Origin of the sequence: Cupriavidus basilensis OR16 (genome assembly GCF_000243095.1) — a bacterium.
GTDB classification, from domain to species: domain Bacteria; phylum Pseudomonadota; class Gammaproteobacteria; order Burkholderiales; family Burkholderiaceae; genus Cupriavidus; species Cupriavidus basilensis_D.
Window position 1 is genome coordinate 1 of sequence record NZ_AHJE01000052.1, and the last position, 57,671, is coordinate 57,671.

General features: G+C 66.1%; 40 protein-coding genes and 10 pseudogenes (1 of these 50 running past the window's edge). 27 read left to right on the forward strand and 23 right to left on the reverse strand.

Annotated elements, in window-relative coordinates; genetic code table 11:
- Positions 1 to 544: 544 nt before the first annotated feature.
- On the forward strand, positions 545 to 1,090 hold the full coding sequence (locus OR16_RS19650) for a MarR family winged helix-turn-helix transcriptional regulator (protein WP_006159700.1): 546 nt from the start codon (positions 545 to 547) through the stop codon (positions 1,088 to 1,090).
- 134 nt (positions 1,091 to 1,224) lie between these two features.
- On the opposite strand, the gene OR16_RS19655 is transcribed toward OR16_RS19650, so the two are convergent.
- Entirely contained in the window at positions 1,225 to 1,845 is a 621-nt protein-coding gene (locus tag OR16_RS19655) for a nicotinate-nucleotide diphosphorylase (RefSeq protein WP_006159701.1), read from the reverse strand.
- A 248-nt stretch (positions 1,846 to 2,093) separates the two neighbouring features.
- Between OR16_RS19655 and OR16_RS19660 the strand changes: the two genes are divergently transcribed.
- Positions 2,094 to 2,393 (forward strand): antibiotic biosynthesis monooxygenase family protein, encoded by a 300-nt coding sequence (locus tag OR16_RS19660; RefSeq protein WP_006159702.1) that lies wholly within the window; start codon positions 2,094 to 2,096, stop codon positions 2,391 to 2,393.
- A 265-nt stretch (positions 2,394 to 2,658) separates the two neighbouring features.
- On the opposite strand, the pseudogene OR16_RS19665 reads toward OR16_RS19660, so the two are convergent.
- Positions 2,659 to 3,447 (reverse strand): annotated as a pseudogene (locus OR16_RS19665) (LysR substrate-binding domain-containing protein); the annotation flags it as partial.
- On the opposite strand from OR16_RS19665, the gene OR16_RS19670 reads away from it, so the two are divergent.
- The 4 genes from OR16_RS19670 (at position 3,441) to OR16_RS19685 (ending at position 8,120) form a co-directional block, all read left to right on the forward strand.
- Positions 3,441 to 5,180: an acyl-CoA dehydrogenase family protein gene (locus tag OR16_RS19670; protein ID WP_006159704.1), complete on the forward strand. Its 1,740-nt coding sequence runs from the start codon at positions 3,441 to 3,443 to the stop codon at positions 5,178 to 5,180. The pseudogene OR16_RS19665 and the gene OR16_RS19670 overlap by 7 nt on opposite strands.
- Before the next feature lie 118 nt (positions 5,181 to 5,298).
- Positions 5,299 to 6,279 carry a Bug family tripartite tricarboxylate transporter substrate binding protein gene (locus OR16_RS19675; protein WP_006159705.1) on the forward strand — a complete coding sequence of 327 codons (981 nt, stop codon included), beginning with the start codon at positions 5,299 to 5,301 and terminating at the stop codon, positions 6,277 to 6,279.
- A gap of 179 nt (positions 6,280 to 6,458) precedes the next feature.
- Positions 6,459 to 6,914, forward strand: coding sequence for a PaaI family thioesterase (locus OR16_RS19680; RefSeq protein ID WP_043420387.1), 456 nt, complete (start codon positions 6,459 to 6,461; stop codon positions 6,912 to 6,914).
- 54 nt (positions 6,915 to 6,968) lie between these two features.
- On the forward strand, positions 6,969 to 8,120 hold the full coding sequence (locus tag OR16_RS19685) for a CaiB/BaiF CoA transferase family protein (RefSeq protein ID WP_006159707.1): 1,152 nt from the start codon (positions 6,969 to 6,971) through the stop codon (positions 8,118 to 8,120).
- A 19-nt stretch (positions 8,121 to 8,139) separates the two neighbouring features.
- Here the strand turns inward: OR16_RS19685 and OR16_RS19690 are convergent, their stop codons facing one another.
- The 4 genes and pseudogenes from OR16_RS19690 to OR16_RS19705 all read right to left on the reverse strand — a co-directional run bounded on the left by OR16_RS19690 (position 8,140) and on the right by OR16_RS19705 (position 13,039).
- The gene (locus OR16_RS19690) at positions 8,140 to 9,870 is read right to left on the reverse strand and encodes a lactate permease LctP family transporter (protein ID WP_006159708.1); all 1,731 of its coding nucleotides are present in this window, start codon (positions 9,868 to 9,870) and stop codon (positions 8,140 to 8,142) included.
- A 277-nt stretch (positions 9,871 to 10,147) separates the two neighbouring features.
- Positions 10,148 to 11,617 (reverse strand): LutB/LldF family L-lactate oxidation iron-sulfur protein, encoded by a 1,470-nt coding sequence (locus OR16_RS19695; RefSeq protein ID WP_006159709.1) that lies wholly within the window; start codon positions 11,615 to 11,617, stop codon positions 10,148 to 10,150.
- Positions 11,614 to 12,326: pseudogene (locus OR16_RS19700) on the reverse strand (LutC/YkgG family protein). Before OR16_RS19700 ends, OR16_RS19695 begins: the two are co-directional and overlap by 4 nt.
- A complete protein-coding gene (locus tag OR16_RS19705; protein ID WP_006159711.1) occupies positions 12,323 to 13,039 on the reverse strand; it encodes a (Fe-S)-binding protein in 717 nt (238 codons plus the stop codon). The pseudogene OR16_RS19700 and the gene OR16_RS19705 overlap by 4 nt, the downstream one beginning before the upstream one ends.
- A 48-nt stretch (positions 13,040 to 13,087) precedes the next feature.
- Between OR16_RS19705 and OR16_RS19710 the strand changes: the two genes are divergently transcribed.
- Positions 13,088 to 13,684: a FadR/GntR family transcriptional regulator gene (locus OR16_RS19710; RefSeq protein ID WP_006159712.1), complete on the forward strand. Its 597-nt coding sequence runs from the start codon at positions 13,088 to 13,090 to the stop codon at positions 13,682 to 13,684.
- A 49-nt stretch (positions 13,685 to 13,733) separates the two neighbouring features.
- Here OR16_RS19710 and OR16_RS19715 read toward each other — a convergent pair whose 3' ends face one another.
- Complete coding sequence (locus OR16_RS19715; protein ID WP_006159713.1) at positions 13,734 to 14,771, reverse strand: AI-2E family transporter; 1,038 nt, start codon at positions 14,769 to 14,771, stop codon at positions 13,734 to 13,736.
- Between the two features lie 181 nt (positions 14,772 to 14,952).
- On the opposite strand from OR16_RS19715, the pseudogene OR16_RS19720 reads away from it, so the two are divergent.
- From OR16_RS19720 to OR16_RS19735, 4 genes and pseudogenes are all read left to right on the forward strand, one after another.
- Positions 14,953 to 16,335: pseudogene (locus OR16_RS19720) on the forward strand (ethanolamine ammonia-lyase subunit EutB).
- A 47-nt stretch (positions 16,336 to 16,382) separates the two neighbouring features.
- Positions 16,383 to 17,171 carry an ethanolamine ammonia-lyase subunit EutC gene (eutC, locus tag OR16_RS19725; protein ID WP_006159714.1) on the forward strand — a complete coding sequence of 263 codons (789 nt, stop codon included), beginning with the start codon at positions 16,383 to 16,385 and terminating at the stop codon, positions 17,169 to 17,171.
- Between the two features lie 54 nt (positions 17,172 to 17,225).
- Positions 17,226 to 17,504 carry a type II toxin-antitoxin system RelE/ParE family toxin gene (locus OR16_RS19730; RefSeq protein ID WP_006159715.1) on the forward strand — a complete coding sequence of 93 codons (279 nt, stop codon included), beginning with the start codon at positions 17,226 to 17,228 and terminating at the stop codon, positions 17,502 to 17,504.
- Positions 17,505 to 17,516: 12 nt separating this feature from the next.
- Positions 17,517 to 17,831: a HigA family addiction module antitoxin gene (locus OR16_RS19735; protein WP_006159716.1), complete on the forward strand. Its 315-nt coding sequence runs from the start codon at positions 17,517 to 17,519 to the stop codon at positions 17,829 to 17,831.
- Positions 17,832 to 17,870: 39 nt separating this feature from the next.
- Here OR16_RS19735 and OR16_RS19740 read toward each other — a convergent pair.
- The 3 genes and pseudogenes from OR16_RS19740 to OR16_RS19750 form a co-directional block, all read right to left on the reverse strand.
- A pseudogene (locus tag OR16_RS19740) lies at positions 17,871 to 19,314 on the reverse strand (FAD-binding oxidoreductase).
- A 153-nt stretch (positions 19,315 to 19,467) separates the two neighbouring features.
- Positions 19,468 to 20,325, reverse strand: a complete 858-nt coding sequence (locus OR16_RS19745) for an alpha/beta fold hydrolase (protein WP_202801091.1) — start codon at positions 20,323 to 20,325, stop codon at positions 19,468 to 19,470.
- A gap of 109 nt (positions 20,326 to 20,434) precedes the next feature.
- Positions 20,435 to 22,033 carry a PLP-dependent aminotransferase family protein gene (locus OR16_RS19750; protein WP_192816442.1) on the reverse strand — a complete coding sequence of 533 codons (1,599 nt, stop codon included), beginning with the start codon at positions 22,031 to 22,033 and terminating at the stop codon, positions 20,435 to 20,437.
- 252 nt (positions 22,034 to 22,285) lie between these two features.
- Between OR16_RS19750 and OR16_RS41555 the strand changes: the two are divergent.
- The 11 genes and pseudogenes from OR16_RS41555 to OR16_RS19800 form a co-directional block, all read left to right on the forward strand.
- Positions 22,286 to 23,224: pseudogene (locus OR16_RS41555) on the forward strand (M20/M25/M40 family metallo-hydrolase); the annotation flags it as partial.
- Positions 23,225 to 23,314: 90 nt separating this feature from the next.
- Positions 23,315 to 24,877, forward strand: a complete 1,563-nt coding sequence (locus OR16_RS19755; protein ID WP_050983033.1) for an ABC transporter substrate-binding protein — start codon at positions 23,315 to 23,317, stop codon at positions 24,875 to 24,877.
- 100 nt (positions 24,878 to 24,977) lie between these two features.
- Positions 24,978 to 25,982, forward strand: coding sequence for an ABC transporter permease (locus OR16_RS19760; protein ID WP_006159720.1), 1,005 nt, complete (start codon positions 24,978 to 24,980; stop codon positions 25,980 to 25,982).
- Complete coding sequence (locus tag OR16_RS19765; RefSeq protein ID WP_006159721.1) at positions 25,979 to 26,818, forward strand: ABC transporter permease; 840 nt, start codon at positions 25,979 to 25,981, stop codon at positions 26,816 to 26,818. The genes OR16_RS19760 and OR16_RS19765 overlap by 4 nt, the downstream gene beginning before the upstream one ends.
- A gap of 19 nt (positions 26,819 to 26,837) precedes the next feature.
- Positions 26,838 to 28,473, forward strand: a pseudogene (locus OR16_RS19770) (ABC transporter ATP-binding protein).
- Positions 28,474 to 28,581: 108 nt separating this feature from the next.
- A complete protein-coding gene (gene gabT, locus OR16_RS19775; protein WP_006159723.1) occupies positions 28,582 to 29,844 on the forward strand; it encodes a 4-aminobutyrate--2-oxoglutarate transaminase in 1,263 nt (420 codons plus the stop codon).
- Positions 29,845 to 29,887: 43 nt separating this feature from the next.
- On the forward strand, positions 29,888 to 31,354 hold the full coding sequence (locus OR16_RS19780; protein ID WP_006159724.1) for an NAD-dependent succinate-semialdehyde dehydrogenase: 1,467 nt from the start codon (positions 29,888 to 29,890) through the stop codon (positions 31,352 to 31,354).
- A 40-nt stretch (positions 31,355 to 31,394) separates the two neighbouring features.
- Entirely contained in the window at positions 31,395 to 31,724 is a 330-nt protein-coding gene (locus OR16_RS19785; RefSeq protein ID WP_006159725.1) for a cupin domain-containing protein, read from the forward strand.
- A 7-nt stretch (positions 31,725 to 31,731) separates the two neighbouring features.
- Complete coding sequence (locus OR16_RS19790) at positions 31,732 to 32,805, forward strand: histone deacetylase family protein (protein WP_006159726.1); 1,074 nt, start codon at positions 31,732 to 31,734, stop codon at positions 32,803 to 32,805.
- Between the two features lie 55 nt (positions 32,806 to 32,860).
- On the forward strand, positions 32,861 to 34,114 hold the full coding sequence (locus OR16_RS19795; RefSeq protein ID WP_006159727.1) for a Zn-dependent hydrolase: 1,254 nt from the start codon (positions 32,861 to 32,863) through the stop codon (positions 34,112 to 34,114).
- 256 nt (positions 34,115 to 34,370) lie between these two features.
- Positions 34,371 to 35,372, forward strand: a complete 1,002-nt coding sequence (locus OR16_RS19800) for a Bug family tripartite tricarboxylate transporter substrate binding protein (protein ID WP_006159728.1) — start codon at positions 34,371 to 34,373, stop codon at positions 35,370 to 35,372.
- 125 nt (positions 35,373 to 35,497) lie between these two features.
- On the opposite strand, the gene OR16_RS19805 is transcribed toward OR16_RS19800, so the two are convergent.
- The 3 genes and pseudogenes from OR16_RS19805 to OR16_RS19815 all read right to left on the reverse strand — a co-directional run bounded on the left by OR16_RS19805 (position 35,498) and on the right by OR16_RS19815 (position 38,869).
- A complete protein-coding gene (locus tag OR16_RS19805; protein ID WP_006159729.1) occupies positions 35,498 to 35,971 on the reverse strand; it encodes an aminoacyl-tRNA deacylase in 474 nt (157 codons plus the stop codon).
- A 102-nt stretch (positions 35,972 to 36,073) separates the two neighbouring features.
- A pseudogene (locus OR16_RS19810) lies at positions 36,074 to 37,025 on the reverse strand (LysR family transcriptional regulator).
- Positions 37,026 to 37,315: 290 nt separating this feature from the next.
- Complete coding sequence (locus OR16_RS19815) at positions 37,316 to 38,869, reverse strand: phospholipase D family protein (RefSeq protein WP_006159730.1); 1,554 nt, start codon at positions 38,867 to 38,869, stop codon at positions 37,316 to 37,318.
- Between the two features lie 599 nt (positions 38,870 to 39,468).
- On the opposite strand from OR16_RS19815, the gene OR16_RS43590 reads away from it, so the two are divergent.
- The 5 genes from OR16_RS43590 to OR16_RS19835 all read left to right on the forward strand — a co-directional run bounded on the left by OR16_RS43590 (position 39,469) and on the right by OR16_RS19835 (position 42,962).
- On the forward strand, positions 39,469 to 39,726 hold the full coding sequence (locus tag OR16_RS43590) for a hypothetical protein (protein WP_141639893.1): 258 nt from the start codon (positions 39,469 to 39,471) through the stop codon (positions 39,724 to 39,726).
- A 26-nt stretch (positions 39,727 to 39,752) separates the two neighbouring features.
- On the forward strand, positions 39,753 to 40,073 hold the full coding sequence (locus tag OR16_RS19820; RefSeq protein WP_006159731.1) for an H-NS histone family protein: 321 nt from the start codon (positions 39,753 to 39,755) through the stop codon (positions 40,071 to 40,073).
- A 169-nt stretch (positions 40,074 to 40,242) separates the two neighbouring features.
- A complete protein-coding gene (locus OR16_RS19825) occupies positions 40,243 to 40,641 on the forward strand; it encodes a lysozyme inhibitor LprI family protein (RefSeq protein ID WP_043420381.1) in 399 nt (132 codons plus the stop codon).
- Positions 40,642 to 40,803: 162 nt separating this feature from the next.
- A complete protein-coding gene (locus OR16_RS19830; RefSeq protein WP_006159733.1) occupies positions 40,804 to 41,961 on the forward strand; it encodes an acyl-CoA dehydrogenase family protein in 1,158 nt (385 codons plus the stop codon).
- A gap of 143 nt (positions 41,962 to 42,104) precedes the next feature.
- Positions 42,105 to 42,962: a hypothetical protein gene (locus OR16_RS19835; RefSeq protein ID WP_006159734.1), complete on the forward strand. Its 858-nt coding sequence runs from the start codon at positions 42,105 to 42,107 to the stop codon at positions 42,960 to 42,962.
- A 13-nt stretch (positions 42,963 to 42,975) separates the two neighbouring features.
- On the opposite strand, the gene OR16_RS19840 is transcribed toward OR16_RS19835, so the two are convergent.
- The 10 genes and pseudogenes from OR16_RS19840 to OR16_RS47750 all read right to left on the reverse strand — a co-directional run.
- Positions 42,976 to 44,286 carry an MFS family transporter gene (locus OR16_RS19840; RefSeq protein WP_006159735.1) on the reverse strand — a complete coding sequence of 437 codons (1,311 nt, stop codon included), beginning with the start codon at positions 44,284 to 44,286 and terminating at the stop codon, positions 42,976 to 42,978.
- Between the two features lie 367 nt (positions 44,287 to 44,653).
- The gene (locus OR16_RS19845; RefSeq protein ID WP_006159736.1) at positions 44,654 to 45,037 is read right to left on the reverse strand and encodes a hypothetical protein; all 384 of its coding nucleotides are present in this window, start codon (positions 45,035 to 45,037) and stop codon (positions 44,654 to 44,656) included.
- A 159-nt stretch (positions 45,038 to 45,196) separates the two neighbouring features.
- Positions 45,197 to 48,061 carry a M16 family metallopeptidase gene (locus OR16_RS19850; protein ID WP_006159737.1) on the reverse strand — a complete coding sequence of 955 codons (2,865 nt, stop codon included), beginning with the start codon at positions 48,059 to 48,061 and terminating at the stop codon, positions 45,197 to 45,199.
- A 318-nt stretch (positions 48,062 to 48,379) separates the two neighbouring features.
- Entirely contained in the window at positions 48,380 to 48,676 is a 297-nt protein-coding gene (locus tag OR16_RS19855) for a hypothetical protein (RefSeq protein ID WP_006159738.1), read from the reverse strand.
- 446 nt (positions 48,677 to 49,122) lie between these two features.
- Positions 49,123 to 50,361 carry an MFS transporter gene (locus OR16_RS19860; RefSeq protein ID WP_050983032.1) on the reverse strand — a complete coding sequence of 413 codons (1,239 nt, stop codon included), beginning with the start codon at positions 50,359 to 50,361 and terminating at the stop codon, positions 49,123 to 49,125.
- Between the two features lie 231 nt (positions 50,362 to 50,592).
- Positions 50,593 to 51,570, reverse strand: coding sequence for a tripartite tricarboxylate transporter substrate binding protein (locus OR16_RS19865; protein WP_006159741.1), 978 nt, complete (start codon positions 51,568 to 51,570; stop codon positions 50,593 to 50,595).
- 83 nt (positions 51,571 to 51,653) lie between these two features.
- Positions 51,654 to 55,108: pseudogene (locus tag OR16_RS19870) on the reverse strand (indolepyruvate ferredoxin oxidoreductase family protein).
- A 112-nt stretch (positions 55,109 to 55,220) separates the two neighbouring features.
- Positions 55,221 to 56,254, reverse strand: a pseudogene (locus OR16_RS19875) (Ldh family oxidoreductase).
- Positions 56,251 to 56,955, reverse strand: a complete 705-nt coding sequence (locus tag OR16_RS19880) for a GntR family transcriptional regulator (RefSeq protein WP_006159742.1) — start codon at positions 56,953 to 56,955, stop codon at positions 56,251 to 56,253. The pseudogene OR16_RS19875 and the gene OR16_RS19880 overlap by 4 nt, the downstream one beginning before the upstream one ends.
- Before the next feature lie 6 nt (positions 56,956 to 56,961).
- Positions 56,962 to 57,671, reverse strand: a pseudogene (locus tag OR16_RS47750) (UxaA family hydrolase) (it continues 444 nt past the right edge of the window).

Consider the following 57,671-nt stretch of genomic DNA (forward strand, 5'->3'; position numbering starts at 1 on the left):
CCTTGCCCGCGCCGCTAGGACCAACCACGAGGAAGAAGGTGCCGGCATCCTGCATGGGCCTACCCGGCGTGATGGAGACCGCCGCCAACGCCGATGGCCCGGCGCGATTCAGATAACTGGACGCTTCCAGGCTGCTTGTGCATGTGTCGTTCCAGGTCTCGGGGTTTTTCATGGACATCCTCTTCTTTCTCTTGGTCCCATTTCGTCGACTGTGCCTCGCACGTCCTCAGGCAATATTATTAGATATCGAAGTACAGAGACAATGCTAGCACCGGATGAAACCTTGTCAAGATAAGTTCGACATCTAAGAATATGCAAGAGTCAGGCCATCGCCGGGAAGGGCCGTATCCGCGGCCTGTGGCGGCGATTCCAGCAATGTCTAGCAGGGAAATCCCTCTGCAGGTGCGCTGCTGCATCGTCCTGGCGCAAGTTCGCACTGATGTAGTGAGCACTACATTTGGACGCGCTTTGCTAACGCGTTATCATGTTTTCCATCATCGGGCGCGGGCATGGCCGGCGCCGACAAGGACTCCCACACCGTCTTATGGCCACTTCAAAACTGACTGAAACGCAGCCGCCCGCCCAGCCAGGCGACATCGCCAACGAGCGCCTGGCGCATATGGTGAAGGACGCTGCCCGGGCGTATATCCGCGCCCTGCAGATGCGCCTGGCCGAACACACGGTCTCCTATGGGCACTGGACCATCCTGCGGATCCTCTGGGATCACGACGGTTTGTCGCAGCGCGAGCTGAGCGACCTGGCGGGCGTCACGGAGCCGACCACGTTCGCGGCGGTCAAGGCGCTGGAGGCGCTGGGCTATATCGAGCGCACCCATCTGCCAGGCAACAAGAAGAATGTCCATGTGTTCCTGACCAAGACCGGCCGCGCCCTCAAGCGCAAGCTGGTGCCGCTGGCCGAGGAGGTCAACGAGATCAGCGTGGAGGGGGTCTCGGCCGAGGAAGTCGCGATTGCGCGCAAGGTGCTGATTGCCATCAACCGCAACCTGGCGAAGGACGAGGCAGAGGCGCAGGGCACGGCACGGCGCGTGCCGTCGACGCGCGAGCTGGGGCGGCTGCTGGCGGATCTTTGAGCCAGCGCCGGCGCTGGTGGTAAGCGCAGCGTAAAAAAAGCGCGCGAGGCCGCAGCCAGGCGCGCGTCAAAGTGGCGGGAAGGCGTGACTCCCGCTCACACGGTATCTTTACACCGCCTCTTCACACTGCCGGTTCACACCGCATCGTCCAGCCCGATATCCACGGCCGGCGCGGACTGGGTGATCTTGCTGGTGGAGATGTAGTCAACGCCGGTCTCGGCGACGGGGCGGATGGTCTCCAGGTTGATGCCGCCGGACGCCTCCACCTTGGTGCGCCCGTTGACGATGGCAACGGCTTCGCGCATGTCGGGCACGGACATGTTGTCCAGCATGATCACGTCGACGCCCGCCTTCAGGGCTTCATGCACCTGGTCCAGCCGGTCGCACTCCACTTCCAGCTTGGTCAGCACGGGCAGTTGCCGGCGCGCGCGCGCGACGGCGGCGGCGATGCTGCCGCACACGGCGATAGCGGTCAGCACGCTGCGCGCCGAGCCGCTCACAGCGATCAGGATGGCGCCCTTGGCGACCTTGTCGCCATCGTTGACACGTACGTCCACATGCAGCGACGGATCGTAGCGGGANAACACGCGGGCGGCCACGTCCACGCAGGCGATCAGCATCGGCTCGCGCGCATTCATATAGAACGAACCCGTCTCGCCCTTCTCGATCATGGTGTGGACCGTCAGGTCGCAGGCGCCGATGTCTTCGGTCAGCCACAGGTCAATCAGCTTGTCGGTTGCAAATTGGTCGTACATGCTTGGCTCCAGGGTTCCGGGGGTGCCGGTGGGTTGGTGTCGCGGTCTTTACGTCAATACACGAAATGCTTAGATATCGAAGTACGTACGACAATCCTAGCACTTGCCGTGGCTGTGTCAAGTAAAGTTCGACATCTAAGAATAATTTCACGGCGACGTGCAATGTGCCGGCCTGTCATAAAATGCACGTTGACACATGACCGGGCCAGGCCCCGGCCTTCCTGACACGCACATACGGAGCACAAGACATGATTCTCGAAATTGCGCAGTTCCAGATCAAACCGGGCACGGAGTCGGAATTCGCGGCGGCGGTCGCCAAGGCGGCCCCGCTCTTCAAGCGTGCCCGCGGCTGCCACGCCATGCGGCTGCTCAGGTCGATCGAAAATCCCTCGCACTTCACGCTTGAGGTCAAGTGGGAAACGGTCGAGAACCACATGGTGGATTTCCGCGAATCCGCGGACTTCGCCGAATGGCGCCAGCTGGTTGGCGACTATTTCGCCGCCGCGCCCGATGTGGGCCATGTCAGCGTGGCGGTCGAGGGGTTCTGAATCCGGATTGGCGGGGCAACCCTTCCCCGCTTGGGTAGGGGCCCGAATAACGCAATTGCGTTATTGGTGGGGGAAAGCGCAGCGGGTAAGCTGGCTGCACGCTGAACACCCCGTTCCACGCGTATTTGACGTGCCACCTGCCGGTAAAGCAGGTGGCATTTTCTTTGTAATCTAAGTATTTACCCTGAGTGCGCTGCGCCGCCGCAGGCGCCCGCCCCATTCTGGGGTGAGCCGGGAAAGCCCGGCGCCCTTCCTGCCTCGCCCCCTATTTCTCATCCCGCATCGTCTCCAGGAAGCGGTCGCGCGCCGGCTCGTCCGTTCCTGCCTTCCAGACGCAATACACCTCTGACGGCACCGTCGCCTGCGCCAGCGGCAAAAACACCGCTCCGGCCATTGCCGACCTCTGCAGCGCCGCCGGCACCACCGCCACGCCGGTGCCTTGCGACACCAGGGACACCACCGAGAGCCAGTGCCGCACCTCATGCCGGATCTGCGGATAGAAGCCCTGTGCCGCGCACATCTCGAAGATGCGGTTGTAGTAGTCGGGCGAGGCTTTCCTGGAGAACAGCACGAAGGGCTCGCCGCGCAACTCGCCGAGCGCCACGCTGGCCTGTCGCGCCAGGGGATGATCCTGCGGCACGCAGCACAGGAAAGGCTCGCTATGGACCAGCACCGTGGCCAGTTCGTCGGGTACGCGGTTGGTGTGGATGAAGCCGGCATCGAGCCCTTCATGCAGCAGCGCGTCGATCTGTTCCTGTGAGTTGAGTTCCGTCAGCGCCACCTGGATGCCGGGGTAGCTGGCCTGGAACTCGCGCAGGCGCTGGGGCAGGCCGCGGTACAGCATGGAGCCGACGAAGCCGATGCGCAGCCGCCCGACGGCGCCGGCCTCGATCTCGCGGGCCAGCAGGCGGGCCTCTTCGGCCTGGGCCAGCAGCGCGCTGGCGGACTCCCGGAAGGCCCGGCCGGCGGCGGTCAGGCGCACGCCGCGGCTGTCGCGCTCGAACAGGCGGGCGCCCACCGAGGCTTCCAGCTGCTGGATATCATCCGGTGCCGGACCAGCATGGCGTCAACCTGTTTGCCAGCGACCCGGACCTGCGTGCGCTACTGCCGCTCTACCTCCCGCCCGACCTGTTCGCCCACCTGCTGCCCCACCTCGATCGCATGGGCGCGCTGGCTGGCGGCGTGCTGGACACGCTGGCGCATACCGCCGACCAGAACAAGCCCACGCTGTCGTACCGCACCCGCACGGGCGTCGACGCGCAGCACATCGAGAAGCATCCGGCCTATGTGGAACTCGAGCGGGTCGCATTCTCCGAGTTCGGCCTGGCGGCGGCGTCGCACCGTGGCGGTGTGCTGGGCTGGGACAAGCCGATGCCGGCCGCGGCCAAGTACGCGCTGACCTACCTGTTCGTGCAGGCCGAGTTCGGCCTGTGCTGCCCGCTGTCGATGACGGATTCGCTGACCCGCACCTTGCGCAAGTTCGGCGATCCGGCGGTGGTCGAGCGCTTCTTGCCCAACCTCACCACGCAGGTCTTCGAGGACCTGTACCAGGGTGCCATGTTCATGACCGAGCAGGGCGCAGGCTCCGACGTGGCTGCCACCACCACCCGCGCCGCGCGCGATGCGCAGGCTGAGGGCGGCTGGCGCCTGTCGGGCGACAAGTGGTTCTGTTCCAACCCGGACGCGGCGCTGGCGATGGTACTGGCCCGCGTCGAGGACGAAAACGGCGAGGCCGCGCCCGGCATCAAGGGCGTGTCGCTGTTCCTGCTGCCGCGCACGCTGGCCGATGGCAGCGCCAACCACTACCGCATCATCCGGCTGAAAGACAAGCTTGGCACGCGCTCCATGGCCAGCGGCGAGATCCGCCTGGAAGGCGCGCATGCCTACCTGGTGGGCGAGCTGGGCCGGGGCTTCGTGCAGATGGCCGACATGATCAACAACTCGCGCCTGTCCAATGGCGTACGCGCTGCCGGCCTGATGCGCCGCGCCTTGTCGGAGGGCCAGTTCATCGCGCGCGAGCGCCGCGCCTTCGGCAAGCGCCTGCTGGACATGCCGCTGATGCGCCGCCAGCTGCTCAAGCTCGCGCTGCCCACCGAGCAGGCCCGCACCATGGTGTTCCAGACGGCCGAGGCACTGCGCCGCGCCGACGCCGGCGAGGCCGATGCCTATCCGCTGATGCGCGTGCTGACGCCGCTGATCAAGTTCCGCGCCTGCCGCGATGCCCGCAAGGTCACCGGCGACGCCATGGAAATGCGCGGCGGCTGCGGCTATATCGAAGAATGGAGCGACCCGCGCCTGGTGCGCGACGCGCATCTTGGCTCGATCTGGGAGGGCACCAGCAATATCGTTGCCCTTGACGTGCTGCGCGCGATCCGCCGCGAAGGCGCGCTGCCCGTGCTCGAGGCCCACCTGGCCGGCTTGCTGCAGGCCACGCCGATGCATGCCGGCGCACGCGGCGCCTTCACCACCGCGATCGCGCGTGCCACCACGCTGGCCGCCCGCGCCGCCGAAGCCGGCGCCGATGGCGACGTGCTGGCGCGCCAGGCCGCATCCGGGCTGTACCACGTGACCAGCGCGGCCGCCATGGCCTGGGAAGCGGGCCGCATCGGTTCCGTGCGCCGCATGCGCCTGGCCCAGCTGGTGCTGCTGCATCGCGTGCTGCCGCAGGATCCGCTGGCGGGCCAGGCCGAGCCCGACTGGCTGGCCGACACCCTTGACCCCACTGCGCCGCCGGCGGATGGCGCGGCCCACGCCGCCACGGCCGTGGAGCAGGTCAACCTGTTCTGATTCCGCAAGGGCATGAAACCGCCCCCGCGGCGCCGCCAGAAACCGGCGCCGCACACTCCACCACGGTGCCAAGCGCCGGGTGGGCATTGACCTAATAGACCAATATCAGGAGACAACCATGACCCTCTGGCAACGCCTCGCCGCTGTCGCCGCCTGCACCCTTTGCGTGGGCATCGCCCCCGCGCTGGCGCAGAAGGATTATCCATCCAAGCCCATCATGATGATCGTGACCTACCCGCCCGGCGGTCCCACCGACGTGATGGCGCGCACCCTGGCGTCGGCGCTCAAGGGCAGCCTGGGGCAGACCGTGGTGGTGGAAAACCGGGCCGGCGCCGGCGGCAATATCGGCGCCGAAGCCGTGGCGCGCGCGGAGCCGGACGGCTATACGCTGATGTTCGGCACCTCGGCCCCGCTGGCGATCAACGTCAGCCTGTACCGCAAGATCAACTACGACCCGGTCAAGAGCTTCGCGCCGATCATCCAGATCGGCCAGCTGCCCAACGTGCTGGTGGTGAACCCCTCGGTGCCCGCCAAGACCGTCGGTGAGCTGATTGCCTATGGCAAGGCCAACCCGGGCAAGCTGACCTATGCCTCGTCCGGCAATGGCGCGTCGTCGCACTTGGCCGGCGTGCTGTTCAACAACCTGGCCGGTACGGACTTCCGGCACATTCCCTACAAGGGCACCGGCCCCGCGCTCAACGACCTGCTCGGCGGCCAGGTGAGCATGAGCTTCACCGACGTGCTGACCGCGCTGCCCTTTATCAAGAGCGGCAAGTTCCGCGTGCTGGGCGTAACCACCAAGACCCGTTCGCAGGCGCTGCCCGATGTGCCCACCGTGGCCGAGCAGGGCGTGCCCGGCTTCGACGTCTCGGTGTTCTTCGGCGTGGTCGCGCCGGCCGGCACGCCGCCGGCGGTCATCGCCAAGCTCAACCACGCCTTCGCCGACGCGCTGCAACAGCCCGAAGTGCGCAAGACCCTGCAGGCGCAAGGCCTGGAACTGCCGCCTTCGACTTCGCCCGAGCAGCTCGGCAGCTTCGTCAAGGCAGAGGTGACCAAATGGCGCGGCGTGGTGCAGAAATCGGGCGCCCAGCTGGACTGATCCAGGGGCACGCCCGCCAGGCGAGGCTATGAATCATGGCCGGTTCGGCGGTAGTATCGACGTTTGCGAACCTGCGTGCAGTCAAATGCACCCGGCGGCAGGAGGGCGAATTCGTGGGCATCGCGCCATCGCGGTGCCCGCTTTGCCTGCATGCTGCCCCAACCTACCATGTGCCGTCCATGACCGATCTCTCCCCGCCCGCATCTGTCAACGAATTTGCCGGTGAAGCCCCGGGCCTGCTGTTTGCCCTGCCGATGCCCATGGCCCGCGTGTTCGGGCTGACCGGCGTGCACATCAACGCCAAAGAGGCGTGCGTGAGCATGGCCTACCATCCGGACCACACCAACAGCCGCGGCGACGTGCACGGTGGCGCACTGGCTACGCTGCTCGATTGCGCGCTGTCCTGCGCCGCGCGCGGCCACGATCCGCGCCGTTTTGGCGTGGCCACGATCGACCTGTCGGTGCATTTCACCGCGCCCGGGCGCGGCGAGCTGACCGCCACCGCCTGGTGCGAGCGGCGCGGCCGCTCCCTGTGCTTCGCTCGCGGCGAGATCCGCGACGCGCAGGGCGAGCTGCTGGCGCTGGCCACCGGCACCTTCAAGCTGCTGGATCGCACGCCCGCGCCGGCCGCCTGAGCCAACCCACGCCGTTCGTCGCCCCTTCATCGCCGCAGTTACGGAACCCTTCTCATGAGCAAACTCCCTGTATCGCCCGGCGCGCTCGCCGGCATCCGCGTGGTCGATCTCTCCCGCATCCTGGGTGGCCCGTTCTGTGGCCAGATCCTTGGCGACCATGGCGCCGACGTGCTGAAGATCGAGCCGCCCCAGGGCGACGACACCCGCACCTGGGGCCCGCCGTTCAAGGACGGCGTGGCCTCGTACTACTTCGGCCTGAACCGCAACAAGCGCGTGATGCGCCTGGACCTGACCGCCGATGCCGACCGCGAGGTGCTGCTCGCCCTGCTGGCGGACGCCGACGTGCTGGTCGAGAACTTCAAGACCGGCACGCTGGAAAAATGGGGGTTGGGGTTCGACACGCTGTCGGCGCGCTTCCCGCGCCTGGTGCACTGCCGGGTTTCCGGCTTTGGCGCCGATGGCCCGCTGGGTGGCTTGCCCGGCTACGACGCGGCCATCCAGGCCATGGCGGGCATCATGAGCATCAACGGTGAAGCCGGCGGCGACGCGCTGCGCGTGGGCTTGCCGGTGGTGGACATGGTTACGGGGCTGAATGCCGCGCTGGGCGTGTTGCTGGCGTTGCAGGAGCGCGAGCGCAGCGGGCGTGGCCAGTTCGTCGAGGCGGCGCTGTACGACTCGGGCCTGTCGCTGCTGCATCCGCACGCGGCCAACTGGTTCATGAGCGGCAAGGAGCCGACCCGCACCGGCAACGCGCACCCGAACATCTATCCGTACGACACCGTCGCCACAGCTACCGACCCGGTCTTTCTCGCGGTCGGCAACGATCGCCAGTTCCGCATCCTGTGCGAGCACCTGGACATGCCGGGGTTTGCCGACGATGTGCGCTATGCCACCGCCGGTGCGCGCTCGGTCAACCGTGCCGCGCTCAAGGTGGAGCTGGAAGCGCGCATGGGCAAGCTGGAAGGCAAGGTGCTGGCCGATACGCTGGTGGCCGCCGGCGTGCCGTGCGCGCCGGTCCTGTCGGTGGCAGACGCCTTGCAGCATCCGCATACCATCCACCGCGAGATGGTGGTGGAGATGGCGGATGGCTACAAGGGCCTGGGTTCGCCCGTCAAGCTCAGCCGCACGCCCGCCACCTACCGTTACGCGCCGCTGGCCGAGGGCGACCAGTTCCTGCCGCGCGACGCCGCCAACGACGGCGCGTGAGCTTGGGCGTCGTGCCCGCTTAGTGGGGAATCATCCCCGTGAAGACGTAAGCCTGCAGCATGGTGATGATGCCCACGATCACCGCGAACAGCAGGCTGTGCTTCACGGTAAAGCGGAACAGCTCGGATTCCTTGCCGACCAGCCCGGTGGCCGCGCAGGCCACCGCGATGGATTGCGGCGAGATCATCTTGCCGGTCACCCCGCCGGTGGTGTTGGCCGCCACCAGTAGCGTGTCGGACACGTCGATCTGGTGCGCGGTGGTGCTCTGCAGCGAGCAGAACAGCGCATTGGACGACGTATCCGAGCCGGTCAGGAACACGCCCAGCCAGCCCAGGAAGGGCGAGAAGAACGGAAACGCCGCGCCCGTGCCGGCCAGCAGCAGCGCCAGCGTCGACGACATGCCCGAGTAGTTGGCGACAAAGGCGAAGCCCAGCACCAGCCCGATCGACAGGATCGGGCGGCGCAGCTCCATCAGCGTCTGGCCGAAGGTGGCCAGCGCATCGCGTGGCTTCATGCGCAGCAGCACGGCGGAGATCAGCGCGGTCAGCAGGATGGCGGTGCCCACCGCCGATACCAGGTCGAGCTTGAGCACGGCCTCGTAGGCCTTGGGCTGCGCCACGATCGGCGCGGTCTTGATCACCAGCTGGTCCAGCGCCGGCACATGGAACTTCAGCACCCACCCGGCCAGCGCGCCGGTGCCGGCAAACAGCGCCTTGAACGGCTGCAGGCTCCACACCGTGACGATGGCGGTGAGGATGCCGAACGGCGCCCACGCGCGCACGGTCTGCGCCACGGTGTAGGGCGAGGCACGGCGGTTGTCGCCCGCACCGTTGCCGAGGCCGCCCGCATTGCTGGCCAGAGCGCCGCCCATGCGCGCCAGTGCCACCGCACCGCCGCCGGCCTTTATCGCGCCGCCAGCCCGCTGGCTTGCGCTCTTGGGCTGCCACACCTTCAGGAACAGTGTCAGCGACACCAGGCTGACCAGCGCCGACGTGATGTCCGGCAGCTCCGGCCCGATATGGTTCGACGTGAAATACTGCGTCACCGAAAAGCTCGCGCCGGTCACCAGCGCCGCCGGCCACGTCTCTTTCACGCCGCGCTTGCCGTCCATGATGAACACCAGCCAGAACGGCACCGCGAGCGACAGCAGCGGCAATTGCCGGCCGGCCATCGCGCCGATGTGCATGGCATCGATGCCGGTCACCTGGCCCGCCACGATGATGGGAATGCCCATGGCGCCGAAGGCCACCGGCGCGGTATTGGCGATCAGGCACAGGCCCGCCGCGTAGAGCGGGTTGAAGCCCAGGCCCACCAGCAGCGCCGCGGTGATGGCCACCGGCGCGCCGAAGCCCGCCGCGCCTTCCAGGAAGGCGCCGAAGGCAAAGCCGATCAGCAGCATCTGCAGGCGCTGGTCATCTGTGATGGCCAGCACGGATGCGCGGATGATGTCGAACTGCCCGGTCTTCACCACGATCTTGTAGAGGAACACCGCGGTCACGATGATCCATGCGATCGGCCACAGGCCGTAGGCAAAGCCGAAGCCCGCGGCGGCGAGCGCCTGCGGCACCGGCATGCCGTAGGCGAAGATGGCCACGCCAATGGCCAGTAGCAGCGTGATGGCGGCGGCCACGTGGCCCTTCATGCGCAGCACCGCCAGCGCGAGGAAGAAAAACAGGATAGGCAGCGCGGCCGCGAGCGCGGACAGCCATAGGCTGCCTAGCGGTGTGTAGGTCTGGGTCCAGGGTTGCACGGTGGGTCTCCTCCGTTGATGCGTTTGGATGAATTTGCTTTGGGGCGATTTGGTGCTTGCGCTTGTTCTTAGTTGTCCGGTTTTTGTTGGCCTGGGGCTTTCTCGATATTTTCCGCAGCTGCCTGACTGCCTGACTGCAAGGTCAAGGGCTTAAAACCTTAAAGTCAAAGGCAGTTTCACCACCCACGGCTCGCTTCGCATCGCGCTGGGTGTGCGCCCGCGGGCGGGCCTACACATGAAATCAGCGCGCTTTCGTCGGGTTTGTTCCTGATGCCGCCTACTCCGCCTGTCCACGCTCGCGCAGCAGGTCAGACAGGCTGCGCGGCGCCGGCGTCAGCGGCGCGCGGTGCCGGGTCCACCCGAGCTGGCGTTTTGGCGTCAGCACCCGCAGCCGCGTGGCGGCCCAGCGGAACAGCCGGTAGGTCAGCGGATGCGCGAACGCGCCGCTCCAGAAGCGCCAGACCAGGTGCTCGCCGCGGCTGAACCTGGCGCCCTGGCCGCGCAGCGGATGCGCAACCTGTTCGTGGGGATCGCGGTTGGATTCGGTGCGCAGGCGGATCAGCAGTTGCGGAATCGGGATACGCACGGGGCACACTTCGCCGCAGGCGCCGCACAGGCTGGAGGCGGTGGCGAGGTCGGCCGTGGCATCGAGCCCGAGCAGGTGTGGCGAGATGATCTTGCCGATCGGCCCGGGGTAGGTGGTGCCGTAGGCATGGCCGCCGATGCGCGTGTACACCGGGCAATGGTTCATGCACGCGCCGCAGCGGATGCACTGCAGCGTGGCGCGCAGTTGCTCGTCGGCATAGGCCTGGCTGCGGCCGTTATCCAGCAGCACCAGGTGCACCTCGCGCGGACCGTCGCGCTCGCCCGCGCGGCGCGGGCCGGAGATCAGATTGAAGTAGGTGGTGATGGCCTGCCCGGTGGCCGAGCGCGTCAGCAGGCTGGCCAGCGGTACGATGTGCTCGAGCCTGGCCACCACCTTTTCCATGCCCATGATGGCGATGTGCACATCGGGCACGGTGGTGGACAGGCGGCCGTTGCCTTCGTTCTCTACCAGCCACAGCGTGCCGGTGTCCGCGGCGGCAAAGTTCACGCCTGACAAGCCGATGTCGGCATCGACGAACGCCTGGCGCAGCGCGCGCCGGCCAGTCTGGATCAGCTCGTCCACGTCCTCGGTATAGGGCGTGCCCGGGATGTGCTGCGCGAACAGCTCGGCAATATCGCCGCGCGTCTTGTGGATGGCCGGCATCACGATGTGCGACGGCTTCTCGCCGGCGAGCTGCACGATGTACTCGCCCATGTCGGACTCGATGCAGTCGACGCCGCGCTCGGCCAGGTAATGGTTCAGCTCGATTTCCTCACTGGCCATCGACTTGCCCTTGATCACGCGGCTTGCCTGGCGGGCCTGGGCGATGCCGTGCACGATGGCATTGGCCTGGTCCGCGGTCTCGGCCCAGTGCACCTGCACGCCGGCCGCGGTGAGCTTGTCCTCCAGCTGCACCAGCAGGTCCGGCAGTTGCGACAGCGCGTGCTGGCGGATCGCTTCGCCCAGGTCGCGCAACTGCTCCAGCTCATCGCCGTCGGGGAACTGCACGGCGCGCTTGGCTTGCAGGAAGTCCATGGCGCCGCGGAAGCTGCTGCGCAGCTTGGGGTCGTCCAGTGCCGCGCGCGAGCGCGCCTTGAAGTCCGCGGCGGGCACGAAGTGCAGGGGTTTGGCGTCGGCCTGGGCGGTCGTTGGCGTACTCATTGCGCGGCTCCCGCGCCGGCGCTGCCGGTCACGATGATGACCCACAGCTCGCGCGGGCCATGCGCGCCGTAGGCCAGCGTTTGCTGGATGTCCGAGGTCTTGGATGGGCCGGATACCAGCACCAGGTTGGTCGGCATGCCCGCGCTCCAGCGCTCGGCGCGCGCGGCGCAATGCAGGTCCGGATGCAGCGTCTGCGCGTACACCAGCGCGATATGCAGCGGCGGCACCAGCGAGACCGTGCGCGGCGTTTGCGCGTCGGCGCGTCGGGCGCCAGCACTAGCGTGCCGGTGGCGGCAATGCCGGAGCGCGCCACGGTGAAGCCCGCGTCCACGGTGTCGAAGAGCTCCGCCTTCCACGCTTCGATGGGGCGCTCGTAAGACAGCGGCGCCACGCTGGCGGGCAAGGCGCGCATCAGCGCGGCGCCTTGCGCAGCGGTGGGGTCCAGCAGCAGGCGGCGCACGCCGGCGGCAGCGAGCCTGCCCGCAAGTTGCGCGGGCCAGGCCTCGGCGCTGGCGCACCAGGCCAGCGCGTGCGAGGCGCCCAACGCAGCCTGCATGGCCTGCGCCAGTTCGCCGGGGGAGGCCGCCTCGCGGCGGGCGTCGTAGTGCGCGTCGATACGCGCATCCAGCTGGCTGGCATCGGTGGCGGTAGCGGGTGCGGCCGCCCGCAGCCGGCCCAGCATGCGCTCGCGGGCGTTCAGTGCGCTCATGCTCGCTCCTTGGCGGCACCGCCGGTACGCCGCCACAGGAAGGTGGCGAGGTGCTCGACCGGCAGCGGCGCGCCCTGGTGGCTGGCCGCGTGCCCGATATTGAGCAGGCAGCCGCAGTCGGCGCTGACCAGCCGGTCGCAGCCGGTGGCGCAGGCCGAGGCGATCTTGTCCTGCACCATGGCACCGGAGATGTCGGGATGCTTGAGCGAGAAGGTGCCGCCAAAGCCGCAGCATTCGGATTCGCGCTGATGCTCGGCACGGGTGACGCCGGGCAGCGCATCGACCAGGGCCACGCCATGGTTGCGCGTACCCATTTCTCGACGCGCCGCGCAGGAGGTGTGCAGCACGACGGTCTCGGGTGGCTGGCCGGCCGCGCCGCTGACATCGAAGCGGACTTTCAGCACATGCAGCAGGAATTCGCTCAGCTCGTACACGCGCTCGGCCAGCAGGGCGGCCTTGGGGCCCGCTACCGGATCCTGCGCAAACAGCTGCGGCCAGTGGTGCCGCATCATCCCGGCGCACGAGCCCGAGGGCACGATCACCGGCCACGGCTCGGCGAAGAGGTCGAGCTGGGCCAGCGCCACCGTGCGGGCCTGTTCGGGGTTGCCGCTGCTGTAGGCAGGCTGTCCGCAGCAGCTCTGTCCACGCGGGAAGTGCACGGTCAGGCCCTCTCGCTCCAGCAGCCGCACGGCGTCCAGGCCGGCTTGCGGCACGGACCAGTTGGACCGATTGGGCGCGCGCCATGATTCCGGAGCAAGAGGATGGCGGCGGGCAGGCAGGCGCGCGGGCGCGTGGAAGAGGTCATGCGGAAACTGGAAACGGCGATGCTGGACGGCACCTGGCCGGCTGGCGCCCGCCTGCCCGCGGAGCGGCTCCTGGCCGGGCAATATGGCGTGGCGCGCAACACCGTGCGCGAGGCCACCCAGCGGCTGGCGGCGCGGGGCTTGCTGCAAAGCCGGCAGGGCGCCGGCGTGTTCGTCACCGAGCAGTTGCGCACCGGCTTTGCCTCGCCATGGCGCCAGTTGGTGGCGGACCATCCGGTGCTGCGCGACGATATCCTGGAGTTTCGCCGGGTGCTGGAGGGCGCTACCGCTTACTTTGCCGCGATGCGCGCGGATGCCGCCTTCCTGCACCTGCATACCAGCGTCATTGGCATGCTGCGCGAGCACATCACCATCAACGGCACGGGCCTGCGGGTGCAGGACGAGGACGCCTCCGCGCTATTGCTGCTGCAGCACCGCACGCTGTGCGAGGCCATCTGTGCGCGCCGGCCGGAGGAGGCGCGCACCGCCATGCAGACGCATATCGACTTTGTGCGCAGCCGGGTGGAGCAGCCAGGCGAGGGGGCCAGCGCCTGAAGGCGGGCGCCGGATCGGCGGGAATTGGTCCTACCGGTGACGCCAAGCGTCAGATCAGGCCCTTGTCCGACAGCTCGCGCTTGAGATAAGCGTAGTAGATCGGCCCGGCAATCACGCCGGCGACGCCATACAGCGACTCCATCAGCAGCATCACCGTGAGCAGTTCCCAGGCCGCGGCATTGATGCGCGCGCCGATGATGCGCGCGTTCAGGAAGTACTCGAACTTGTGGATCACCACCAGGTAGAACAGCGAGGCGATCGCCATGGGCAGTGAGATCGATAGCGAGACCACCACGATGCCCGTGTTCGACACCAGGTTGCCCAGTACCGGCAGCAGCCCGACCAGGAAGGTGAGGGCGACCAGTGTCTTGGCCAGCGGCAGGTGCACGCCAAACAGCGGCAGCACCACCAGCAGGTAGATCGCGGTGAGCACGGTGTTGATCAGCGAGATCTGCACCTGGGCGAAGATGAACTGCGAGAACGCCAGTTGCAGGTTGCGGGCGCGTTCCACCAGCGCCGAGGCCAGCGGCCGGCGGTTGGGCTTGGAGATGGCGCGGTACAGCGCGACCATCGCGCCGATCACCAGGCCGATCAGGATATGCGCGAGGCTGCGCAGCACTTCGGTGCCGAACTTCTGCGCCATCTGTGCGTGCTCGCGCAGCCAGGCAATGAGGGCGTTGGCCAGCTCATCCACGCCGCGCGGCAGCGCGTCGCTGACCCAGACCGGTAACTGGGCGCGGGACTTGTCGATGATGTCGGCGGTGCGGATCAGCAGGGTGTCCAGCGTGTTGCCGTCGCCGCTGACGAAGCGCACCACTGCCCAGCCCCCGAGTGTGAGTCCCAGCAAGGTGACGGCGGAGAGAATCGCCACCGCCAGGGCGTCGTGGCGCTGGTGCAGGCGCGCCAGCTTGGGCGCCAGCACGTCCACCAGCGAGTACAGCAGCAGGCCCGCCATGAGCGCCGCCACCAGATTGGCCTGCATCACCATCCAGAGCGCCAGGGCGGTCAGGATATAGGCGGCAGTCGTGACATTGAACCACTTTGCATCCGGCAAGCGGGGTATGCGTGGCGGATCGGGTTGATTCATCAAGTCTCCTGCATTGAGGGGCCGCGCCGTCTGGTGGACGGCCGGGCGTCTGTGCATTGTACGGCGCTCGATTGTCCGATGGGCGGAAGGCGAAGGCAAGCGCCCAAGGGGCGACAATGCGCGCCCGCGGTTGCTATGATCGGGCTGTTCGCGGGCCCGCCATCTGACCGAGACAGATCCCATGACCTTTGCCCACACCGTAGCCTCGCGGCGGCACCTCTTCGCCGATCTCAAGACCCTGCTGGCCAAGGCCAGCCCGGCGCGCTCGGGCGACTACCTGGCCGGGCTGGCGGCTGCCAGCGAGGAGGAGCGGATGGCCGCGCGCATGGCGCTGGCCGAGGTGCCGCTGGCGCACTTCCTGGCCGAGGCGCTGGTGCCCTACGAGGCCGACGAAGTCACGCGCCTGATCATCGACCGCCATGACGCCCCGGCTTTTCGCGAGATCGCGTCCTTCACCGTGGGCGACCTGCGCAACTGGCTGCTGCTGCACGAGACCGACACGGCGACGCTGGCGCGCGTGGCGCCGGGCATCACGCCCGAGATGGCGGCCGCGGTGAGCAAACTGATGCGCAACCAGGACCTGATCGCGGTGGCGCGCAAGTGCCGCGTGGTCACGTGCTTTCGCAACACCATCGGCCTGTCCGGCCGGCTCTCGGTACGGCTGCAGCCCAACCATCCCACCGACGATGCCCGCGGCATCGCCGCCTCCATGATCGACGGCCTGCTCTACGGCTGCGGCGATGCCACCATCGGCATCAACCCCGCCACCGACAACCTCGGCGCCATCGTCACGCTGCTGCGCCTGGTCGACGACCTGCGCTGCCGCTTCGATGTGCCCACCCAGTCCTGCGTGCTGACCCACGTCACCAACACGTTGCGCGCCATCGAGCAGGGCGCGCCGGTGGACCTGGTGTTCCAGTCGGTGGCCGGCAGCGAGCGTGCCAACGCCGGCTTTGGCATCAGCCTGGCGCTGCTGCGCGACGCGCATGACGCCGCGCAAGGCCTGGCGCGCGGCACGTGGGCAACAACGTGATGTAATTTCGAGACCGGGCAGGGCAGCGCGCTGTCGGCCAACGCGCACCACGGCGTGGACCAGCAGACCATGGAGGCGCGCGCCTATGCGGTGGCGCGCGAGTTCTCGCCGCTGCTGGTCAATACCGTGGTGGGCTTTATCGGCCCCGAGTACCTGTACGATGGCAAGCAGATCATCCGCGCCGGGCTGGAAGACCATTTCTGCGGCAAGCTGCTCGGCGTGCCGATGGGCTGCGATGTCTGCTACACCAACCACGCCGAGGCTGACCAGGACGATATGGACACGCTGCTGACGCTGTTCGGCGTGGCCGGCATCAACTTCATCATGGGCGTGCCCGGCGCCGACGACATCATGCTGAACTACCAGAGCACCTCGTTCCACGATGCGCTCTACCTGCGCGACACGCTGGGCCTGCGCCCCGCGCCCGAGTTCGAGGACTGGCTGCAGCGCATGGGCATCCTCGGCGCGGATGGCCGCCCGCTGGAGCTGGCCGAGCGCCAGCCGCTGCTGCAACTCGCGCACGGGCTCTAACGTGCCATGGCCAGCCAACGTTTTCCCACACGCATGAGGCCTGCGTCATGAGCCAGAAGCTGATCCACGACAACCCCTGGCAGCGCCTGCGGCAGTTCACCGTGGCGCGCATTGCACTGGGCCGCTGCGGCAACAGCCAGACGACCCAATCCGTGCTCGCGTTCGGCCTGGCGCATGCCCAGGCGCGCGACGCGGTGCATGCGCCGCTGGCGCGCGCAGCCATTGAACAGGCATTGCGCGATGCCGGCTTCGACACCGTGGCCGCGCACAGCGCCGCACAGGATCGGCAGCACTACCTGCGCCGCCCGGACCTTGGCCGCCAGCTCGACGACGCCAGCCGGGCGCGGCTGGCGCAGGCGCGCCCGGCCGAGCCGCCCGACGTCGTCTTCGTGGTGGCCGACGGCCTGTCCGCCCTGGCGGCGCAGCGCCACGGCGTGCCATTGCTGCTGGCCGCGCGCGAGCGCCTGCCAGGCTGGCGCATCGGTCCCGTGGTGGTGGCCGAGCAGGCCCGCGTGGCACTGGGTGACGAAGCCGCGCTGCTTCTCGGCGCGCGCCAGGTGGTGATGCTGATCGGCGAGCGCCCCGGGCTGAGCTCGCCCGACAGCCTCGGCATCTACCTGACGCACGACCCTCGCCCAGGCCGCACCGACGCCGAGCGCAACTGCGTCTCCAACGTGCGTCCCGAAGGGCTGTCTTATGCGCAGGCCGCGGCCAAGCTGGCCTTCCTGCTGCGCGGCGCGCTGGCGCTCGGGCACAGTGGCGTGGATTTAAAGGACGATAGCGAGCATGGGGTGTTGCCGGAGCCATCGGCGCAGGCAGGACAGCCGGGGAACTGACTGGCTATCGCGGATGTCTTACTCGTTTATCGGTAAACGATATATAATTCCACCATGATCCAGTCGTTCAAATGCGAAGACACTGCAGCATTGTTCTCAGGCCGGCGCGTTGCGCGATTCGCCAACATCAGGGCAGCGGCAGAACGCAAGCTGGAGATGCTTGCCGTTGCTGCCTCGCTCGACTTCCTGCGGTCCCCGCCTGGCAACCGGCTTGAAGTGCTGGGAGGCGACCGCAAAGGGCAGCACAGCATTCGCATCAACGATCGGTGGCGAGTGTGCTTCGTTTGGACGGCGGACGGCCCGCAGGCCGTCGAGATCGTGGACTATCACTGAAAGGAGATCACCATGGCCCGCTTCCAGAATGGTATGCGACCGGTCCATCCCGGCGAAATCCTCCGCGAGGAGTTTCTCAACCCGCTTGGCATGAGCGCCAATGCGCTCGCCGTGGCGCTGCATGTCACCGCGGCTCGCATCAACGACATCGTGCGCGAGCGCCGGGGCGTTACGCCGGACACCGCCATGCGGCTGGCTCGCTACTTTGGCGGCGACGCCGAGTCCTGGCTCAACCTGCAGCAGCTTTATGACCTGAAAGTGGCCCAGCGCGAACACGGCAAGGACATTGCTGCCCAGATCGCGCCACGCGACCGGGAAGCTGCTTGATGACATCCGCCCGCCTTTCAGGCGGGCTTTTTACCGTGCTCACGCAAGATCAAACACCCGCCCCGGGCTCAGGATGTTGTGCGGATCCAGCGAGCGCTTGAGCAGGCGCATCAGCGCCAGCTCCTCCGGCGTGCGGGAGCAGTGCAGGTAGGGCTTCTTGTGAAAGCCGATGCCGTGCTCGGCGGAGACGCTGCCTCTGAATTCCTGCACCACGCCGTACATCACGTCGGAGATCTCGTGCTCGGGGAAGTCCTGGTCGGTGGCGCCGGGGAGGTACACGCTGACGTGCAGGTTGCTGTCGCCCACGTGGCCGAAGTTGACCGGCTCGGCATGCGGCCACACCGCCAGGAGGCGGGCGCGCAGCGTTTCGGCGAATTCGCCGATGCGGCCGATCGGCAGGCTGACGTCATAGGCCGCATTGGGCGACCACATCACCGGGAATTCGGCCACCGCGTCGCGCAGTTGCCAGAAGCTCTGCGCTTCCTTGTGGCTGGATGCGACCGCCGCATCCTGGATCAGGCCGGCTTCCATCGCGGATTCCAGCATGCCTTCGAAGACCGGCGTGTCCTGCGCGCCGTCGTTGCCCTGCAGGTCGAGCAGCACGTAGAAAGGATGGCCGGCGCGCAGCGGCGCGCGCACGCCTGGCACGCGCGTCGTCACCAGCCCGTAGAAATCCGCCCACATGACCTCGAAGGCCGATAGGCGGCCGGAGAGCTTGCGCTGCGCATGGCGCAGCAGGCGCACCACGTCATCGTAGGTGTCGAGCGCGCACAGCGCCGTCTGCGTGGCGCAGGGCAGCGGTGCCAGCCGCAGCACGGCGCGGGTGATCACGCCCAGCGTGCCTTCGCTGCCGATAAAGAGCTGGCGCACGTCGTAGCCGGCATTGTTCTTTTGCATCTTGTTGAGCGACGACACCACCGTGCCATCGGCCAGCACCGCTTCCAGCCCCAGCACCTGGTCGCGCATCATGCCGTAGCGGATCACGCGGTTGCCGCCCGCGTTGGTGGCGATATTGCCGCCGATCTGGCAGCTGCCGCGCGCCCCAGGTCCACCCCCCACGGTCCACCGCCAGCAGCCAGCCGGCCGCGCGCGCGGCTTCCTGCGCCGCCTGCAGCGTGGTGCCGGCCATCACGGTCATGGTGCCGGCCTGCGCGTCGATCTCTTCCACGCCGTGCATGCGCTCCAGCGAAAGCACCACCTCGCCGCCCTCGGGCGTGGCGGCGCCGGCCAGGCCGGTCAGCCCGCCTTGCGGCACCACGGGCTGATGCAGCCGATGGCATAGCGCCAGCACGGCGGCCACTTCTACCGTATTGCGCGGACGCACTACCGCCAGCGGCGGCACCGCGCCGAGCGGCGCATACCAGTCCTTGCGAAAGCGGGTCTCGATGGCGTCGCCCGTTTGCAGGCCGGCCGCGTCTGGCAGCGCGGCAAGTTCCGTAAGCAGGGCGGAGGACGGGTCGGGGTGGGGAGCGGGGCTTGCCATATGCGGTGCGTGTGAAGGAGATGTGGAGGAGATGAGAACGAGACGGGGGCTTATGCTACGGAAGGATGGGCGCGGGGATAAGGGCCAATCGGGCCGGCGGCGATAGCGCCATCGCCACGCCCGGGCCGCAATCCAGCCGTAACCCGGCCGGGCTCATGCCGCCATGAACGCCGCAATCGCCTCGGCCAGGAAGGCGCGATCGGCGGGAATGTTGTGCGGATTCCCCGCGCGATGCCCATAGTCCGAGGGAATCGGCCGCAGCGTGGCGGAACGGGCGCCGCTCAGCTTGCCGATTTCCGCAGCGTTGTCCTGCGCCTGGAAGTAGGCATCAGTCTGGCCCGGCATCAGCAGCACGTGCGCCCTGATCGCCGCCAGCGCGCGGTCCAGGTCGCCGCGGAAGGCGCCGCAGCGGCTGATATCGCCGTTCTGCCAAGTCCACAGTTGCGCCAGCAGGTCGTTGGCGTCACGGCGCGAGAAGTTGACGTCCCAGGTCTTCGCCAGGAAATCCTCCAGCGAGGCAAAGCCCGCTTGCCGCCACAGCTCGTCGCGATAGAACGCATGCGATAGCGCCCAGCCGGCGTACACGCGGCCCATGGCGCGGTACCCCGCGCGCGGCGCCTGCGTGAAGCGGCCGTCCTTGAACGCCGGATCGGCAGTGAGCGCGGCCCTGACGCCTTCAAGAAAGACCTGGTTGAATGCAGAGCAACGCGCGCTGCCGCAGACCACGGCGATCCGCTCGACCATGTCCGCATGGCAGGCGCCCCAGTGGTAGGCCTGCATGCCGCCCATCGACCAGCCGTACACCAGCGCGATCCTCTCGATGCCGAACACGTCCTGCAGCAGCCTGCGCTGCACCGCCACGGCGTCGTGGTAGGTGACGCCGGGGTAGGCGCCCGGCGCGAACCGTGCCGCGGCATTCGACGGCGACGACGACAGGCCGTTGCCGAACAGGTTCGGGATGATGACGAAGTATTGTAGGCCAGCTGCATGCCGGGGAAGGCCTGGCCGGATTGCAGCGTCACGGTGCCTGCATCGAACAGCGCGTAGTCTTGGTCGACGGTCATGTCAGCAGCTCCAGGTAGGGTTGGCGGCTATTGTGCCCGCACTTGCATCGACACACTCAGGCACCGCTCCAGGCCTCCCGGTTGATCCCCGCCACCGGCGTGCGGCGCGGCGCCTGCGTGCGCGCCAGATGCTCCAGCGCGGGTTCGATCACCTCCGCCAGTTTGTGGAAGGCCGGCGCGATCTCGTCGTCCGGCACGCAGGCATACCCCAGCAGCAAGCCCTGCTGGGTCGCCCGCGCGGGGTCCGCGAAATAGCGCGACAGCGGCCGCGTCGACAAGCCTTGGGTACGCGCCGCCATGCTGATGCCGAGATCGTCGGCACCCGGCGGCAGGTGGATCACCATGTGCAGCCCGGCCTCATGCGTGGAGGTGGGCCACTGTGCGCCCAGGCGCGTGGCGATGGCCTCGCGCAGCAATCCCTGGCGCTGCGCGTAGCGCTGGCGCACGCGGCGGATATGCGTGGCGTAGTGGCCTTCCTCGATAAAGTCGGCCAGCACCGCTTGCTGCATCAGCTGACCCTCGCGGAAGAGCTCCGACAGCCCGGTTGCGAAATGCGGCGCCAGCGGCTTGGGCAGCACCATGAAGCCCATGCGCAGGCCGGGGAACAGCGTCTTGGAAAACGTGCCCATGTAGATCACGCGATCGTGCTCGTCCAAGCCTTGCAGTGAGGCGAGCGGCCGGCCCTCGAAGCGGAATTCGCTGTCGTAGTCGTCCTCCACGATCCACGCGCCACGCTGGCGCGCGTACTCCAGCAGCATGCGCCGGCGCGACAAGCTCATCACCATGCCGAGCGGATACTGGTGGGACGGTGTGGCGAAGATAAAGCGCGGCGGGTTCTGCAGCGTGGCTGCGTCCGGGGCCAGGCCCTCGCTATCCACCGGCACCGGGATGGTCTCGATGCCGGCGCTGTTCAACAAGCTGCGCGTGCCCCAGTAGCCCGGGTCTTCCATCCAGGCCTTGTCGCCGACGTCGCCGAGCAACCGGGCGATCAGGTCGATGGCCTGGTGGATGCCGGTGGTCAGGATGATCTGCTCGGGTTCGCAGCGCACCGAGCGCACCAGCCGCAGGTGTTCCGCCAGCACGCGGCGCAGCGGCAGGTAGCCACCGTTGTGCGCATACGTCAGTAGCTCGGGCTTGGGCGCGCGCCAGTGCTTGTTCAGCAGCCGCGCCCAGACCGCATGTGGAAACAGCGAAACGTCGGGCACGCCCGAGACGAAGGCACCCCATTGGCGATCCGACGCACCGGAATGCGACACCAGATGCTGTCCGCGCCGTGACAGTGTGAAGCGGTTTGGATTTTGCTGCGCGGCGAGCACTGGCATGGTGCCACTTTTCGCTCTGAAGTTGTGCAATGCACTATGGTCGGGAAAACTATGCGACACGAAGGTGCCACTTCCGCTCGCCGCTGTGACGTAGCCCTCCGCCAGCAACTGCTCAAATGCATAGAGCACGGTATTGCGGGAAACCCCTATCTCCTTCGCAAGCAGCCGTGAAGCAGGCAGCTTGGTACCCGCAACCAAAGACCCAGCAAGGATTTCCTGGCGAATGATCTCGTAGAGCTGGCGGTTCATATGCCCGCCATTCTTATCCGCCGCACCATCCACGGGCCGCTCCAGACGCTGCAACAGCAGCTCCGACAAAATCGTCTCTTTCAAAGTGGCCCCGCGTGAAAATAAAAATATGGATCTATGTATGGTACCAATGATCGGCTAAGTTTCGACACATCTTGTTTCGATCGTCGTTTTTCTCGACGACGTTTTGCCGATCAGGCCGATTCGCCCCCCTCCGGGCACGTTCCAGGCACGCGCACCGGAGAGCCAGTGGAGCCACTTATGCAGCGTCCCAGCGACACCCCCGCGCTTTGCACCGATGCCATCGCCGCCGCCGTGCGCGCGCTCGAGCCGTACATGGTGCGCACGTTGTCGGAATTTGTGGCGGCGCCCAGCCCCTCCGGGCAGGAACAGCCGGCCGTGGCCTTCATGGAGGGCGCGCTGCGCGAACTCGGCCTGGAGCCGGAGCGCATCTACCTGCGCAGCGAGACGTTGAAGGACCTGCCGCTGTTCTCGCCGCCGTGTTGCCCGGATGGCGGCCGCTACAACCTGCTGGCCACGCATCGTCCCGTGCAGAAGGGCGGCCGCTCCGTGCTGTTCAACGGCCACCTCGACGTGGTGCCCACCGGCCCGGAATCGATGTGGCGCCAGTCGCCGTACGCGCCGTTCGTCGAGGACGGCTGGCTGTTCGGCCGCGGCGCGGGCGACATGAAGGCCGGCATCATCTGCACGCTCGCCGCCTACAAGGCGTTGAAGGATCTCGGTGTGCAGCCCGCCGGCGCGGTCGGCTTCAACGCCGTGCTCGAAGAAGAGAACACCGGCAACGGCGCGCTGGCTACCGTGGCCGCGCTTGCCAGCGCGGTGGGCGCCGGCAAGCTGGCCTCGTTCGACGCCGTGGTGATTCCCGAGCCGCTGGGCGAAAGCCTGATGAGCGCGCAGATGGGCGTGTTCTGGATGTTCGTGGAGCTCACCGGCCGCCCGGCGCATGCCGCATACATGACCACGGGCGTGAACCCGGTGGAAGCCGGCATCGAGGTGATGGCCGACCTGCGCAAGCTGGAAGCCGAGTGGAACCTGCCGGAGAACCGCCCTGCCGTCTATCGCGATCACGCGCACCCGATCAACTTCAACCTCGGCCAGATCCAGGGCGGCGAATGGAATTCGTCGGTGCCGTGCACCTGCACGCTCGGCATTCGCATCGGCTTTTACCCGACCATGAGCGTGGCCGATGCCAAGGCGCGAGTGCAAGCCTGCGTGCGCGGCACGCTGGAGCGCCTGGCCAGCAACCTCACGCTTGGCGCGGCACTTCCGCCTGATGCTGGAAACCCCGGTGACCAACACCTCACCCAACACCTGAAGAAGAGCTTTGGTAAAAGCCTGGTGTCGATGGCGCTGGCAACCGCTGGCCTGGCGCTGGCACCGGTACTCTTGCCCGCCGGCAGCGCGCTTGCGCAGACCGTTGGCGGCACCTTGTCCGGCATCGTGCAACCCGAGCCGCCGATCCTGATCAGCGCGATGAACTCGCAGGCGCCCACGCAATACGTCGCCGGCAAGATCTACCAGGGCCTGCTCACCTACGGCCCGGACCTCAAGCCGCGCCCGGAGCTGGCCAAGTCGTGGAAGGTGTCGCCGGACGGCCTGACCTACACGTTCGAGTTGCAGAGCGGCGTGAAATGGCATGACGGCAAGCCCTTTACGTCCGCTGACGTGGTGTTCTCGATCGACAAGATGCTGCGCGAAGTGCATGTCCGTACGCGCGCGGTGCTGAACAAGTACATGGAATCGATCCGCGCCGTGAACGACAGCACGGTCGAGATCAAGCTCAAGGAAGCATTCCCGCCGTTTATCTCGATGTTCGAGACCGGCACCATGCCGATGATGCCCAAGCACATCTACGACGGCACCGACTACCGCAACAACCCGGCCAACCAGAAGCCCGTCGGTACCGGCCCTTTCATGTTCAAGGAATGGAAGAAGGGCGCCTATATCAAGCTGGCCAAGAACCCCAACTACTGGAAGAAGGGCAAGCCCTACCTGGATGAGCTGGTGTTCTACGTGATCCCGGACTCGGCCTCGCGCGCGGTGGCCTTCGAAAAGGGCGACGTGCAGGTGCTGCGCGGCGGCGACGTGGACAACGTGGACGTGAAGCGCCTGCGCGCGCTGCCCAATGTGGACTACACCACCAAGGGCTGGGAGCTGTTCTCGCCGATGTCGAACCTGTTGATGAACATGCGCAAGCCACCGTTCAACAACGTCAAGGTTCGCGAAGCGGTGATGCACGCGCTCAATCGCAAGATGATCGTGGACAACATCTTCTTTGGCATGGGCAAGCCGGCGGTCAGCCCGTTCGCCTCGGCCACGCTGTTCTTCGACAAGAGCACGCCGGTCTATGATTTCAACCTGAAGAAGGCGCGCGAGCTGATCAAGGAGTCCGGCGTCAACGTGGGCCAGTACCCGGTCAAGATCCTGTCGTCTTCCTATGGCGCCAACTGGGACCGCCTCGACGAGTACATGAAGCAGATGCTGGAACAGCTTGGCTTCAAGGCCAGCATCGAGTCCGCCGATGCCGGCACGTGGTCCGCCCGCGTCAGCAACTGGGACTTCGACCTGACAGCCACCTACACCTACCAGTACGGCGATCCGGCGCTGGGTGTGGAGCGGCTCTACGTGACCAAGAACATCGTCAAGGGCACGCCGTTCGCCAATGTGCAGGGCTACAGCAATCCGCAGGCGGATGAACTCTGGGCCAAGGCCAGCGTCACCATGGACCCGGCCGAGCGTCAGAAGCTCTACAGCCAGGTGCAGAGGATCCTGATGACCGAAGTGGCCGCGGGCAACCTGTTCGAGCTGGAATTCCCCACGCTGTACCGCAAGAACGTGAAGAACCTCGTGACCACCGCCATCGGCCTCAACGAGTCGTTCGACAACGTTTCCATCGAGAAGAACTGAGTACGCCGCTACCCAGGTAACAAGTCAAAAGTAAAAAGCAACAAGTAGCCAGTACGTTCACGCGCCGGGCCGTCCGCCCGGCGCGCGCGTGGAGCATGCCGTGAATTTCCTCTCTTTCCTGCTATCCCGACTGTGGAAGGCCCTCGTGGTCGTCCTCGGCGTGGTCATCATCAATTTCTTCCTGATCCGCATGGCGCCGGGCGACCCCGCCACCGTGCTGGCGGGCGAGGCCGGCGCGGGCGATGCCGCCTTCGTTGGCCAGTTGCGCCAGCAGTTCGGCCTGGACCAGCCGGTGCTCACGCAGCTTGGCATCTACCTCAAGGGCGTCGCCAGGCTCGATCTCGGCTACTCCTATCGCAATCACCTGCCGGTGCTCGACCTGATCCTGGATCGGCTGCCCGCCACCATCGTGCTGATGAGCGGTGCTTTTGTCTTTTCCATCGTGCTTGGCGTGTTCCTCGGCGTGATCTCGGCGCGCACGCGCTATGAGAACAAGCGGCGCTGGATCGACAGCGCGGTGATGTCAGCGGCGCTGCTGCTGTATGCCACGCCGCTGTTCTGGCTCTCGCTGATGGCCATCATCCTGTTCTCGGTGGTGCTGGGCTGGCTGCCTGCCTTTGGCATGGAAACCATCGGCGCAGGCTATACCGGCCTGGCGCGCATCCAGGACGTGGCACTGCACATGATCCTGCCCACCATCTCGCTCGGCTGCTTCTTCATGGCGGTGTACGTGCGCCTGACCCGCGCCTCGATGCTGGAAGTGATGGGCATGGACTTCGTCAAGACCGCGCGCGCCAAGGGCGTGCCCGCCGGCCGCGTGATCCGCGTGCACGTGCTGCGCAACGCGCTGCTGCCGGTCATCACCTTTGCCGGCATCCAGCTCGGCCAGATGGCCGGCGGCGCGGTGCTGACCGAAACCGTGTTTTCCTGGCCGGGCATCGGCCGGCTGATGTTCGACGCGCTGTTGCAACGCGACTACCAGTTGCTGCTCGGCATCTTCTTCGTCACCTCGGCGCTGGTTGTGTTCTTCAACCTGGTGACCGATATCGTCTACCGCTTCATCGACCCCCGCATCTCGGTGGGCGGCAAGGGAGCCACGGCATGAAAGCCTTAGCACAACGTTATTGCCGAAACTACGGCGCCGTGATCGGCCTCGTCGTGCTGTTGCTGGTGGTCGCCGTGGCGCTGCTGGCACCGGTGCTGTACGAAGAGTCGCCCTGGCTGATGGTGGGCGATCCGCTGGTGCGCCCGTTTGCCGACGCGGCGTTTCCCTTTGGCACCGACATGCTCGGGCGCGACATCACGGCCGGCATGCTGTACGGCGCGCGTGTCTCGCTGCTGGTGGGCGTGATCTCCACCGGCGTGGCGCTGGTGTTCGGCATCCTGATCGGCTCAGTGGCCGGTTACTGCGGCGGACGCATCGACGACGCGCTGATGCGCTTCACCGAGTTCTTCCAGACCATCCCGCAACTGGCGATGGCAGTGGTGATCGTGGCCATCTTCAATCCCACCATCTACTCGATCGTGGCGGCCATCTCGGTGGTGTCCTGGCCGCCGGTGGCGCGTCTCGTGCGCGGCGAGTTCCTCACGCTCAAGCAGCGCGAGTTCGTGCAGGCGGCCGTGGTGATCGGGCAGAAGCCGCTGCGCATCATCCTCACGCAGATCCTGCCCAACGCCATGTCGCCCATCATCGTGTCGGCGTCCTTCATGGTGGCCACGGCAATCCTGACGGAATCCGCGCTGTCCTTCCTGGGCTTGGGCGACCGCAACATGATGAGCTGGGGTTTCATGATCGGCGCAGCCCGCACCATGATCCGCGAAGCCTGGTGGATGAGCGTGTGGCCCGGTGTGGCCATCCTGCTGACGGTGCTGTCCATCAACCTGATCGGCGAAGGCCTGAACGACGCCATGAACCCGCAACTGCGCCGCCGTGGCGAGTAAGCAAAAGGAAGACGCCACCATGCAAACACCAGACAAGCTTCCGCTGCTGCGCGTGCGCGACCTGACCATCGCGCTGCCATCCGGAGGAGACCGCGCCCACGCCGTGAAGGACGTGAGCTACGACCTGCACGCCGGAGAAATCCTCTGCATCGTCGGTGAATCCGGCTCGGGCAAGTCAATGAGCGCCAACGCCATCATGGGTCTGCTGCCGCCGTACCTGAAGCCACAGGGCGGACAGATCCTGTTCCAGGGCAAGGATCTGCTGGCACAGGATGAGCAGACTTTGCTGTCCATGCGCGGCAAGGCCATGGCCATGGTGTTCCAGGAGCCGCTGTCGGCGCTCAACCCCGTCATGACCGTGGGCGACCAGATCGGCGAGGTCATGCGCGTGCACGATGCCTTCCCCGGCGAGGCACGGACGAAGCGCGTGCTGGACTTGCTGGAGTTCGTCGGCCTGCCCGACCCGGCCACGCTGATCCACAGCTATCCGTTCCGCCTGTCGGGCGGCCAGCGCCAGCGCGTGGTGATCGCCATGGCGCTCGCGCTGGAACCGGCTTTGCTGATCGCCGACGAGCCTACCACCGCCCTGGATGTCACCACGCAGGCCCAGATCCTGGCGCTGATCAAGCGCATCCAGGCGGACAAGGGCATGGGCGTGATGTTCGTCACGCACGATTTCGGCGTGGTGGCGGAGATTGCCGATCGCGTCGCGGTGATGGAGAAGGGCGTGCTGGTGGAGGTGGGCCCGGTGCAGCAGGTGCTCAACCATCCGCAGCATCCCTATACGCGGCGGCTGATCAGTGCCGTGCCGCACGGACGCGCCAAGGCGCGCGACCAGCAGGCGGCAGAGACGGTGCTGGAAGTGCGCGACCTGCGCAAGACGTATTCCTCGGGCGGTGGCTTGTTCAGCAAGAAGCGCGTGGTCAACGCAGTGGACGGCGTGAGCTTCAGCGTGCGGCGCGGGCAGACGCTCGGTATCGTTGGCGAATCCGGATCGGGCAAGTCCACCATCGGCAAATGCCTGCTGAAGCTGACCGGCATCGACGGTGGCGAGCTGCTGTTCGACGGCCAGGACATCGCCCGGTTGACGGAGCGCCAGTTCCGCCCGCTGCGCAGCGATGTGCAGATGATTTTCCAGGACCCGTTTGCGTCGTTGAACCCGCGCCATACGGTTGGCCGCATCATTACCGATGGCCCGGTGGCCAACGGCGTGCCGCTGGCGCAGGCCCAGGCGCGCGGGCGCGAGCTGCTGCAGCTCGTGGGCTTGGAGCCTTCCGCGTTCGACCGCTATCCCAACCAGTTCTCCGGCGGGCAGCGCCAGCGCATTGGCATTGCGCGCGCGCTGGCGCTGGATCCCAAGCTGCTGGTGGCCGATGAATCCGTCTCCGCGCTCGATGTCTCGGTGCAGGCGCAGGTGTTGCAGCTCCTGGGCGACCTGCAGAAGCGGCTGAACATCGGGCTGATCTTTATTACCCGACCTGCGCGTGGCCGCGCAGATCTGCCACCACGTGATCGTGATGCACAGAGGCCGCGTGGTGGAGTCCGGCCCGCCCGACCAGATCTTCGACGCGCCGCAGCACGCCTACACGCAGCGCCTGATCGCCGCGATTCCCGGCAAGGAGTGGGACCCGACCCTGATCCGCGCCGCGGCCTGAGCCCAACAGCCCAACAGCCAGCCCAACAGCCAGCCCAACAGCCAGGCCAACAGCCAGGCCAACAGCACAACCCCGACAGCACAACCGATATTCAAGATGGAGCAACAGATGAAGAATGCCGAACTGGTTCGCCGCAAGGATGCCGCCACCCCACGTGGCGTTGGCGTGATGTGCAACTTCTACGCCGAGCGTGCCGAGAATTCGGAGATCTGGGATGTGGAAGGCAAGCGCTATATCGACTTCGCCGCGGGCATCGCCGTGCTCAACACCGGCCACCGCCACCCGCGCCTGGTCGAAGCCATACAACGCCAGCTTGAGCGTTTCACGCACACGGCCTACCAGATCGTGCCGTACGCCAGCTATATCGAGCTGGCCGAGCGGATCAACCAGCGCGCGCCCGGCCGCTCGGCCAAGAAGACGGCGTTCTTCACCACCGGCGCCGAAGCCGTGGAGAACGCCATCAAGATCGCCCGCGCCGCTACCGGCCGCCCGGCAGTGATTGCCTTCTCCGGCGGCTTCCACGGCCGCACCATGATGGGCATGGCGCTGACCGGCAAGGTGGTGCCGTACAAGGTGGGCTTTGGCCCGTTCCCCGGCGAGGTCTTTCACGCGCCGTATCCGTGCGCGCCGCATGGCGTGTCGGTGGAGGACTCGCTCAAGGCGATGGAGCACCTGTTCAAGGCCGACGTGGATCCCAAGCGCGTGGCCGTCATCATCTTCGAGCCGGTGCAGGGCGAGGGTGGTTTCAACGTGGCGCCGCCGGCCTTCGTCAAGGCACTGCGCGCGATCTGCGACGAGCACGGCATCCTGCTGGTCGCCGATGAAGTGCAGACCGGCTTCGGCCGTACCGGCAAGCTCTTCGCCATGGAGCACTACGACGTGGCGCCGGACCTCACCACCATGGCCAAGAGCCTGGCTGGCGGCATGCCGCTGTCGGCGGTGTGTGGCCGTGCCGAAGTCATGGACGCCCCCGCGCCCGGCGGCCTGGGCGGCACCTATGCCGGCAATCCGCTGGCCGTGGCGTCCGCGCTGGCGGTGCTGGACGTGCTGGAAGGCGAACAGCTGATCCCGCGTGGCGCGGCACTCGGCCAGCGCCTGGTGGAGCGGCTCGAAGCCCTGAAGTCGCGCGTGCCGCAGATCGCCGAGATCCGTGGCCTGGGCGCGATGGTGGCGGTGGAGTTCCGCCGCGCCGACGGCGCGCCCGACGCGGAGTTCACGCGCGAGGTGCAGAACCGTGCGCTGGAGCAAGGCTTGCTGCTGTTGTCCTGCGGGGTGTACGGCAATGTGATCCGCTTCCTGTTCCCGCTGACGATTTCCGACGCGGTGATGAACGAAGGGCTGAATATCCTGGCCGACGTGCTCACGCGCTGAGCCAGGAACCAACGAACCAACGAACCAAGAGACAGGACCGATCATGCAACTCAAAGACCCCACCCTGCTACGCGCGCAAGCCTTTATCGGCGGCCAGTGGCAAGACGCCGACAGCGGCGCCACCTTCCCCGTGACCAACCCCGCCGATGGTTCGCTGATCGGCACCGTGCCGCTGATGGGCGCGGCGGAAACCACCCGCGCCATCGAGGCGGCGCGCGTGGCGCAGGCCGTATGGCGCCGCAAGACGGCCCGCGAGCGCGCCCAGGTGCTACGCGCCTGGTACGACCTGATGCTCGCCAACGCCGACGACCTGGCGATGCTGATGACCACCGAACAGGGCAAGCCGCTGGCCGAGGCGCGCGGGGAAGCCGTCTACGCCGCATCCTTCCTGGAGTGGTTCGCCGAGGAAGCCAAGCGCGTCCACGGCGACGTGCTGGCCACGCCCGCGTCCGACAAGCGCCTGCTGGTGGTCAAGGAACCGGTTGGCGTATGCGCGGCCATCACGCCGTGGAACTTCCCGCTGGCCATGATCACACGCAAGGCCGGCCCCGCGCTGGCAGCGGGCTGCGCCATGGTGCTCAAGCCCGCCGAGGACACGCCGTTGTCGGCGCTCGCGCTGGCGCTGCTGGCGCAACGCGCTGGCCTGCCCGCCGGCCTGCTAAGCGTGGTGACGGGCGACGCTGCCAGCTCGATCGAGATTGGCGGCGAGCTGACTGGCAGCCCGGTGGTGCGCAAGCTCAGCTTTACCGGCTCCACGGAAGTCGGCCGCATCCTGATGCGCCAGTCGGCGCCCACCATCAAGAAGCTGTCGCTGGAACTCGGCGGCAACGCGCCCTTCATCGTGTTCGACGACGCGGACCTGGACGCCGCCGTGGAAGGCGCAATGGCTTCCAAGTACCGCAATGCCGGCCAGACCTGCGTCTGCGCCAATCGCCTCTACGTGCACGACAAGGTGTACGACGCCTTCGCCGAGAAGCTGGTCGCCGCGGTGAAGCAGCTCAAGGTTGGCCACGGCCTGGAGCCCGGCGTGCTGCAAGGTCCGCTGATCAATGAAGACGCGGTCGCCAAGGTGGAGCAGCACATTGCCGATGCACTGGGCAAAGGCGCGCGTGTACTCACGGGCGGCAAGCGCCACAGCCTGGGCGGCACCTTCTTCGAGCCCACGGTGCTGGCCGGCGTCACGCCGGACATGGTGGTGGCCAGGCAGGAAACCTTCGGCCCGCTCGCGCCGCTGTTCCGCTTCACCAGCGACGAGGAAGTGGTCAACATGGCCAACGATACCGAGTTCGGCCTGGCCTCATACTTCTTCAGCCGCGACATCGGCCGCATCTGGCGCGTGGCCGAGGCGCTCGAGTACGGCATGGTGGGCATCAACACCGGCCTGATCTCCAACGAGGTGGCGCCGTTCGGTGGCGTCAAGCAATCCGGCCTGGGCCGCGAAGGCTCCTCGTACGGCATCGAGGAATACCTGGAGGTCAAGTACCTCTGCATGGGCGGCGTGGACCGCTAAGCCTTCAGCACAACGCAACGCGTCTTCAGGAGACACCGCCATGAGCAGACCCCAGGCCGTACCTACCGTGCAGGTCGACAACGATCGCGTGGTCGTCACCGAGTGGCGCTTCGCGCCGGGCGCGCAGACCGGGCATCACCGCCACGGCTACGACTACGTGGTGGTGCCGATGACCACCGGCGCGCTGCGGCTGGAGACGCCGGCCGGCGAAGTCGTCAGCCAGCTTGTGGCGGGCCGCGCCTACTACCGTGGCGCGGGCGTCGAGCACAACGTGATCAACGCGCACGAAGGCGAATGCGTGTTCGTGGAGATCGAAATCAAGCCGGTTGCGCAGCCTCCCGCAGCCGGGGAAGCCGTGGGTCCCACCTGAAAACATCATGCGCGCCTTCTTCTCGGATGACCAACTGCTGCACCAGCCCCGCCAGTTCATGCGTGCGGGCCGCCTGTGCGAACCGACGGATGTGCCCGCCCGGGCCCACGCGCTGCAACGCGCGCTGGCTGCGCGCGGCATCACCCTGGCTGAGCCGGCCGACTTTGGCCGCGCGCCACTGGAGGCCGTGCACAGTCCGGCGTACCTGGATTTTCTCGGCTACGCGTACGAGCGCTGGATGGCGCTGGCGCGGCCCGGGTTCGAACCGGGCATCGAGGTGCTGCCCAATCTTTCGCCCTACTACAACGGCCGCGTGGACCAGCCGCGCCGCGTGCCGTGCCCGACGGATTCCATCATTGCCCAGGCCGGCTACTACCTCGGCGACCTGAGCGCGCCGCTCGGGCCGCAGAGCTGGCGCTCCATCCTGCGCTCCGCGCACAGCGCCGTGGCGGCCGCGCAGTACGTGTGCGAGCAGCAGGACCGGCAAGGCATCGCCTACTCGCTGTCGCGCCCGTCCGGCCACCATGCGCACAGCGACCGCGCGGTGGGTTTTTGCTACGTCAACAACTCGGCCATCGCCGCCGAGACCTTGCTCAAGCGCTTCGGCAAGGTAGCGGTGCTCGACGTGGATGCGCACCATGGCGATGGCACGCAGCAGATCTTCTACCAGCGCTCCGACGTGATGACGATCTCGCTGCACGCCGACCCGAGCGCGTACTACCCGTTCTATACCGGCTATGCCTTTGAGCGCGGCTATGGCGCGGGCTACGGCTACAACCTGAACTTCCCACTGGCGCACGGCACCGAGGACGCCGGCTTCCTCGGCGCGCTCGACAACGCGCTCGATGCCCTGCGCGACTACCGTCCGCAGGCACTGGTGCTTGCATTGGGCTTTGACACCTATATCCACGATCCCATCAGCGTGTTGCGTGTGGGGCTGGATGCCTATCGCGGCATTGGCGAGCGCATCAATGCGCTGGGCGTGCCAACGGTGGTGGTGCAGGAAGGCGGCTACGAGGTCGAGGCAATCGGTCCGGCGCTCGATTGCTTCCTGTCGGGCCTCGTGCCCGCCATGGCCTGAGCCACGTGCCGCAGCCCTGCCGCTACCCGATTCCGCTCGAACAAGGAGAGCCGACATGACGACACTGAAGATCGATGGGGACCGCCTGTGGCGGTCGCTGATGGCATTGGCGCGCATCGGCGCCACGCCGCGCGGGGGCAATGCGCGTCTGGCGCTCACCGCGCTCGACGGGCAGGGCCGCGACCTGGTCGCGGGCTGGATGCGCGATGCCGGCCTGACCGTCACCGTTGACAAGGTCGGCAATATCTTCGGCCGCCGCGCGGGGCGCAACGACAGCCTGCCGCCCGTGATGACCGGTAGCCATATCGATACCCAGCCCACCGGCGGCAAGTTCGACGGCTGCTTTGGCGTGCTGGCCGGGCTCGAAGTCATGCGCACCCTGAATGCGCAGGGTGTGCAGACCGAGGCGCCGCTGGAACTGGCGATCTGGACCAACGAGGAGGGCACGCGCTTCGTGCCGGTGATGATGGGCTCGGGCGTGTTCGCCGGCATTTTCCCGCTGCAGACTGCGCTGGATGCCACCGACAACGACGGCAAGCGCGTGGCCGACGAGTTGCGCGCCATCGGCTACGCCGGCAGCGCCGAAGTTGGCGGCCGCGCAATCGGCGCGTACTTCGAGGCGCATATCGAGCAAGGCCCGGTGCTGGAAGACGCCGACAACGTGATTGGCGTGGTGACCGGCTCGCTTGGCCTGCGCTGGTACGACCTGACCGTGACCGGCATGGAAGCGCACGCCGGCCCCACGCCGATGCCGCTGCGCCGCGATGCGCTGTATGGCGCGTCTTTCATCCTGCAGGAGGTGGTGCGCATCGCGCACGATTTCGCGCCGCACGGGCGTGGCACGGTGGGCGTGCTCGATGTCCATCCGGCCTCGCGCAATGTGATTCCCGGCACGGTGAAGTTCACGGTGGACCTGCGCCACCAGGATGCCGGCAAGCTAGCCGAGATGGACGCCCGCCTGCGCGCGGCCTGCGATGCGCTGGCGCAAGGCACGACCACCGGCAATCCGCTCGGCGTGCAGATCGAGGATGTGCAGTACTTCCCGCCCACGCCATTTGCGCCGGAACTGGTGGGCCACGTGCGCCAGCAAGCGGCGGCGCTGGGCTACCCGCATCAGGACATCGTCACTGGCGCTGGCCACGACGCGGTGTATATCGCCACGGTGGCGCCTACCGCCATGATCTTTGTCCCTTGCAAGGACGGCATCAGCCATAACGAAGTGGAAGACGCCAAGCCCGAGCACCTGGAAGCCGGCGCCAATGTGCTGCTGGGCGCGATGGTGGCGCAGGCTGGCGGCAGGACCGCCTGATCCGGGGCGGTTCTGGAACCGATCCCGGATCGGTCCAAACCGGTGCGCCGCACAAGCCGGATGCACCGCGGCGCGAAGCCCCGCTGACCATCGCGGTGCGCCGTCCAACCCAATACCACCGTCGCGGCGGGGGCGGCCCCGCCGCGTCCGCGCGAATCGGATTCCCGACCAAAACCGGATGGCACAGCACTTGCAATTCAATGCCATCGCCCGTCGCGCCCAGCCCGACGGTTCACTTCCAGTAGCAAGGAATCCCATGACCTTCCGTTTGTTCCCACACCGCACCGGCGCCATCGCGCTGGCGGCAATGTTGACCACCGGCCTGGTTGCCACGTCCCCGGCATCGGCGCAAGCCATGCACGACTGGCCCACCCAGCCCGTGCGCATCGTCGTGCCGTTCCAGGCCGGCTCCGCTACCGATCTCATCACGCGCCAGCTCGGCATCGGCCTGGGGCGCGAGTACGGCCAGACCTTCGTCGTGGAAAACCGGCCAGGCGCCGCCGCCATGATCGGCAGCGAGGCCGCGGCGCGCGCGCCAGGCGATGGCTACACCTTGCTGATGTCGGGGCCGGCTTCCATGGTGACCAACCGTTTCCTCTACAAGAAGCTCAGCTACGATCCGGACGCCTTCGAGAAAGTCGCGGTGGTGGCCATCACGCCGAACATCCTGCTGGCCAGCCCTGGCCTGCCCTTCAAGACGCTGCCGGAAATGATCGCCTATGCGAAGGCCAATCCGGGCAAGCTGACCTATGCGTCGTTCGGTGCGGGCACCACGTCGCATATGGCGGGCGAGATGCTCAAGGCCATGGCGGGCATCGATATCGTCCACGTGCCGTACAAAGGTGCGGGCGAAGCGATTCCCGCCTTGCTGTCCGGGCAGGTCTCGATGTACTTCGACACCATCATGACGGGGTTGCCGTATGTGAAGGCGGGCAAGCTGCGAGCGCTGGGCGTTTCCAACGCCAAGCGCTCGCCGATGGCACCGGATATTCCCACGATCGCCGAGCAGGGCTATCCCGGCTTCGATATCGCGCCGTGGTACGGCATCGTCGCGCCCAAGGGCACGCCTGCCGAGGTGGTCACCAAGCTCAATGTCTCGATCAACAAGCTGCTCAAGGATCAGGGATTCCGCGAGAGGCTCGCCGCAACCGGCGCGGAGCCGCGCGGTGGCTCGGTGGCCGAGTTCAGCGCCATGGTAGGCGCGGAGATCCCGCGCACGGAAAAGCTGGTGAAGCAGTCGGGGATCAGCCTGCAGTAAGGCCGCCGGCGCGAGGCAAAGGAAAAGCACCCGGCGAACCGGGTGCTTTTTTTGCTTTTGCCTGATACCGAAAGCCTACCAAAGATTACCCAAGGATCCCCCAAGGATCCCCCAAGGATTACCCGCTACATCATGTGGCGCGAGAAGCGCCCGTGCTCGGCGCCAACCATCAAGTCGGCGAACTGTTCGCCGCTCATGTGCACGAGTTGCTGGTGATCGCCGGCTTCGAAGAACACTTCCGGCTGGGCCAGCAGGGCGTCGTCGAGGTAGGTGTGCATGCCGTAGGCCATGGCCACCGGCGGGATGGCGCCCAGGTCGCAATCCTTGAAGACTTCGCGGATCTCGTCTTCGTGGGCCAGTACCAGGGTGCGGCCGGATTGCGTGCAGATGGCCGCCAGGTTCAGGTGATGGCTGGACGGGATGACGGCGGCCACGTAGCCGATGTCATCCTCCAGCAACAGGGTCTTGGCCAGGCGATCTCCGGGAACGTGCGCTGCCTCCGCAGTGGCCATGCTGCTGAGGGTGTAGGGATGGCGGATGGTGTCGAAACGGCTGTTCCTGCTGTTGAGGCAATTTGCCAGGGTGGTAGCCAAGGCCATGATGCGTCTCCTTCGCTGTACGTTGCGCTCAGGGCCGCGACGGACCCTTGCGCTTCCTACTATAGACGGTGCCCTCGGCGCCGGGGTGCCATCGGTGGCGCGTCATGCCTCGTCGTGCGCATCCAATGGGGGCATCCGGCGCGGTTGTGGCCACAGGGCCTGCAGTTCGGTCTTGAGGAAGTTCAGCAGGTAGCGGGTCGCCATGGTCTGGTAGCGGTTGGGCATGGTCAGCATATACAGGCGGCTGCCGAACACGCTGATGTGATAATCCGCCAGCACGGGCAGCAAGCTGCCCGCGTCGAGTTCCGCGCCGATGGCGTAGAGCGGGAAGATGCCCAGGCCCAGGTCGCCCAGCACGCCGTCCTTCAGGAAGGCGAAATTCTCCGAGCTCAGCGTGGGCTCCAGCGCCACCTGCTCGCGCACGGCGTCGCTGCCGGTGCCGCGTGTGCCGAAGGCCTTGAGCTTCTGGCCGATGGGCGAGGCGCAGACGATGGCATGGTCCTTGAGATCGGCCAGGTCGCGCAAGGGCGGCTGCGTGGCCAGGTAGCCGGGAGACCCGCACACCACCCACTCGACCATGCCGATCTCGGTTGCGACCACCGAGTCCGGTGGCGTGGAGATGATGCGCAGCGCCACCTCCACGTCTTCGGACACGAGGTTGTGGATGCGGTTATCGAACACCACGTCGAGGGTGATGTCCGGGTAGCGGTGCTTGAACTTCACCAGCAGCGGCGAGAGCATCGAGTGCCCCAGCCCGGTGGGCACCGACAAGCGCACATGGCCTTGCAGGCTCTTGCCCATGCTGTTGATCAGCGCGTTGGCCGCCGCCACTTCACCGAGTATGTTGCGGCCGTGCTCGGAAAAGCCCGCCCCCAACGGCCACGGGCTCGACGTGCCGGGTGGTCCGGCGCAGCAACTGCACGCCCAGCGCTTCTTCAAGCGCCTTCAGGTGGTAGCTCACGTTGGCGCGGGTCATCTTGAGCTTGCGCGCGGCAGCCGAGAGGTTGCCGGCGTCGACGATGTCCACGAAAAGGCGTAAGGCGTTCAGGTCCATGGGGCGGCTTGGTTTTGTCCGGGTGAAGGCGTGCCGGCGGGATAAGGTATGGCGAACAGTTTATCAAGCCTTATCAAGCCATTTCACATTCAATTCCCGGGCACGCAATGCCGGCTCGAATCGAGCGGCGGCACGCCATCGAAAGACAGGCAAGCGATGGCAATGGAATCATCACGCCAAAGGCAATATGCCAATACGCAAATGGCCACGTCGATGGATTCCCATCACGTCCGCGCGATGATTTTCGCGAGCAGTGGCGGCGTGCGGTTCGCGGCCGGCGCGGGCCGCCACTATAGTTCATCCTGTAGCGGCAGCAGCCGCAGCAGGCTTTGGCCGACATGCTGGAGTGCGCTCATGTCGGGCTCGCTGTCGTAGGTGCGCAGCAGCCCGTTTTCGCGCGTCACCCACACCAGCCTCGGCTCCTCCCCAGCCGAGCCGGGTTCCAGCATCACCTTGTAGGCAATGTCGAGCAGCTTATCGTCCAGCCCCGTGCCAAGCAGGGTGCATAGCGCTTCGCTGTCGAGCACTACGCCCATCTCGGTATTCAGGCGGGCCGAGCGCGGGTCCAGGTTCAGCGAGCCGACAAACAGCAGGTGGCCGTCCACCATATAGCTCTTGGCGTGCAAACTTGCGCGGCTCTTGCTGATGAGGCTGCGATGGCCTTCGCGTGCCATTTCCGCATAGGCGGATGGCTTGAGCTCGTACAGGTCGATGCCTGCCGCCAGCAAAGCGCGGCGCGAGGGCGCGTAGCCTGCGTGCACGGCGCTCACGTCGGTGACCGCAAACGAGTTGGTCAGGATGCGTACGCGCACCCCGCGCCGGGCCAGGCCGGCCAGCCATTCGATCGACTTGTGGTCGGGCACGAAATACGGCGAGACCAGCGCCAGGTCCCGTTGCGCGCTGTCGAGCAAACGCGCCAGCTTGGGAATGGCGTGACTGGCGTTGTCTTGCGGCGGCAGCGTGACCTTGGCCGCCATATCGGCAATCACAGTGCCCCGTCCCCAATAGGCAGGCAGCTTGCCGTCCTCCAATGCTTGCGCCATGCCTGAAGCCAGCAGTTCTTTCGCATAGTCGCCGCCTTGGGCCTGGACCGCTTGTTCAACCAGGTATTGACGCAAGGCGTCTACTTCGGCCTGCGCGTCGGCAGGGGCGGGCAGCAGGCTGGCGGCGGGGTAGCTCGCCGGGCCATTCCAGTAATCATCGAATACGGCCGATACCTCGCGCACCACCGGGCCGCCGGCAAGCACATCGAGATCGCTGAAGTCCGTCGCCGGATCGGCGGAGAAATACCCGTCGCCGATATTGCGTCCGCCCACCACCGTAAGCTGATTATCGGCGGTCATCGATTTATTGTGCATGCGCCGGTCCAGGCGGCGGAAATCGGTGGCGAATTCCAGCCAGCGCGCATTGCGGCTGGCAAATGGATTGAACAGGCGCACCTCAATGTTGGGATGGGCGTCGATGGCAGCCAGCGCGCGATCCTGGCCGCTCAGGTGCAGGTCGTCGAGCAGCAGGCGCACCCGCACGCCGCGATCGGCCGCAGCGACCACGGCCGCCAGCAAGCTCTTTCCGGTGAGGTCACCGTCGAAGATGTAGTACTGCAGGTCCAGGCTGCGCTCGGCGCCGCGTGCCAGCGCCAGGCGCGCCACGAAGGCGTCCGGGCCGGATGGGAGCGGGTAGAACACGGATGCGCCGGGGTGCTGCGCCTGGCCCGCCGCCAACGCGCGTCCCAGGCGCGTGTCGGCGGTGTTGGCAAAGGCCTGGGATGGGGCGCGTCCGGCCGGGTCGGGCAAGCTGGCGCAGGCAGTCATCCAGGCTGTCACCGCGGCCATGCCGGCCAGCATGCCGAGCCTGCAAAGCCCATGAAGCCTGCGGCCATCGCGAGCAAATGCTATCGGCGCTCCAGGGATTTCCTCCCGGCAATGCGACATGGTGTTTCCCCCAATATTGGCATCGGCAGAACCCTCGCCGGTGGCGCGCTTTGCACGGTATCACCAGCCCAGTTGGCAGGGAAAGAAAAAATTCACGAGGCTTCTTCCCCCCCGGGGCATAGCCTGCTTGCTATAGGAGAAGGCGCGGGGGCTTGAATCCGGATCCGGGATTGTAGCGTATCAAACGCAGTGCCCTCGGTGAATCCGCTAGTGCCTCTATCGCTATCGCTATGGCACTGGCCGATTGCGCATCGGCGGGGATGCCACGGACACGCGAGAAAAGTGGACATTGCTCAGCATTGTGCCCTTCTTCTTATCCAGATGGCGGCAACGGTCGGAATGCCAGGCATGCCCGGCTGCCTTCTTTATCACATTGTCCGCACATTTTCCGGTATTGACACAGGGTTGTCGCCTGCCAGGACGGCCGGTGTCGTCCTTTCAAGCGCCTTTCGGTTCGTTGTCCAATTGCATCGCCGCCTCGTTGCGTGAACGCGCTGTCATGACGCATGCCAATGATGCAAACCAATGCCGCCGATGGCGTGCGCAAAGAAATACCGGCATACAGGGTATTACCTGAAACCCGCAATGCGATCCGGAATTCGAACGCTTCGGCACGCGCATTCCACCGTCCAATCGGACGCGCAATGCGTGTGTCCGCAGTCTTTACAATTCTTGTAAAAGGCCTGGCGGTTGTATCAACTTCTTACGCGATTGGATTTTCTTTAATCAAACGTGGTAGTCTTTGCCAGCAGAATTTACCCTATCATTGAATTAACACCGCTCCAGGAGAATCAAAATGGCGACTTACAAGCAGCTGATTGCAGAGAAGGAAGCGCTCGAAGCAAAGCTGGCTGAGATGCGTGCCAGCGAAGTGGCCGGCGTGATTGCCCAGATCCAGGGCCTGATGGCGGAATATGAACTGACGGCCGACGACATCGCCCCGAAGCGCCGCCGGGGCCGCCCGGCAGCCAGCGCAAATGGCGCCGCGGCCAAGCCCAAGGCCAGCCTGCCCCCGAAGTATCGCGATCCCAAGACCGGCGCCACCTGGACCGGCCGCGGCCGCGCACCGGCATGGCTGGGTAAGAACCGTGCCCGCTTCCTGATCGCCGAAGCCTGATCGCGCGGCAGTCGGCCCGGTAGTCCGGTAGTCCGCCAGTCATGTAGTTGCGCAGTGGCGCCGGCCCCGCCGGCGCTTGCCTGTGCCTTTGCCAGGCACTGCGCTCAGCCATTCCCCGAGCCTTTGCGCGCGGCCAATGGCGTCTATCTCCTCATCCCCCTGAACCGATATGAAAAAAACGCTGCTTTCAGCGTTATTGCTGGCTGCGTCCTTTGCCGCGCAAGCGGATGAGACACTGCTGTCCAGGCAATACGGGGCTTGCATGAGCCGTCCGGACGTCACCACGGCCGGCATGCATGCGTGCATCTCGGCGGAGACCGCGCGGCAGGATAAAGGCCTGAATGCCGCCTATCAGAGTCTGCAGCAGGGAATTGCACCAGCCAGGAAACCAAAGCTGCTCGACGCCCAACGCGCGTGGCTGAAATTCCGGGATGCCAATTGCAGCTTCCAGGCCGATCCCGATGGCGGCACCCTCGCTGGCGTCAATGCAGCCGCATGCGTGATGCAAATGACGGCGGACCGGGCCAAGGAACTTAGCGATTTCGCTGCTGAAGTGGCTGGGCGCTAGCCACGCGGAAGGATTCATGGCGTGAGAATTGTGCTGTTTTGAGCATGTTTCTTTATTGTCAAATAAAATTGTCCATTCTGTTCAAGACCTGTGGGATTGTCAAAGCCAGGTGACGGCGTACCATGTTGGCCACATCGTTGTTTGCCTTGACCGGAGATTTCCATGAGCCTGGATGCAGAATCCTTTTCGCTGCTGCGCGCGTCGGTGCAGCGTTTCATCGACGAACGCCTGAAGCCGGCGGAAGACACGCTCGAGGAAACCGACGACGTGCCGGCGGAGATCGTCGCCGACATGAAGGAGATGGGCCTGTTCGGGATCTCCATCCCTGAGAACTACGGCGGCATCGGCCTGTCGATGGCGCAGGAATGCGACGTGGTGTACGACCTCGGCCATACCGCATTTGCCTTCCGCTCGGTGTTCGGCACCAATGTCGGCATCGGCTCGCAGGGCATCCTGATGGACGGCACCGAGGCGCAAAAGCAGGAGTACCTGCCGAAGATCGCCAGCGGCGAGCTGGTCATCTCGTTCGCGCTGACCGAACCCAATGCCGGCTCCGACGCGGCTTCGCTGCAGACCAAGGCCGAGCTCGACGGCGATCACTACGTGATCAACGGCACCAAGCGCTTCATCACCAACGCGCCGCGCGCGGGCGCCTTCACGCTGATGGCCCGCACCGGCGGCGCCGGCGCTTCGGGCATCTCCTCGTTCATCGTGCCGGCCAACACTCCGGGCATTTCACTTGGCAAGCCGGACAAGAAGATGGGCCAGCGCGGCACCAAGACCTGCGACGTGGTGCTGGAGAACGTGCGCGTGCCGGCGGCCAACATCATCGGCGGCGTGCCTGGCGTTGGCTTCAAGACCGCCATGAAGGTGCTCGACCGCGGCCGCCTCCATATCTCGGCACTGGCTTGCGGCATGGCGCACCGCCTGATTACCGATGCGGTGGCCTACGCCAAGGAGCGCAAGCAGTTCGGCCAGCCGATCGGCGATTTCCAGCTGATCCAAGCCATGCTGGCCGATAGCCAGGCCGAGCTGTACGCCGGCTTGTCGATGGTGCGCGACTGCGCCCAGCGCTATGATGCCAAGACCCCGGGCAAGAGCGATCCGGAAGTCAGCATGCTGGCCTCCTGCACCAAGATGTTCTGCACCGAGATGGTGGGCCGCGTGGCCGACCGCGCCGTGCAGATCCATGGCGGTGCCGGTTATATCGCCGAGTACAAGGCGGAGCGTTTCTATCGCGACGTGCGCCTGCTGCGCCTGTATGAAGGCACCACGCAGATCCAGCAACTGATCATCGCCAAGCAGCTGCTGCGCGACTGATCGGAGGGCGCGCCCGCCTGCCGGCACGGCCGGCGGCCTGCGCGAGAGGGCCCGTGCCGCACTGGTGCCTCTTGCGGGCAGCGTGCACCCGCCAATCGACGCGCGCAATGCATTGTCCTGTCGTCTCAACGGAGGCTGCCCCGATGGCTATTGCCGCTCTCAAGGTTCCCGCCCGCAACGCCGGTTTTCCTTCCACGCGTACCCCGTTCCGCGACGATGCGGCGCCCTTGCAAACGGTGCCCGGCAACGACCACGCGGGCCCGAATAGCACCGCTCCCTGCTACCCGATCATCGAAGCGCTGATGGCCTGCGCCGCGCGGCCCGCCTGCACGCCGCTGGACTGCATCCGCCTGGCGCTCGATGCCGCTGGCGCGCTGGGCCGCGACGATCCGGTTTCCTCGGTCCAGCCGACCCGCCTGCAAAGCTTCGATGGTGCGCTCTATCGCACCGGCACCGGCGCCTGGACCATTCTCTACAGCGATAGCCTGGCCGCGCCGGATGTGCGCTTCATGATTGCGTACCTGCTAGGCCGCCAGCTTCTGGGCGGCAGTGAACTGGACTACGTGGAATGCGCCAACGCCGAGCTGATGGCCACGCCGGACGATGACTCGCCCGGCGGGCTCGCCTACGCCTTTGCCAGCCGGCTGACAATGCCGCTCAATGCCTGCCGCCAGGCCTTGCCTGGCGCGGTGGACCTGGACGTGCTGGACGCGCTGGCCGGGCGCCTCTGCCTGCCGGTGCATCATGTGGCGCGGCGCTGGCTGTCCTATACCTCCCACAAGGCCGTGCTGACGCTCAAGCGCGATGGCGCTGCGCTGGGCACATGGGCGAGCGAGACGGCGTTCGGGCTGCGGGCCGATGGCCTTGGTGGCGGCGCACGCCTGCGCACGGCGCCGCAGGCACTGCTGCTTGGCAATGGTGTGAGCATCGAGCTGGCCGTGGGCCCCAGGCACGTGGCCAGCCGGGCGGGCACGCCTCGGCGCGCTGCCTTTCCTGTCTGAGCGCGGTGGCGCGTCAGTGCTCGTGGTGCAGGTACCTGGCCTGCCGCGGCAGCCGGAAGCTGACCAGGAACACGATCACCATCATCGCCGTCACGTACCAGTAGAAGCTGGATTCATGGCCCAGCGATTTCAGGTCCAGCGCGACATACTCGGCCGAGCCGCCAAAGATCGCGTTGGCCACGGCATAGGCCAGCCCCACCCCCAGCGCCCGGATCTCGGTCGGGAACATCTCGGCCTTGACGATGCCGCTGATGGAGGTGTACAGGCTCACGATGGCCAGCGCGAGGGAGATCAGCACGAACGCGACAAAGGGGCTCTTCACGCTCCCGAGCGCCGTGAGGATCGGGACCGTGGCCAGCGTGCCGAGCGCGCCGAACAGCAGCATATTGGTACGCCGCCCGATGCGGTCTGACAGCGCGCCGAAAAACGGCTGCATGCACATGTAGAAGAACAGGCAGCCGGTCATCACATAGCTGGCCGTCTTGATGGACATGCCGGCCGAGTTGACCAGGTATTTCTGCATATACGTGGTGAACGTATAAAAGATCAGCGAGCCGCCCGCGGTGTAGCCAAGCACGGTGAAGAAGGCCGCCTTGTGATTGCGGAACAGCTCCGTGAGCGTACCGGCCTCCTTGCTCGCCCGGGTGGCGGCGGACGTCGTCTCATGCAGGGTACGGCGCAGGAACAGCGCTACCACCGCCGTGACGGCGCCGATCACGAACGGGATGCGCCAGCCCCAGGCTTTCAGTTCCGCCTCGTCAAGGAACTGCTGCAGCACCACCACCACGAGCACCGCCAGCAACTGCCCGCCGATCAGCGTGACGTACTGGAACGAGGAAAAGAACCCCCGCTGGCCCTTGAGCGCCACCTCGCTCATATAGGTGGCGGTGGTGCCGTATTCGCCGCCGACGGACAGCCCCTGCAGCAGCCGCGCGACCAGCAGCAGCGCCGGGGCCCAGGCGCCAATGCTGTTGTAGGTAGGCAGGCTGGCGATCAACAGGGAGCCGCAGCACATCATCGTCACCGAGATCAGCAGCGAGTTCTTGCGGCCATGCCGGTCGGCAATCCGCCCGAAGACCCACCCGCCGATCGGCCGCATCAGGAAGCCCGCGGCAAATACGCCGGCGGTGTTCAGCAATTGCGCCGTGGGATCGGATTTGGGGAAGAAGGACCCGGCGAAGTAAATGGCGCAGAACGCGTAGACGTAGAAGTCGAACCACTCGACGAGATTGCCGGAAGACGCGGCTACGATCGCGTAGATGCGCTTGCGCTTTTCCTCGGCGCTCGGCGGTGCATCGAGAAGGGGGGCGGACAGGTCGGTCATGGTTTGTCTCTTCCTTTCGGCATGTCGCCCACGCTAGAACGCCGTGGTGCGAGATCGGCACGCAGGATTCCAGTGTAGTGCGATTGTGCCGTGATGGCGGCACGGAGTGACCTGCCTTGCACTGCCTGGCATGCGGAAGTACGGAAGGTGAGGGAGGTACGGGAGGGGGAGGCTGGCGAGAAGGCGCGGCGCTCGTGGCGACGGCGCGCAGGCCGAAAAACGCGTCTGGCCGCATTGCGCGGCAGGACTGGCGCCGTGGGTCGCGGCAGCGGCGTGGCGATTGGCCAGGACCGCTGCGTTTGACGTGAATAACGCCTGTTGCTGTGTCTTGCTGTGTCTTGCGGTGTATTGCTACGTTTTGTCTGTGTTACTGCGCTTCTTGCGGCCAGACTCCGTCCACATCCCTTAGCAGATGGCCTGCCAGGATGTAGTCGCCCAGCCGGGTCGCCTTGGCTTCGAGATCGAGCAGTTCATGATCGGCCAGCGTGCCGAGATCGAACTGGCAATACAGGTTGCGCTGCCTGAAGGTGGTCTTGGTTTTAGCCAGCCCTTCGATCAGGGCTTCGCGCGAATGGACAGCAATGCTCTCCTGTCCGCGGTACTGCACTTTGATGCCGCGTTTCTCTCCGAGCCGGCCGAGTTCGACGGCATCCTGCCATCCGGTTTCATAGTCCAGCTCAAGCGCCAGCACATCTTTCGATGCGAGAAGCCGAAGCGCTTCTGCTTTGCTGCTAGCTCGCACTATTGACATCCACACCTCTTATATCGTCTTATACTGTACGAATATACAGTCAACGCGTCATTGCGGCAAGGGGTTGCCCCCAGTCCGTTCGGACTACTGTTTGGACTACTGCGCCAGCGGCGTCTTCCGCCGCCCTGCGTTGCTACTATTTTCCTCCAGTATTGCCCTTTAGGGGACGGCCACGGCTTCGTTTGCCTTACCGCCCTTACCGCCCGCCTTTATCGTCGCCCCGGCATTTTGCGCTGCCGTGACAGAAAAGTCCCCTGCATAGACATGCACCACCCGCGCCGGGTCCAGGTGCTTGCGGATGGCCGCGTTGACCTGTTCGACGGTCGCCGTGGCGATAGCTTGCTCGTACTCCGTGACAAAGCGCATGGTGCGCCCCAGAAATAGCTGGCTGGCCAGCGTGCCGGCCAGCGTGGAATCGCTGGTGCGGGCCAGCGTGCCTTGCTGCAGCAAGCCACTCCTGGCCTGTCCAAGCTCCTGCGGCGTGATGCCGGCGGCAGCCAGCCGCGATAGCTCTTCTTCCACGCCACGCTTGAGCTTGTCCAGGTTCTGCGGCGCATAGAGCGCTTGCATGCCGAAGCGCCCGTTGGTGTCGAGCGCGCCTACCTGGATGAAACTGCCGACACTGTAACTGATGCCGTCGCGTTGGCGCAGGCGATCCGCCAGCCGGCTCTTGAGCGCGCTCCCGCCGAACACGCGGTTGGCGATCACCAAGGCCGGATATTCCGGTGCATCGCTGGTCAGCGCGACCGGCAGCGCGGCCAGGTAGATGGCATTGGCCTTGTCCGGCGTCTCGCGGGTCAGGTGGGCCGGTGCCAGCCGCACGAAGGGGCGCTCGATGCGGGCATAGGGCGCTTGCGCCTGCCAGTCGCCGAACAGCGCGGCCAGTTGCGCCTCGGCCGCCTGGCGGTCGAAGTCGCCAACCAGCGCTGCCTGGCCGTGGCTCGCGCCATAGAAGCGCGTGTGGAAGGCGCGCAGGTCGGAAAGTTGCACTTGCCGCAGCGCCGCGATGTCCTCCTGCGGGGTACCGACATAGCGCGGATCCCCCATTGGGTAGGGATTGCCGTGACGGCCAAGCACGTTCGACGCGATCGCCTCGGGCTGCCCCAGGCCACTCTCGATGCCGGCGATGGCGTTGGCGCGCAGGGTCTCGAACTCGGCGGCGGCGAGGCTGGGCTCGCGCAGGATGTCGCGCAGCAGCGCCAGTGTGTCGGCAAGCGTTTCGCGCCGCGCTTCAAAACGCACGGTGACCGTCTCGGCATCGCCCTGGACCGACACCACGGCCCTGAGCGCGGACAGGCGGTCGGCGATCTGCTGCCGCTCCAGGCGGGCGGTGCCGCGCATCAGCATGGCCGCGGTAAGGCTGCCAACGGCATCCTGGCCTTGCAGGCTGGTGACGTCGCCCATGCGCAGGATCAGCGTGCCGTTGACGGTCTGGCCGCGGCTGGGTTTGGGCAGCAGCGCGAACTGCATGCCGTTGGCCAGCTTGCCGCGCAGCGTGTGCGCCTCGATGTTGTCCGGGCTGGGGTCGAAGGCCGCCACCGCGGCCTTGGCCGGCTTGCCCTGGTAGGCCGCCACCAGCGCAGCGATGTCCGGCGCCGCGGGCATGACCGCCCGGGCCAGCGTCTCGGCCGGCGCATCGCCGGGCATGTCGATCGGGATGAAGCGGCCGAGCGTGCGGTTGCTGGCGCGCAGGTAGTTCTGCGCGACCCGTTGCAGGTCAGCCAGCGTGACGCGTTCTGCCTGCTGGCGTGCCACCAGAAGCAGGCGCCAGTCACCCTTGGCGATGGCCTCGGATAAGGCGATGGCGTAGCCGGAAGGATTCTCCAGCAGGCGCTCGTAGCTGTTGAGCAGGCGCGTGCGGGCGCGGTCCAGTTCCACCTGCGTTACCGGCCGCACCGTGAAGCCCTCCACCTGCGCCACCAGCGCCTGGCGCGCGGCATCGAGGTCCTGCGTCTTGCTCAGTCCGGCGGCGAATAGCACCGAGCCGGGATCCTTCATGCCCGATACCGAGCCGGATTGCCAGCTGGCCTTGCCGCTCTCGACCAGCGCCTTGTACAGGCGGCCGCCCGAGCCATCGGTGAGGATATCGGCGAGCAGCTGCAAGGCGACCGTATCGGGATGCGCGCCTGGCGCGATGTGGTACTGCACCGCGACCAGTTGCGCGTCGCCGAGGCGGCGCAGCGTTACCTCGCGCGCGCCCTCCTGCGGCGGCTCCACGGTGTACTGGACTGGCAGCACGCGCGTGGGCCGGGGAATCGCGCCGAAGGACTTGCCGATGCGCGAGAGCGTGGCGGCCACGTCGAACTTGCCCGCCACCACCAGCACCGCGTTGTCGGGCTGGTAATAGCGGCGGTAGAAGTCCTGCAGGTTGCCGATGGCGACGTGCTCCACGTCGCTGCGCGCACCGATCGGCGCCTTGCCATAGTTGTGCCAGCGGTAGGCGGCCGAGCGCATCTGCTGCATCAGCATGCCGCCTGGATTATTCTCGGCGCGCTCCATCTCGTTGCGCACCACCGTCATCTCGCTATCGAGCGCCTCGCGGGCGATAAAGCTGTTGACCATGCGGTCCGCTTCCATCTTCAGCGCCCAGTCGAGGTTTTCCTCGCTGGCGGTGAAGCTCTCGTAGTAGTTGGTGCGGTCGAACGCGGTGGTGCCATTGAACTGCATGCCGCGGCGGGTGAGCTCCTGCGCGATGGTGTTGCCGGGCAACCCCGGCGTGCCCTTGAACAGCAGGTGCTCAAGCAAGTGCGCCATGCCGGTCTCGCCATAGTTCTCATGGCGGCTGCCGACCAGGTAGGTCATGTTGACAGTGGTGACGGGCTGCGCCGCATCGGGCGCAAGCAGCACGCGCAGGCCGTTGGGCAGCCGGTACTCGGTAATGCCCTCGACACTGGCCACTTCGACCGGCGCGGCGGAAGACAGCCTGGCCCCGGCCGCGAGTTCCGGCACCGCCGGGGCGGCAGGTACGGCGACGCTGAAAGTCAGGGCCAGCAGGCAGGAAAGGCACTTGGACGTGAGAGGCATGCGGAATTCAAAGTCTGGATTGGCTCCCTTGTCGCGGAGATCTGTGCGATTCTGCGGGGCGCGGCAAGGCAACGGCAAGGCCGCCCCGGTGGCTGATTCTAGCTGTTGCCAGGACCGCAGCGGCGTGTTGCTGCGTTTTTCAACCGGTGCGCAGTGAATTTGGGAATTTTCTGCACCCTTCAAGCCGTGGCAGCGCACCGGGTGTCCTGAACCAAAATTCGTTGCCTTCAGGTTCAGGACATCAAGAAGCGATACCCGCTGATTGCCGCTTCCGCTGCTACGACCGACCCAGGTCAACAGACCGGCAGCGCACCGGCATCATCCATCGCTACTCCCGCCCTCCGGCTCATCCATCGCGGCGGCCAGTTCGCTCAACACCAGCGTCTCGTGCGCAAGCACGGCCACCAGCGAAAGCAGATGGGCCTGGGTCTCTTCACCGAGGTTGCAGAAGGTGCCGCCCGCCGCGTTCTCGACGGCAACCGACAACAACGCGTTGAGCTGCGCGGTCTTCTCGGCGGCAAGGCTTAGCGGGCTTTCGGATGGGGCGTGCGCGGTCAGGAAGGTATCGCGGCCTGCGCGCTGGGCGGTGATGTTGTAGCGCGGGTAGTTATACATCGAGCCCCCTGCGTTGGGATGCGCGCAGGCGCTGGCAGATGATGGGGAGCTTGGTGGATGCGATTTGCCAGGAATGGGCGAGCGAAGACTGGGGCATGGGAGTGCCTCCTCTGTCAGAGTACTTTGACTCCGCTTTCCGCTGCTAATCGGGGTGGGCGGGCGCAAGGCGAGGTTAGCAGACCGGGACAGAGATCCGGCGAGCCCGAAGGCTCCCCCGCCTAGGCCCGCCCGTAAGGACGTGCAGAGGCACGACGGACGCAAAAACGCCGCCTGGTGGCGGCTGTCCGCCTCTGTCATCCGGGCTGCTAAACCCGGCCGCTGTGGTTGCAGCGACGAGCCAAGTATAGCGTGGGGCAATGCAGCCTAACCCAGCCGCAACAAAAAGTCACACCGGCTACACCATCCAACCGCAACCTGCGCCAGCCGCTTGGAAAAAGTCCCCCTGCTCACGACAAACGCCGCCCCAACGTCTCGGGCACCATGGCAAGCCCGATCAGCGAGACAACCCCGCAGCCCATGACATAGAGAGCGGGCGCGTTGGGGTTGCCCGTGACCTGCATCAGCATGGTCGAGAACAACTGCGCGAAGCCGCCGAACAGCGCGATCGCCACGTAATAGGTCACCGACATGCCGGTTGCGCGCAGCCGCTGCGGCAGCACCTCGCTGACCAGCACCATCGTGGCAGGAGACGTCATCGCCATCGGTACGGCGAGTAGCCCCACCACGATCAGCAGGCACGTCAGGGATGGAAAGCGGTTAAGGAGCGAGAAGGCGGGATAGATCATGACGAGCAGCGCCACCCGGGACCACCACACGACCTTCCGGCGCCCGACGCGATCGCAGAGCCAGCCGGACAGCGGTGCGAACACCGCCAGCACCAGCGAGGCGACGAAGCCTGCCCAGATGGCATCGCCGCGCGAGATGTGCAGCTGGAAGGTCGCGTAGTTGGCCAGGTAGAAGGCAATGACGTGGACCGAGGCCGCGAGGCCGATCATCAGCAGCACGCTCGCCAGCAACTCGCGCCAATGTGCCCTCAACAAACGGCCGCCAACCCCCTTCTTCGACACCTTCTTCGGCTCCGGCACCAGCGTCTCCTCCAGACGGCGCCGGATGACCTGGCCAATCGGAATCACCAGAATGCCAATCAGGAAGGCGACGCGCCACCCCCACTGCCAGCTGGTGTAGAAGCCGCGCGAGCGCTCATCCGCATACTCGAGCAGCATCGCGCTGGCGGAGCCCATCTCGCCGCCAATGGCAAAGCCCTGGATCAGGCGGGCGAGAATCATCAGCACGGGGGCAAGGACGCCGAGTTGGGCATAGGGCGGCGTCAGCACCAGAATCAGCGCGCTGAAGGCCATCAGCCACATCGAGAGCACCACGGCTGGCTTGCGGCCGACGCGGTCGGCATACGCACCGATCACCAGTCCGCCCAGGGGCCGCATCAGGTAGCCGGCCCCGAACGTGCCGAAGGACAACAGCAACTGGCCGAGCGGATTGCCGACGGGAAAATACAGGGGAACGATCAGCAGCGCGAAGAAGTTGTAGACACCCGAGTCATACAACTCCAGGGCGCCACCAATGGTAATGGCCGAAACGGCCGAAACCTTGGATAGCGGCTTGCGTGCTGTCGCGTTCGGCGTGGCGCATGGGGATGTGGCTCCCATCGCGGTTGGCTCAGAGGGCATTGGTGTCTCCTGCCTTGCGGCGGTGGATCAGCGAGTACATGGCTCGCTGTCGGTAGTCGTTGCTGAGCGGATGGGTATCTCAGAGTCGAAGATTCAGTTCCCTGACCATGCTTGACCAGCTCGCCTGCCTGAGGGTCGGTTTCTCCGCAGCAATCCGCGTGGCGACACCGACACTGGCGCCGGCCGGCCAGGGTACGATCATCCGGATCGGGCGGCTGGGAAAGGTATCCGCTAATCCAGGCGCACTCCCGATTGCTTGACCACGCTGGCCCATTTCTTTTGCTCGGCAGCGATAAACGTGCTGAACTGCTCGGGGGTGTTGCTGGCCGGTTCATAGCCTCTGCCGATCAACTGATCGCGGACAACTGGCATGTTCAGGGCCTTCCCGATTTCCGTGCTGAGGCGAACCACGATCTCCTTCGGTGTCCCGGCAGGCGCCACCAGGCCATACCATTCGCTCGCCTCGATACCGGGAAACCCCGCCTCCGCCATGGTCGGCACATCAGGCAGCAAGCCCAGTCGCTGCTTGCCGGCGACTGCGATGGCTCTGATCTGGCCGGATTTCACGAACGGCAGCACTGCGGGAAGGCCGTGAAACATCATCTGGATATGGCCGCCGACCATGTCGGTCAGCGCCTGCGGCCCCCCTTTGTAAGGCGCGTGGATGACGTTGATGTGGGCTGCTCCCTTGAATGACTCTCCGATCAGGTGCTGTTGGGTCCCCGGCCCAGGAGATGCATAGCTCATCCGCCCCGGTTCCGATCTGGCGCTGGCCACCAGTTCCGTCACTGATTTCGCCACCGCTGGATTCACCACCAGCACATAGGGTGAACTGGCCAGCAGGCTAATCGGTACAAAATCCTTGCTCGTGTCGAAGGGCAGGTTGCTGTAGAGGCTTGGGTTGATCGTCATCGGCGCGCTTGCCACCAGCAGCGTATAGCCGTCCGGCGCCGCCTTCGCGCCCATGCTCGCGCCGATATTGCCGGTGGCGCCGGGACGGTTGTCCACCAGGACCTGCTGGCCAAGGCTGATGGAGAGCTTCTCCGCAACCGTACGGGTGACCGAGTCGACGCCGCCGCCAGCCGGCCACGGCACGATGATGCGGATCGGCTTGTTTGGGTACCCACCCTGCGCCCAGGCGCAGGGGACGGTAGCAGCGAGTGCAATGGCGGACAGAAACAGGCCGGCGCGGCGCAGTACGAAGTTCATCACGGTCTCCAGTCTTTATCGTGTTTTGATGATGCCCTACACATAAATCTGCCAAATATGCCTATTGGCACGCTGCCTTTAACTCAGGCATTGGCCTTGCGCTTCGGCCTGGCTTCGCCCGGGACGCCCTGTGCATCGGCCCACTGCGCCATCAATCGTTCCCACCTGGCCCGCACCGGCACCAGATTGCGCGCCTTGACATGGCCATAGCCGCGGATGTCTTCCGGCAGGCGCGCGATTTCCAGTGCCAGATCGAGATTCTGTTGCGACAGCGTCTGCAGAAGCGCTTCGATGCTCTTTCGGTACTCGCCAATCAGCGCTCGTTCCACCTTGCGTTCCCCGGTGTAGCCGAACGCGTCGAACGGGGTACCGCGCAGGCCTTTCAGCTTGGCCATCACGCGCAACGCGGTGCGCATCCACGGACCGAATGGCCGCTTGACGAGTTCGCCCTTCTCGTTCCTCCTGGCCATCATCGGTGGCGCCAGATGGTGGACCAGCTTGAAGTCGCCCTCGAACATCGCGGCAACCTTCTCCATGAAGGCCGGGTCGGTATGCAGCCGCGCCACCTCGTACTCATCCTTGTAGGCCATCAGCTTGAACAGGTAGCGCGCGACCGCTTCGGTGACCTTGCTGCTGCCAAGGGCCGACTCCACCGCCTGCACGCTGGTGACAAAGTCCTCGTACTGCGCGGCATAGGCGCGGTTCTGGTAGCTGGCGAGGAACTCGGCGCGCTTGCCGATGAAATCGGCCAGCGATGGCTTCCTGACGAACTGGACCACCTGGGCATCGGCAGACCGCACCGGCACCTTGGCCAAATCGTGCGCGCAGTGCCGGCCCCACTCAAAGGCCGCCTTGTTGTTGTCGACCTGCACGGCGTTGAGTTCGATCGCGCGCATCAGCGCTTCACGCGACAGCGGCACCCGGCCCTTTTGCCAGGCGTAGCCGAGCAGCATCAGGTTGGAGTAGATCGACTGGCCGAGCAATTGCGTCGCCACTTGCTCGGCATCGAAGATGCCGAAATGGCCGGCCTCGACGCCTTGCGCAATCGCCGCAATGGCCTGGTCGCTGTGAGACTGCCAGTCCGGATCGCGGACAAAGGCCGAAGTCGGCGTCACGTGGCTGTTGAGCACGACGAAGGTGCGGCCGTGCGACATGGTCGCCAGCGTTGCCTTGCTGGCGCCAACCACCGTATCGGAGGCGATCACCAGGTCCGCCATGGCGACATCGACGCGTGTTGCGTGCAGGACGTCGGCCTCGTTGGCGATCTGGATGTGGCTCCAGGTGGCGCCACCCATCTGCGCCATGCCGGTGGCATCCTGCGTGATCACGCTCTTGCCTTCCAGGTGCGCCGCCATGCCGAGTACCTGGCCGATGGTGACGATCCCCGTCCCGCCGACGCCCGCCACGACAATGCGCTGGGCCTTGGCGGCATCCGGCAGCTTTGGCTCGGGCAGCGCCGGCATATCGGAGAGCTTCGTCTTGCGCGCTGCTTCCGGCTTCTTGAGCTTGCCGCCCTCCACCGTGACGAAACTCGGGCAGAAACCCTTGACGCAGGAAAAATCCTTGTTGCAGGTGTTCTGGTTGATCTCCCGCTTGCGGCCGAACTCGGTTTCGAGCGGCTGTACCGCTACGCAGTTGCTCTCGACTGAACAGTCCCCGCAGCCTTCGCAAACCAGTTCATTGATGATGACGCGCTTGTCCGGGTCGACCATCGTGCCGCGCTTGCGTTCCCGCCGCTTCTTGGTGGCGCAGGCCTGGTCGTAGATGATCACGGTGGCACCCTCGACCACGCGCAACTCGCGCTGCACGGCATCGAGCTCATCGCGGTGGCGTATGGTGACACCCGGCGCCAGGTCCTTGACGATGGCATACTTCTGTGGCTCGTCGGTCACCACGACAATGCGCTTCGCTCCCTCCGACGCCAGTTCTCGCGTCATGCCCGGCACGTCCAGTTGCCCGTCGACCGGTTGCCCGCCCGTCATGGCGACGGCGCTGTTGTAGAGGATCTTGTAGGTGATTTGTAGAGGATCTTGTAGGTGATATTGACGCCGGCATTGATTGATTGCCGCACCGCCAGTGATCCGGAGTGGTTGTACGTGCCGTCGCCCAGATTGGCGAACATGTGCGCGCGCTTGCTGAACGGCGCCTGCCCCATCCAGGGCACGCCCTCGCCGCCCATCTGTGTCCACGACGTGGTCGAGCGGTCCATCCAGACCACCATGCCGTGGCATCCGATCCCGGCCATGGCAATCGATCCGTCCGGCACACGGGTGCTGGTGTTGTGCGGGCAACCTGGGCAAAACCACGGCAGACGGTCGGTGCCGCGGCCGCGCAGCAGCCAGTTTTCCGCCGGCTTGCGGTGGCTCCATTCACCGCCGGCGCCTTCACCGTCGGCCGGCTCGTACTTGCCGATCACGTCAGGCCGCGCGTCGGCGCGATAGTGGTACAACTCATCCTTCAACTGCTGCTCGATGATCGGGCGCTTTTCCTCGACCACGAGGATTTCGCGCAGGCCGTGCGCAAACTCGCGCACGCTCGCCGGCTCAAGCGGCCACACCACGCTCACCTTATGGAGCCGCACGCCGATGGCGCGGCACACGGCATCGTCCAGGCCAAGATCGGCCAGCGCCTGCCGGGTATCGCTGTAGGCCTTGCCGCTGGCGATGATGCCGAAACGGTCGTTCCGCCCTTCAATCACATTGCGGTTGAGCCGGTTGGCGCGGATATAGGCAAGCGCCGCCGGCCACTTGATCTCCATCATCCGCGCTTCTGCCGCTAGCGGATCGTCGGGCCAGCGGATATGCAGGCCGCCCTCCGGCCTGGCAAAGTCCTCGGGCAGCAGGATGTGCACCCGGCCGGCATCGGTCACCACCGATGCGCCCGCCTCCACCACCTCCTGCACGGTCTTCATGCCGGCCCACAAGCCGCTGAAGCGGCTCATGGCGAAGGCATGCACGCCCAGGTCCAGAATGTCCTGCACGCTGGCAGGAAAGAACACCGGCAGCCCGCAAGCGATCAACGTGTGGTCGCTCTGGTGCGCGAGCGTGCTGCTCTTGGACACGTGGTCGTCTCCGGCCAGTGCGATCACACCACCCAACGGCGCCGTGCCTGCCAGGTTGGCGTGCTTGAGCGCGTCGCCGCTGCGGTCCACCCCTGGGCCCTTGCCGTACCAGATGCCAAAGACGCCGTCGTACTTCTTGCTCTGGGCATCGAACTCGAGTTGCTGCGAGCCCCACACCGCGGTCACGCCGAGTTCCTCGTTGACGCCGGGCTTGAAGACGACATGATTGTCAGCGAGGTGCTTCTTGGCCTGCCACAGCGCCTGGTCGTATCCGCCAAGCGGAGAACCCCGGTAACCGGAAATGAATGCGGCGGTATTGTGGCCGGCCAGCGCATCGCGTTTGCGCTGCAGCAGCGGCAGGCGCACCAGTGCCTGGACGCCGCTCATGAAAGCGCGCCCCGTGTCCAGTGCGTACTTATCGTCGAGCGTGACGATTTCCATCGCTTTGCGTGAGGCGTCTGAGAGAGGAGCATTCATAGGACTGGTACTCGCCAATGATGTTGTGGGGAGGGCGACCATCGCCCGCCGGGCTCGCAAGGACCCGGAATGTCTGGCACTTCGGTGCTGATGCTGATGCTAGTGCTGATGCTTATGTCGGGAACCGCACGCCGAGCTGTTCGCCAAGCGCGCTTAGCTCCTGCGCGATCGCGGCGGGCAGCACGATGCCGTGCTCGCGTGCCTCGCGCTCCAGGGCGTCGCCACGATTGCCAGGCAGCCGCGCGTCATCGCCGCCCGCGCAAAGGTAGGCCTCGGTCCACTGCTGCATATAGTCGCCAAAGGGCGCCTGCCCGGCGAAGGATTCTGGCTTTACCAACCACAGGAAACCGTCCTGCATGGCGGCGGCGCGGCCCTGCGGGATACTGCCGGGCTTCGGCGCGTGAGGCGCGGCGGTGGCCGCCAGGGCACCGGCGAGGCACTCCACCATCATGGCAATGCCGATGCCCTTGTGCCCGCCCATGGGCAGCAGCGACCCGCCCAGCGCGCGCTTGGCATCGGTGGTGGGCCGGCCGTCCGCATCCAGCGCCCACCCCTCCGGGATCGGCTTTCCCTCACGCGCCGCGAGCAGGATATGGCCACGCGCGGCCACGCTGCACGCCACATCGAATACGATCGGGGCTTGCCCCGGCAGCGGGCAACCGAATGCAATCGGGTTGTGCCCGATCGCCGCACGCGGAAATCCCTCCATCGCGAGCGCCGGCGGCGTGCGTTGCCCGATCATGGAAAAGGCTCCAGCCTCCGCCGCCAGCAGGGCGTGGATGCCGAGCGCCCCCAGATGGCCGCACGATTGCAGCACGATCAGTACGGACGCGCTGGTCTCCAGGGCTTGCAGTCCCAGGCGCACCGCGTAAGGGCCGGCGATCTGCCCATGGCGCCATCGGCCTGCAGCACGACGCCGCCGGGGAAGGATCGATATGCCATCTCCGGCCGGGGATTGAACTCGTTCGCCCGCAGCCGCTCCACATAGGACGCCAGGCGAGTCATGCCGTGTGTCTTATAGCCCCGCAACTCGCTGCGCACCAGGATGGCGGCGGCTTCGGCGGCTTGCTCCGGCGGCACGCCGCAGCCTTCGAGTACCCGGGTCGTCCATTGCTCAAGCGCCTGAACGTTCCAATGCGTGCTCATGAGGCCTTCTCCCGCACCACCATGAGGCGCTCTGAAAACGGGCCAGAATAGACCGTCTGGTAATACAGGGGGCGGTCACGCAACGTATAGCCACGCAGCTCCATGACAAAGCCCGGCTGCCCGGCTTCGAGACCGAGCTCGCGCGCTGCTGCCGACGGGATTTCGTCGAATCGCATCCACTGGTCCACGCGCAGCGTTGGGAGCGCCAGGCGCTGCCCGAGCAGTTCCCGCAGGTTCTTCTCGAGTTCATCGCGCTCAACGCCGCCCAGTTGCGCGAACTCCTCCTCGCGCAGCCAGAACTCGCTGTACAGGTCGAAGCGCCCGCCCACATTGATGATGCGTTCAATGCGAACGAAGACTTCGCCATCGAGAAACTCCGACCACGGCCCTTTGCGCTTGAGCCGCTTGACCGAGCGCGCATGGACGTAGGAAGGCAGCTCGTTTCCCTCGGCATCGCGAAAGCGCAGGTAGCGCACATCGGCAGGCGCGACCCTGGCGCCCGAGACGAAGGTGCCGCGGCCCTGCTCGCGGGTGATCAGTCCGGAGTTCGAAAGACGTGCCAGCGCCTTCTGAATGGTGCCCACGCTGACGCCGTGCGCCGTGGCAAGCTCGCCCTCGGAAGGCAACCTGTCGCCTTCGCGCAGCGCGCCGGATTCAATGGAACGGATAATGGCGTCGGAGACGCTGATCAGCTTTGTCATGTTGACTCAGAGGCTAAGTGCAAATCGACTGATTGCGGTTTCCCTGATGTCGAGTATCTCGCTGCTGAGACGGGTGCCTGACGCCACGTCCATGGCGTAGGCATACAGCCGATCGCCCACATCCGAGATCTTCTGTCCTTTCTCGAGGATCCCGCTTGCGTCGAAATCAATGTTATCGGCCATGGTTTCCAGCGTATTGACGTTGCCGCAAACCTTGACCGTCGGCGCGACCATGCTGCCGATCGGATTGCCAACTCCGGTACCAAAGAAGGTGAGCTGGCAGCCGCCGGCGGCAAGTGCACTCAGATTTTCCACTGCTGCCGCCGGAGCGTCCATGAAATGCAGGCCTTTTTTTACTGGGGCCTCGCCGTAGCGCAGCACGCCGACCAGTGGGCTCGATCCGGCCTTGGCCATCGCGCCCAGCGCCTTCTCCTCGACCGTGGTCAGCCCGCCGCGCTTGTTGTCGGGCGAGGGCTGGGATTCGGGCATGTCGACGCCGCGCTCATCGCGAGGTTCTCCATGCCGCGGACCGCCTTGACGAAGGCATCCCTCACCGCATCGTCGACGGCGCGTTCTGCGAAGAGGTGTTCCGCGCCGATGAACTCGGACGTCTCGGAAATAATGATGGTGCCGCCTGCTTCGATCACCCGGTCGGCCAGGCGGCCGATCGCCGGATTGCAGCTCAGGCCCGAGGTGGTATCCGAACCACCGCACTC

Coding starts and splice junctions, on each gene's coding strand:
- OR16_RS19715 (WP_006159713.1), bottom strand. CDS start 14,771: ATGAATCAACCCGATCCGCCACGCATACCCCGCTTGCCGGATGCAAAG.
- OR16_RS19850 (WP_006159737.1), bottom strand. CDS start 48,061: ATGCCTCTCACGTCCAAGTGCCTTTCCTGCCTGCTGGCCCTGACTTTC.
- OR16_RS19735 (WP_006159716.1), top strand. CDS start 17,517: ATGGCCCGCTTCCAGAATGGTATGCGACCGGTCCATCCCGGCGAAATC.
- OR16_RS19830 (WP_006159733.1), top strand. CDS start 40,804: ATGAGCCTGGATGCAGAATCCTTTTCGCTGCTGCGCGCGTCGGTGCAG.
- OR16_RS19800 (WP_006159728.1), top strand. CDS start 34,371: ATGACCTTCCGTTTGTTCCCACACCGCACCGGCGCCATCGCGCTGGCG.
- OR16_RS19650 (WP_006159700.1), top strand. CDS start 545: ATGGCCACTTCAAAACTGACTGAAACGCAGCCGCCCGCCCAGCCAGGC.
- OR16_RS19845 (WP_006159736.1), bottom strand. CDS start 45,037: ATGTCAATAGTGCGAGCTAGCAGCAAAGCAGAAGCGCTTCGGCTTCTC.
- OR16_RS19815 (WP_006159730.1), bottom strand. CDS start 38,869: ATGCTGGCCGGCATGGCCGCGGTGACAGCCTGGATGACTGCCTGCGCC.
- OR16_RS19710 (WP_006159712.1), top strand. CDS start 13,088: ATGGCGGCGGGCAGGCAGGCGCGCGGGCGCGTGGAAGAGGTCATGCGG.
- OR16_RS19795 (WP_006159727.1), top strand. CDS start 32,861: ATGACGACACTGAAGATCGATGGGGACCGCCTGTGGCGGTCGCTGATG.
- OR16_RS19695 (WP_006159709.1), bottom strand. CDS start 11,617: ATGAGTACGCCAACGACCGCCCAGGCCGACGCCAAACCCCTGCACTTC.
- OR16_RS43590 (WP_141639893.1), top strand. CDS start 39,469: ATGATGCAAACCAATGCCGCCGATGGCGTGCGCAAAGAAATACCGGCA.
- OR16_RS19755 (WP_050983033.1), top strand. CDS start 23,315: ATGGCGCTGGCAACCGCTGGCCTGGCGCTGGCACCGGTACTCTTGCCC.
- OR16_RS19680 (WP_043420387.1), top strand. CDS start 6,459: ATGACCGATCTCTCCCCGCCCGCATCTGTCAACGAATTTGCCGGTGAA.
- OR16_RS19820 (WP_006159731.1), top strand. CDS start 39,753: ATGGCGACTTACAAGCAGCTGATTGCAGAGAAGGAAGCGCTCGAAGCA.
- OR16_RS19865 (WP_006159741.1), bottom strand. CDS start 51,570: ATGAACTTCGTACTGCGCCGCGCCGGCCTGTTTCTGTCCGCCATTGCA.
- OR16_RS19855 (WP_006159738.1), bottom strand. CDS start 48,676: ATGTATAACTACCCGCGCTACAACATCACCGCCCAGCGCGCAGGCCGC.
- OR16_RS19835 (WP_006159734.1), top strand. CDS start 42,105: ATGGCTATTGCCGCTCTCAAGGTTCCCGCCCGCAACGCCGGTTTTCCT.
- OR16_RS19825 (WP_043420381.1), top strand. CDS start 40,243: ATGAAAAAAACGCTGCTTTCAGCGTTATTGCTGGCTGCGTCCTTTGCC.
- OR16_RS19805 (WP_006159729.1), bottom strand. CDS start 35,971: ATGGCCTTGGCTACCACCCTGGCAAATTGCCTCAACAGCAGGAACAGC.
- OR16_RS19780 (WP_006159724.1), top strand. CDS start 29,888: ATGCAACTCAAAGACCCCACCCTGCTACGCGCGCAAGCCTTTATCGGC.
- OR16_RS19730 (WP_006159715.1), top strand. CDS start 17,226: ATGATCCAGTCGTTCAAATGCGAAGACACTGCAGCATTGTTCTCAGGC.
- OR16_RS19790 (WP_006159726.1), top strand. CDS start 31,732: ATGCGCGCCTTCTTCTCGGATGACCAACTGCTGCACCAGCCCCGCCAG.
- OR16_RS19840 (WP_006159735.1), bottom strand. CDS start 44,286: ATGACCGACCTGTCCGCCCCCCTTCTCGATGCACCGCCGAGCGCCGAG.
- eutC (WP_006159714.1), top strand. CDS start 16,383: ATGAGCCAGAAGCTGATCCACGACAACCCCTGGCAGCGCCTGCGGCAG.
- OR16_RS19675 (WP_006159705.1), top strand. CDS start 5,299: ATGACCCTCTGGCAACGCCTCGCCGCTGTCGCCGCCTGCACCCTTTGC.
- OR16_RS19860 (WP_050983032.1), bottom strand. CDS start 50,361: ATGCCCTCTGAGCCAACCGCGATGGGAGCCACATCCCCATGCGCCACG.
- gabT (WP_006159723.1), top strand. CDS start 28,582: ATGAAGAATGCCGAACTGGTTCGCCGCAAGGATGCCGCCACCCCACGT.
- OR16_RS19660 (WP_006159702.1), top strand. CDS start 2,094: ATGATTCTCGAAATTGCGCAGTTCCAGATCAAACCGGGCACGGAGTCG.
- OR16_RS19765 (WP_006159721.1), top strand. CDS start 25,979: ATGAAAGCCTTAGCACAACGTTATTGCCGAAACTACGGCGCCGTGATC.
- OR16_RS19880 (WP_006159742.1), bottom strand. CDS start 56,955: ATGACAAAGCTGATCAGCGTCTCCGACGCCATTATCCGTTCCATTGAA.
- OR16_RS19785 (WP_006159725.1), top strand. CDS start 31,395: ATGAGCAGACCCCAGGCCGTACCTACCGTGCAGGTCGACAACGATCGC.
- OR16_RS19685 (WP_006159707.1), top strand. CDS start 6,969: ATGAGCAAACTCCCTGTATCGCCCGGCGCGCTCGCCGGCATCCGCGTG.